The sequence below is a fragment of the Clostridium pacaense genome (assembly GCF_020709765.2).
Taxonomy (GTDB): Bacteria; Bacillota; Clostridia; order Lachnospirales; family Lachnospiraceae; genus Enterocloster; species Enterocloster hominis.
In genome coordinates, this window is record NZ_JAJFEB020000005.1 from 173014 (window position 1) to 230684 (window position 57671).

At 50.1% G+C, this 57671-nt stretch carries 47 protein-coding genes and 1 riboswitch (1 of these 48 running past the window's edge); of the genes, 8 read left to right on the plus strand and 39 right to left on the minus strand.

All coding sequences use genetic code 11. From position 1 onward, the window contains the following. The 3 genes from LK536_RS40735 to LK536_RS40745 form a co-directional block, all read right to left on the minus strand. Positions 1 to 1257, minus strand: the 5' portion of a protein-coding gene (locus LK536_RS40735; RefSeq protein ID WP_331472168.1) for a glycoside hydrolase family 1 protein. 243 nt of this gene lie to the left of the window's left edge; the window shows 1257 of its 1500 coding nt (coding positions 1-1257); the start codon lies at positions 1255 to 1257; its stop codon lies beyond the left edge, outside the window. Positions 1258 to 1349: 92 nt separating this feature from the next. Then, positions 1350 to 2822 carry a PTS transporter subunit EIIC gene (locus tag LK536_RS40740; protein WP_227795962.1) on the minus strand — a complete coding sequence of 491 codons (1473 nt, stop codon included), beginning with the start codon at positions 2820 to 2822 and terminating at the stop codon, positions 1350 to 1352. Positions 2823 to 2979: 157 nt separating this feature from the next. After that, a complete protein-coding gene (locus tag LK536_RS40745; protein WP_227795961.1) occupies positions 2980 to 3753 on the minus strand; it encodes a hypothetical protein in 774 nt (257 codons plus the stop codon). A 203-nt stretch (positions 3754 to 3956) separates the two neighbouring features. On the opposite strand from LK536_RS40745, the gene LK536_RS40750 reads away from it, so the two are divergent. The 3 genes from LK536_RS40750 to LK536_RS40760 all read left to right on the plus strand — a co-directional run bounded on the left by LK536_RS40750 (position 3957) and on the right by LK536_RS40760 (position 7447). Continuing rightward, entirely contained in the window at positions 3957 to 5321 is a 1365-nt protein-coding gene (locus tag LK536_RS40750; protein ID WP_227795960.1) for a S41 family peptidase, read from the plus strand. Positions 5322 to 5426: 105 nt separating this feature from the next. Then, a complete protein-coding gene (locus LK536_RS40755) occupies positions 5427 to 5807 on the plus strand; it encodes a BlaI/MecI/CopY family transcriptional regulator (protein ID WP_227795959.1) in 381 nt (126 codons plus the stop codon). Next, entirely contained in the window at positions 5804 to 7447 is a 1644-nt protein-coding gene (locus LK536_RS40760; RefSeq protein WP_227795958.1) for a M56 family metallopeptidase, read from the plus strand. The genes LK536_RS40755 and LK536_RS40760 overlap by 4 nt, the downstream gene beginning before the upstream one ends. A gap of 23 nt (positions 7448 to 7470) precedes the next feature. Here the strand turns inward: LK536_RS40760 and LK536_RS40765 are convergent, their stop codons facing one another. From LK536_RS40765 to LK536_RS40800, 8 genes are all read right to left on the minus strand, one after another. Continuing rightward, positions 7471 to 8349 carry a VIT1/CCC1 transporter family protein gene (locus LK536_RS40765; protein ID WP_227795957.1) on the minus strand — a complete coding sequence of 293 codons (879 nt, stop codon included), beginning with the start codon at positions 8347 to 8349 and terminating at the stop codon, positions 7471 to 7473. A 10-nt stretch (positions 8350 to 8359) separates the two neighbouring features. Next, the gene (locus tag LK536_RS40770; RefSeq protein WP_331472167.1) at positions 8360 to 8881 is read right to left on the minus strand and encodes a DUF3795 domain-containing protein; all 522 of its coding nucleotides are present in this window, start codon (positions 8879 to 8881) and stop codon (positions 8360 to 8362) included. Between the two features lie 29 nt (positions 8882 to 8910). Beyond that, positions 8911 to 9516, minus strand: coding sequence for a DNA-3-methyladenine glycosylase I (locus LK536_RS40775; RefSeq protein ID WP_227795956.1), 606 nt, complete (start codon positions 9514 to 9516; stop codon positions 8911 to 8913). A 147-nt stretch (positions 9517 to 9663) separates the two neighbouring features. Next, a complete protein-coding gene (locus LK536_RS40780; protein ID WP_506092129.1) occupies positions 9664 to 11445 on the minus strand; it encodes an alpha-amylase family glycosyl hydrolase in 1782 nt (593 codons plus the stop codon). 429 nt (positions 11446 to 11874) lie between these two features. Continuing rightward, positions 11875 to 14184 (minus strand): alpha-galactosidase, encoded by a 2310-nt coding sequence (locus LK536_RS40785; protein WP_227795954.1) that lies wholly within the window; start codon positions 14182 to 14184, stop codon positions 11875 to 11877. Positions 14185 to 14206: 22 nt separating this feature from the next. Further along, complete coding sequence (locus tag LK536_RS40790) at positions 14207 to 15040, minus strand: carbohydrate ABC transporter permease (RefSeq protein ID WP_008716975.1); 834 nt, start codon at positions 15038 to 15040, stop codon at positions 14207 to 14209. Positions 15041 to 15104: 64 nt separating this feature from the next. After that, entirely contained in the window at positions 15105 to 15986 is an 882-nt protein-coding gene (locus tag LK536_RS40795) for a carbohydrate ABC transporter permease (RefSeq protein WP_040379531.1), read from the minus strand. 58 nt (positions 15987 to 16044) lie between these two features. Beyond that, entirely contained in the window at positions 16045 to 17346 is a 1302-nt protein-coding gene (locus tag LK536_RS40800; RefSeq protein ID WP_227795953.1) for an ABC transporter substrate-binding protein, read from the minus strand. A 275-nt stretch (positions 17347 to 17621) separates the two neighbouring features. Between LK536_RS40800 and LK536_RS40805 the strand changes: the two genes are divergently transcribed. After that, complete coding sequence (locus tag LK536_RS40805; RefSeq protein WP_227795952.1) at positions 17622 to 18491, plus strand: AraC family transcriptional regulator; 870 nt, start codon at positions 17622 to 17624, stop codon at positions 18489 to 18491. 138 nt (positions 18492 to 18629) lie between these two features. Here LK536_RS40805 and LK536_RS40810 read toward each other — a convergent pair whose 3' ends face one another. From LK536_RS40810 to LK536_RS40860, 11 genes are all read right to left on the minus strand, one after another. After that, complete coding sequence (locus LK536_RS40810; RefSeq protein ID WP_227795951.1) at positions 18630 to 19751, minus strand: ABC transporter ATP-binding protein; 1122 nt, start codon at positions 19749 to 19751, stop codon at positions 18630 to 18632. A 4-nt stretch (positions 19752 to 19755) separates the two neighbouring features. After that, positions 19756 to 21537 carry an ABC transporter permease gene (locus LK536_RS40815; protein WP_025486925.1) on the minus strand — a complete coding sequence of 594 codons (1782 nt, stop codon included), beginning with the start codon at positions 21535 to 21537 and terminating at the stop codon, positions 19756 to 19758. A 91-nt stretch (positions 21538 to 21628) separates the two neighbouring features. After that, on the minus strand, positions 21629 to 22867 hold the full coding sequence (locus LK536_RS40820; protein ID WP_025486924.1) for an ABC transporter substrate-binding protein: 1239 nt from the start codon (positions 22865 to 22867) through the stop codon (positions 21629 to 21631). An 84-nt stretch (positions 22868 to 22951) separates the two neighbouring features. Beyond that, positions 22952 to 23788, minus strand: coding sequence for a MurR/RpiR family transcriptional regulator (locus LK536_RS40825; protein ID WP_025486923.1), 837 nt, complete (start codon positions 23786 to 23788; stop codon positions 22952 to 22954). 46 nt (positions 23789 to 23834) lie between these two features. After that, a complete protein-coding gene (locus tag LK536_RS40830) occupies positions 23835 to 24689 on the minus strand; it encodes a class II fructose-bisphosphate aldolase (RefSeq protein ID WP_025486922.1) in 855 nt (284 codons plus the stop codon). Beyond that, positions 24682 to 26016, minus strand: coding sequence for an ADP-dependent glucokinase/phosphofructokinase (locus LK536_RS40835; protein ID WP_227795950.1), 1335 nt, complete (start codon positions 26014 to 26016; stop codon positions 24682 to 24684). The genes LK536_RS40830 and LK536_RS40835 overlap by 8 nt, the downstream gene beginning before the upstream one ends. A gap of 36 nt (positions 26017 to 26052) precedes the next feature. Continuing rightward, a complete protein-coding gene (locus tag LK536_RS40840; RefSeq protein ID WP_025486920.1) occupies positions 26053 to 26919 on the minus strand; it encodes a ketose-bisphosphate aldolase in 867 nt (288 codons plus the stop codon). Positions 26920 to 27269: 350 nt separating this feature from the next. Continuing rightward, positions 27270 to 28025, minus strand: coding sequence for an HAD family hydrolase (locus LK536_RS40845; protein ID WP_025486919.1), 756 nt, complete (start codon positions 28023 to 28025; stop codon positions 27270 to 27272). 8 nt (positions 28026 to 28033) lie between these two features. After that, positions 28034 to 30811, minus strand: coding sequence for a translation factor GTPase family protein (locus LK536_RS40850; RefSeq protein WP_227795949.1), 2778 nt, complete (start codon positions 30809 to 30811; stop codon positions 28034 to 28036). Between the two features lie 126 nt (positions 30812 to 30937). After that, complete coding sequence (locus LK536_RS40855) at positions 30938 to 31855, minus strand: zf-HC2 domain-containing protein (RefSeq protein WP_227795948.1); 918 nt, start codon at positions 31853 to 31855, stop codon at positions 30938 to 30940. After that, complete coding sequence (locus LK536_RS40860) at positions 31848 to 32357, minus strand: RNA polymerase sigma factor (RefSeq protein ID WP_227795947.1); 510 nt, start codon at positions 32355 to 32357, stop codon at positions 31848 to 31850. Before LK536_RS40860 ends, LK536_RS40855 begins: the two co-directional genes overlap by 8 nt. Positions 32358 to 32596: 239 nt before the next feature. On the opposite strand from LK536_RS40860, the gene LK536_RS40865 reads away from it, so the two are divergent. Then, complete coding sequence (locus tag LK536_RS40865) at positions 32597 to 33535, plus strand: hypothetical protein (protein WP_227795946.1); 939 nt, start codon at positions 32597 to 32599, stop codon at positions 33533 to 33535. A gap of 151 nt (positions 33536 to 33686) precedes the next feature. On the opposite strand, the gene LK536_RS40870 is transcribed toward LK536_RS40865, so the two are convergent. Further along, entirely contained in the window at positions 33687 to 35645 is a 1959-nt protein-coding gene (locus tag LK536_RS40870; RefSeq protein ID WP_227795945.1) for an EAL domain-containing protein, read from the minus strand. A gap of 222 nt (positions 35646 to 35867) precedes the next feature. Here LK536_RS40870 and LK536_RS40875 point away from each other — a divergent pair, with 222 nt between their 5' ends. Continuing rightward, positions 35868 to 37850 (plus strand): sodium-translocating pyrophosphatase, encoded by a 1983-nt coding sequence (locus LK536_RS40875; protein WP_227795944.1) that lies wholly within the window; start codon positions 35868 to 35870, stop codon positions 37848 to 37850. A 142-nt stretch (positions 37851 to 37992) separates the two neighbouring features. On the opposite strand, the gene LK536_RS40880 is transcribed toward LK536_RS40875, so the two are convergent. From LK536_RS40880 to LK536_RS40900, 5 genes are all read right to left on the minus strand, one after another. After that, positions 37993 to 39420 (minus strand): family 1 glycosylhydrolase, encoded by a 1428-nt coding sequence (locus LK536_RS40880; RefSeq protein ID WP_235712139.1) that lies wholly within the window; start codon positions 39418 to 39420, stop codon positions 37993 to 37995. A gap of 23 nt (positions 39421 to 39443) precedes the next feature. Continuing rightward, positions 39444 to 41366, minus strand: coding sequence for a beta-glucoside-specific PTS transporter subunit IIABC (locus LK536_RS40885; protein ID WP_227795943.1), 1923 nt, complete (start codon positions 41364 to 41366; stop codon positions 39444 to 39446). Then, positions 41366 to 42217, minus strand: a complete 852-nt coding sequence (licT, locus tag LK536_RS40890; protein WP_008716990.1) for a BglG family transcription antiterminator LicT — start codon at positions 42215 to 42217, stop codon at positions 41366 to 41368. Before licT ends, LK536_RS40885 begins: the two co-directional genes overlap by 1 nt. Positions 42218 to 42468: 251 nt before the next feature. Continuing rightward, positions 42469 to 43776 (minus strand): phosphomethylpyrimidine synthase ThiC, encoded by a 1308-nt coding sequence (thiC, locus tag LK536_RS40895; protein ID WP_227795942.1) that lies wholly within the window; start codon positions 43774 to 43776, stop codon positions 42469 to 42471. 108 nt (positions 43777 to 43884) lie between these two features. Next, positions 43885 to 43995: riboswitch (TPP riboswitch) on the minus strand. A 79-nt stretch (positions 43996 to 44074) separates the two neighbouring features. Then, positions 44075 to 44440, minus strand: coding sequence for a winged helix-turn-helix transcriptional regulator (locus LK536_RS40900; RefSeq protein ID WP_008716993.1), 366 nt, complete (start codon positions 44438 to 44440; stop codon positions 44075 to 44077). Between the two features lie 138 nt (positions 44441 to 44578). On the opposite strand from LK536_RS40900, the gene LK536_RS40905 reads away from it, so the two are divergent. Further along, positions 44579 to 45619, plus strand: coding sequence for a DUF2156 domain-containing protein (locus tag LK536_RS40905; protein ID WP_227795941.1), 1041 nt, complete (start codon positions 44579 to 44581; stop codon positions 45617 to 45619). Positions 45620 to 45711: 92 nt separating this feature from the next. Here LK536_RS40905 and LK536_RS40910 read toward each other — a convergent pair whose 3' ends face one another. From LK536_RS40910 to LK536_RS40940, 7 genes are all read right to left on the minus strand, one after another. Beyond that, the gene (locus LK536_RS40910) at positions 45712 to 46254 is read right to left on the minus strand and encodes a metallophosphoesterase (protein WP_008716998.1); all 543 of its coding nucleotides are present in this window, start codon (positions 46252 to 46254) and stop codon (positions 45712 to 45714) included. 350 nt (positions 46255 to 46604) lie between these two features. Next, the gene (locus LK536_RS40915; RefSeq protein WP_227795940.1) at positions 46605 to 47300 is read right to left on the minus strand and encodes a metallophosphoesterase; all 696 of its coding nucleotides are present in this window, start codon (positions 47298 to 47300) and stop codon (positions 46605 to 46607) included. A 142-nt stretch (positions 47301 to 47442) separates the two neighbouring features. After that, positions 47443 to 47760, minus strand: a complete 318-nt coding sequence (locus tag LK536_RS40920; RefSeq protein WP_227795939.1) for a hypothetical protein — start codon at positions 47758 to 47760, stop codon at positions 47443 to 47445. Positions 47761 to 48309: 549 nt separating this feature from the next. After that, positions 48310 to 48930, minus strand: coding sequence for a GntP family permease (locus tag LK536_RS40925; protein WP_329602231.1), 621 nt, complete (start codon positions 48928 to 48930; stop codon positions 48310 to 48312). Beyond that, positions 48915 to 49640, minus strand: coding sequence for a GntP family permease (locus LK536_RS40930; protein WP_268886861.1), 726 nt, complete (start codon positions 49638 to 49640; stop codon positions 48915 to 48917). Before LK536_RS40930 ends, LK536_RS40925 begins: the two co-directional genes overlap by 16 nt. A 31-nt stretch (positions 49641 to 49671) precedes the next feature. Beyond that, positions 49672 to 50187 carry a LeuD/DmdB family oxidoreductase small subunit gene (locus LK536_RS40935; RefSeq protein WP_025486906.1) on the minus strand — a complete coding sequence of 172 codons (516 nt, stop codon included), beginning with the start codon at positions 50185 to 50187 and terminating at the stop codon, positions 49672 to 49674. Positions 50188 to 50199: 12 nt separating this feature from the next. Continuing rightward, a complete protein-coding gene (locus LK536_RS40940; protein ID WP_227795938.1) occupies positions 50200 to 51459 on the minus strand; it encodes a 3-isopropylmalate dehydratase large subunit in 1260 nt (419 codons plus the stop codon). A gap of 223 nt (positions 51460 to 51682) precedes the next feature. Between LK536_RS40940 and LK536_RS40945 the strand changes: the two genes are divergently transcribed. Beyond that, positions 51683 to 52327 carry a GntR family transcriptional regulator gene (locus LK536_RS40945; RefSeq protein WP_034578211.1) on the plus strand — a complete coding sequence of 215 codons (645 nt, stop codon included), beginning with the start codon at positions 51683 to 51685 and terminating at the stop codon, positions 52325 to 52327. A 9-nt stretch (positions 52328 to 52336) separates the two neighbouring features. On the opposite strand, the gene LK536_RS40950 is transcribed toward LK536_RS40945, so the two are convergent. From LK536_RS40950 to LK536_RS40965, 4 genes are all read right to left on the minus strand, one after another. Continuing rightward, the gene (locus LK536_RS40950) at positions 52337 to 53008 is read right to left on the minus strand and encodes a Crp/Fnr family transcriptional regulator (protein WP_227795937.1); all 672 of its coding nucleotides are present in this window, start codon (positions 53006 to 53008) and stop codon (positions 52337 to 52339) included. A 102-nt stretch (positions 53009 to 53110) separates the two neighbouring features. Beyond that, a complete protein-coding gene (locus LK536_RS40955) occupies positions 53111 to 54919 on the minus strand; it encodes an aryl-sulfate sulfotransferase (RefSeq protein ID WP_008717008.1) in 1809 nt (602 codons plus the stop codon). A 33-nt stretch (positions 54920 to 54952) separates the two neighbouring features. After that, complete coding sequence (locus LK536_RS40960) at positions 54953 to 56125, minus strand: NAD(P)/FAD-dependent oxidoreductase (protein ID WP_025486902.1); 1173 nt, start codon at positions 56123 to 56125, stop codon at positions 54953 to 54955. A gap of 55 nt (positions 56126 to 56180) precedes the next feature. Then, positions 56181 to 57641, minus strand: a complete 1461-nt coding sequence (locus LK536_RS40965) for a Na+/H+ antiporter NhaC family protein (protein ID WP_227795936.1) — start codon at positions 57639 to 57641, stop codon at positions 56181 to 56183. Between the last annotated feature and the right edge of the window lie 30 nt (positions 57642 to 57671).

Here is a 57671-nt window from a genome sequence, read left to right on the forward strand (position 1 = left end):
CCTGTAGTAATCGTGGACCTTGCCGTTTTCCATGAGCACGTCCCCGGCCCCAAGACCATTTTCCGTGACAATGAGGGGAAGCCTGTATCTGCGGTAGTACAGATTGAGCACCGTCCTGAGCCCCATGGGGTCAATCTGCGCACCGTATGCGCTGGTTTCCAGATATTCATTCTTAACATGCCGGAAATATCCATACTGGTCAAAATCCACCTCGTTGACTGGAAATGACCGTTCCCCAGGCACATGCCCCCCGGTTGCCGGAAGATATGAAACGCAGAGCGTCCTGTAATAGTTGACAGCAATATAATCCATCCGCGTGCCCATCAGTATCTCCCTGTCCCCAGCCCCCGTCTTTGGCACAATGCCCCGCTCCTCTAAATACCTCATATAATATCCCGGATATTCACCATCATAGTACATGTCCAGACAATAATCCGTCTTGAACCAGTCATTCATCCTGGCAGCCCACACGTCCTCCGGCCGGTTGGTCAGGGGATAGGTGCAGGTGGAGGAAACCGCCGGGCCTATCCTTCCCCCGGGAACCAATTCATGGCACGCCTTTACGGCAAGGGCATGGGCCAGGAACATGTGATAATCCATCTGCGCCCTGAGGCGGTCGCACTCCCACGCATCCCCGGCCTTGATATTCATCCGTTCATCCACCCTGACCATCAGGTTCTGCTCATTGTGGACTTGCCAATACACTACCTTGTCACCAAATTCACGGAATACGATTCCGGCATACCGCTCAAAGGCAGCCACACATTCCCTGGATTCCCAGCCATTGTACTTTTCCACCAGGGCATAGGGAAGGTCAAAGTGATACAGGGTCACAAAGGGTTGAATGCCCTGTTCCAAAAGACAGTCAATGACCTGGTGGTAGAACCTGATTCCTTCCTGGTTCACATCCCCGTTCCCATCCGGTATGATCCTGGCCCAGGACATGGAAAAACGGTATATCTTAAGCCCCAGTTCCTTCATCAGCCCGATATCCTCCCTCCAGCGGTGATAAAAATCACTGGCCGTCCTGGTATCTGCCTGGATGCCGGAACGCCGGAAGGAATTGTAATCCGCCACGGTCATGCCTTTCTTCCCCTCATCCCATCCGCCCTCTATCTGGAATGCGGAGGAGGATGCGCCCCAGAGGAAATGTTCCGGGAATAGGGTTGGTCGTCTGACGGAACCTGCTGTTTCATCCGTGCCTTTTTTACTCATGGAATCCTCCTTTTCATTGTTCTCATCCCCTATTGTCTTCATCCTCCATCGTCCTCATCCTCCATTCTCCTCATCCTCCATTCTCCTCATCCTCTATTCTCCTCATCCTCTATTCTCCTCATCCTCTATTCTCCTCATCCTCTATTCTCCCCTTCATCCAATTCCTCAAACCCAAACACCCAGGTCAGCAATGCCGACCCAAAAAAGGAAATACTGATTCCCAGCAGATAAAAGAGGAAATTCCTCATTCCGAATGCCCCATAGGTTGCCAGCGTAAGCACGCCATTATTTGCAAATGCATCCCCATACACGCCGCCAATCCCCATGACCGCCCCTCCCGCCGCCCCGCAGATAACGGCGCATACCATGGGCTTCTTTAGCCGTAAGTTGCAGCCATAAATCGCAGGCTCCGTAATCCCGCACACCCAGGCGGTCAGGGAGGCGGAGGCGGCAATTGCTTTCAGGTTCCTGTCCTTTGTCCTCAGCATCACCCCCAGGGCAGCGCCTCCCTGGGAGAAGTTAGCCGCCCCTGCAAATGCCAGCAGGTTCTGCCGTCCAAACCGCGCCACATCATTAATCCCAATGGGGACCAGGGCGCGGTGGGCGCCGAATATGACGAACACACACCACATCCCGCCGATGAAAGCCCCGCATAGGGCCGGGCTTAAGGCCATCATGCCCGTATACACGTAATTGATTGCATTTCCAATGTAAATGCCCACCGGGCCAAATACCAGATAGACGGCAGGCACCATGACCAGCAGGGAAATGCCCGGCACCAGGATGATTTTCAATATCTCAGGAATGACCCTGGTCAGGAACCGTTCCACATAGGACAGTATGAATACCCCAATGATGATGGGGATGACCGAGGACGTATAGTTGGCCTTTGTAAGTGCGATGCCAAACATCCTGACCGCCGCCCCGCCCGTCATCAGTTCCAGTATGGCCGGATAGCACATGGTGCCGCCCAATGCCATGGCAACGAATTCATTGGCATGAAATACCTTTGCGCTGGTATAGGCAAGGATGATCGGCATGAAATAAAAGATTGCATCCGTGGCAGCCATCAGGATGATGTAAGTCTCATTCCCCGTAATGTCCACTCCGCGGCCGGAGGCAGTAATCCTGGCAATGGTCAGGAATCCTTTTAAGAGCCCGGAGGCTGCAATAGCAGGCACCATGGGGGTGAACATGGCGGATATGGATATCAGGATGCGGTTCCATACAGAGGTACCCTGCCTGGCGCCTGCCTGGATGTCCTTATTGGCGGCTGGTGTCTTTCCTGCCGATATCTTTCCCGCCGATGTCTTTCCTGCCGATATTTCTCCTGCTGACGCCCTTTCTGACGATATCTTTCCCGCCTCCATCTGCCTGCATACCGCCTCATAGACATGTTCCACTTTTGTCCCAATCACCACCTGCAGCTGTCCGCCCCGTTCCACCACGGAAACCACGCCCTCCACCTGCGCAAGCTTTTCTTTGTCTGCTTTCGTCCTGTCCGACAGTTCAAACCTAAGCCTGGTAAAGCAGTGTGTAAGATTCTCCACATTCCCGGGTCCGCCTGCCAGGGTCAGGATGTCCCTGGCCACCGCATCATAATTCATATGTCCTGCTCCTTCCCGCTGCCTGCATTTCCCTGAAAACAGCACAAAAAAGCCGGGTTCATCTGCAGGCAGGACCATATAGGTTTAATATGGCATTTACCTGCGGATTTCATCCGGCTATTTTAGGGGTCTGCTGCCCTTCTCTGTTTTTTTGTATTTACCATCCGTTGACTGCATAGAGAACTGCCAGGCGGAGCTGTCTCAGGAGTCCGTCAGACAAGGTTCCATATTCTTCGTCCATCCCTTTTTCATGGGCCATGTAGGGCGGGGAATCATTCCACGAACCCATGGCGCCGAACACATCCGCCCGGCTGGCAGCCTGGAAGAGGGGCAGATGGCTTTCCGGAATCTGAGGGAGGGGAATCTGTCCGGTCCTATGTTCCGGAAGTGAAGCCCCCTGCAGGTACGACAGGGATGTTTCGAATATATCCGCAAAATTACCGCAGTCAATTTCTCGGGCAAACCGCCCTATCTTTTCCAGGATTGCTTTAAAATCCTCCGTGTTATCGCCAAAATGGAACTTCATCCCGGACAGGTCCTTACAGACCTGTTCCGTGTACCGGATATCCCAGCCCTTTTGCGCGGAATCGAACTCCCATCTTGGAAAGAAAAGGCTTACCTGGCTGTTCCCCCAAAAACAGACAAGGGCGCTCTGGGACGTGTTGGAAAATCCCAGCACATTCCTGTCCTTGACCTGGATGGGAAGCATCATCTTGATATCCCTCATGCCCTTCTTACAGCAGTGGACATACCACTCCTCCACCCCCTTGGCCTTTACCTGCTTTGTGCCAAACAGCTTCTTTTCCGGCAGGAACTGGAATCCGATGCATTTTTCATATGGCAAAGGCTCATATTGTATGGATGCGCCTGTCTTAAGCGCGTTTTTAGCTGCCGCTGTGATGCGGCAGATCTGATACATTTCCCCGTTCATGGAAATAATCCTCCTGATACTGATGGCTTACAGTCTGTTAAAACTGGTTTCATCATAGCACAGGTCCGGCTGGATTTCCACTATATACGGAGCAGGGCTGCCATAATACCTGACAGTATATTTTAATTTGCCCGGATGGAACAGGGATGGTATAATGAACTGGTAAATAATGTAATTCCTGACAAGTCAAAGGAGGACCGGGGATGAAAAAAATGACAGGTTTGAAACAGGGTATGCTTTATTTAATATGTGCGGCAGTCATCATAAGCAGTCCGTCCACCGTATTTGCCGGCAATGGACAGACTGATGTGGATGATACCGGTGAGCAGCCGCCATCGCTTCGAAAAGAGATTCAGAAACTGAAAAAGGGAAACTGGGTTAACCTGACCACGCAGCAGAAGCTGGAGGATCTGGATATCCTGTATCAGACCCTGAAGGATAATTATCCTTATTTCCATGTTCTCAAGAGAATGCGGAATGTGGATCTGGAGGAAAAATACCGGACAGCAAGAAAAGAAATCAGCAGGGGCGGAACCGATATCGCCTTTTATCAGCAGCTGGATGCATTCATTAATACCAATGACCAGATCGGACATCTGATGCTGGACAATCCCTACTGGTATGAAGATTCCGCCAGTTCCTACAAAAGCCTTGCCAGGGATTATCCTGAAATGGAACGCATGCAGAAATTCTCCGCAGCATACAACAATGATAAATCCGTGGAAAACTACGGGAAAATGAAGGCCATAACAGATCCTGCCTATAACAAAGTGATGGCATATTACGATGCCGCTGAAACAGCCCAGGACACAGGAACGGAATCAGCGGCGGATAATGTCCTGACACACATCGATAATGTCCAGACACGCATCATTGATGAAGGCCGTATTGCCTACATAAAAATCGATTCCCTTCTACCCTCCAATGTCTACGGCGAGGATAAAAAACAGCTCTTTGATTTTTATGGAACCGTGAAGGATTATGATAACGTGATATTCGATTTCACGGATAATGGCGGCGGTTCCATGAATTATTTCAATGACCTGATTGTATCCCCCAATATTGATACCACCCTGAAATACAACGCGTATAAACTGATAAAAGCCGGGGAAAATAACGGGATTTTCCTGGATTTCAATGATTACCGCCCTATTTCGGAATTCCCCGGACTTCCCCTCATGAATCAGGATGACCTGTCCGATGTGGATCTGTTCCATGAAATAGAGTACACAACCGAACCTTTGGGGAAAGAAAAAATGCTGAAAGGAAAACTATGGCTGCTTGTAAGCGATACCGTCTTTTCCTCGTCCGAATACGCAGCCATGTTTTCCAAGGCAACCGGCTTCATGACGCTGGTGGGAACCAGGACAGGCGGGGAGGGAATCGGAAGCGACCCTCTGCCCATCATACTTCCAAACAGCGGTCTTATCGTTCAGTACGCAGCAGAGTACGGCGCTTTGCCCGATGGTTCCGGCAGCCAGGAGTATGGGACAATGCCTGATATCCTCTCTCCTGAGGGGGAGTCCGCGCTGGATACCTGTTTAAGGGCCATTGGACAGGATCACTAGCCATGATATGTGCTGATATGGCTCTGTCTGTATTGACACATGGACTACATCGTGTTATCATATATTCAGACTACACATTGTAGTTTTAACAGGAGGAAGGAACGAATGGTCCAACAGGTATCTGATGCTGAATTAGAACTGATGAGAATCATCTGGGCAAAGGGCGGCAGGGTCCTTTATGCCCAAATCATGGATGAGCTTGCAGCGGCTGGCAGCCGCTGGCAAAAGAACACGGTCATCACCCTGCTGTCCCGTCTGGTGGAAAAGGGGCTTTTAAAGACAAATAAGATAGGCCGCCGTAACGAATACGCCGCCCTGGTTACAGAGGCAGATTACCAGGCGCTGCAGACAGAAAAGCTGATTAAAAAATTCTACGAGGGCAATGCAAAGGGACTTGTATCAACATTAATCCAAAGGGATATGCTGACAGCTGAGGACTATGAGGAGTTGAGGCAATTCTGGGAGGAGGGGAACAAGAGCCGATGAATGGAATATGGAAAGTCATCCTGTCCATGTCGCTTTCCGGGACCTTACTGATTACCGCCCTGCTCCTCTTTAAACCCTTGTTCAGGAACCGGTTTGGCAGACGTTGGCAGTACTATATCTGGCTGGTGGTAATCAGCCGTCTGCTCCTGCCATTCACACCGCAAGAAAGCCTCATGAACCCCTTATTCTTAAAGGCCGGGCAGGCAGGTATCCAGGCGGAGACAGCCTTAGTTGAGGAACAGATGACCGGGTCGATGCTGGCTGGAGGCGCTATGGGGGATGGTGCCGGCAATGACAGTACGGACGATGCCGCTTTATGGAATGATACTGCGAAGAATAGGGCTGACGATAATGGCTCCGCTGATAAGGGCGCCGCTGATAAGGGCGCTGTTGATAAGGGCGCTGTTGATAAGGGCGTTACAGGGCGTGAAAATGAAACCTCAAAATCCAGGACAGGCTTATCCCCCGCTGTCCTGACAGCAGGAAAGCTTCTATCCCATCTCTCCCAAAACCTCTGGCTTATCTGGCTCATGACAGCAATAATCCTGCTGACACGGAAGATTACAGCTTATCAGGACTTCAGGGATTACGTAAAAGCTGGCGGGGAAGCGGTTGCTGATACAAGGATATTAGACCGGATGGCAGTGATTGGCGGACAGGCCGGAATCAGGAAACCTGTGGAACTGTACATTAATCCTCTTGTTTCCTCCCCGCTTCTGATGGGCCTTTTCCATCCCTGTATCGTGCTCCCTGAGGCTGACATGCAGGAGACTGGATTTGACTGCATCCTGCTCCACGAACTGACCCACTTAAGACGGATGGATACCGTTTACAAATGGCTGGTCCAGTTTACAATCTGCCTGCATTGGTTCAATCCACTTGTGCATCTGATGGGCCGTGAAATCAGCCGGGCCTGTGAACTTGCCTGCGACGAGGCGGTCATCATGAAACTGGACAGGGAAAAGATACGGGTCTACGGTGATACACTGATCCATGCCACAGGCGCCGGAGGCATCTGTAAAGCGCCTCTCTCCTCCGTGACACTGATTGAAGGCAAGGAACTGTTAAAAGAAAGGTTGGGCGCAATTATGACATTTAAGAAAAAAACAAGGTTTGCCGCTGTCACTGCTTTTGCCATGACACTCTTATTATCAGCCGGCGCGATTACAACGGGAGCCTATGCTGCTTCCCATGCATCCATTAGCGGCAGCCAATCCATATCAGACCTTAGGGAATTCCTGAACCGAAGTCTGTATCACAATTTCCATGCTGCAACAACCGAGGATGAAAAAAATTATGAAATCAGCGGTACAATCTATCAGAACACCCATCCACGGAGCCTGGTCCGTTTTGAAAAGCTGCCGGATACCGGGCTTACGGTAAGCGGAAGCATAACCCCACTGGATGGGGAGATACGGCTGATGTACAGGGATGAGGATGGTACGCTGGTCACACTGGCCGATGAAACAGCAGGCGCCGGGGAGGCTGTTCCTGTTTCCTGCAGCATCAATGTTTCTGAAAAAGGTGAATTCTATTTTGAGTCTGATTCTGCCATCTGTGAATTTGACCTGTTATTCTCTAAATCAGATGGAACCGTATATTATCTTACGAATGAAAACCCAATTGGACTTACATATTAAGGGATATTGGAAATGATGCGCGTTTACAGTGTATCGATTCCAAGTAAATTCTTAGCCAGTATGCCAATAATAAACGAAATAACAGCAACTGACAAAGATATCAGGGCCATTTCCAGAAACCGTCTGAGGAATGGCTCTTCCTTTGCCACGGATATGTAATAGTTGAAAAACAGTATGATAAGCATGACGGTCACAATCATTACCGCAAATGCAGCAACATACATATGGGCCGGAAACAAGAGATAGGGAAGCACCAGCAGGGCCACGGTCACCAGATATGCCGCCCCTGTATAGGCACTGGACTTCAACGCCTCTGCATTCCCCTCTGCCCGCTCCGCCAGATAGTTGGAAGCCGCCATGGACAGGGTTGCGGAAATTCCCGTTATGATTCCGGTCATGGCTACCAGGCGCGTATTGGCAAGGGCAAAGGTAACGCCTGCAATGGCGCCCGTAAGTTCAACCAAGGCGTCATTCAGCCCCAAAACCATGGCGCCCACGTAGTGAAGGCGTTCCTCATCCAGCATATTGTATAGTATATTCTCATGGGACCGCTCCTCCTCCAGCATCCTGGCTGCCTGGGGCAGTTCATGGCACATCATTCCATACCGTTCCCGTCCCACCCGCTCATCCTTCTGCATCATCTTTACCACGAATGTGAATCCGAAGATAACGGTCAGTATCTTTAGGAACAGGATATGGCTTCTTTTAGGGACCACATCTTCCCCTGTGATTCCTTTCCATACAGCTGCGTGCGCCTTTTCATCCGAGGACATCTGGCTGAACACCTTCCTGTTTTTTTCATCCTTCTGTTTCCTCCCCAGATATCCATAAAGAATGGCCCCGGTCTCCTCGTCAATCTGCGCCTTGCGCACGGTTTCCTTCATTTCCGGACTTAATGTCATGTCTTGCATCCTATGTCCCCCCATTATCTTTCCTTTCACCGCCTTCTGATTTACCCTGGACTTCCCTCTGACAGGCCTTATAGTGTGTTTGAAAATTCATTCCCGCCATCTGCACACCCCACTCCATCTTCTCCTGACATTCACTGCATTCCCTGTCATGAAGGGAAATAATGCCTTTGCACCGCTTACATGTATATCTTTTCTTCTGCTCTTCCATGAAGGATTCAAGGCCATGGTCCTGAACATGCCTGCTGTTTTCCATAAGGCTTGCCTGGTATCGCCTGTTATAGCTTTTCTCAAGATTCCTGATCTGCCTACACGGATATTCAGGGCATTGAAAACAGTAGGATAATCCTTTTCCTTTGACGCAGTCTTTCATGTCACAGGCCCTGCAGTGTTCCGGCTTTCCCAAGTCACTTTCCAGGCAGCCTGCGCATGGTTTCCTGTGGTAACAGTGCCTGTAACAGACCATGCAGTTCATTCCGCATGGAGCAAACATGACCGGGCGGATGCCTTCCTCAGGCATTTTCATAAGCCTCTTCCCTCCCCTCCATGGAAATCCTATGCCTCCTGCTGTACATCCCTCTTCCTGACGGTCGGGTAATTCTCAATGATATCCCTGTATCTGAAGCAGCCTTCCCCATGATCATTGATGACCCCGCAGGCCTGCAGATGGGAGTACACGGTGATTGAACCCATATACTTGAATCCCCGCTTCTTTAAATCCCTGCTCACCTCATCCGACAGCTTGTTGCTTGCCGGGATCCGGCCCTTCTGATGCCCCGCATACAGGATGGTCTTTCCCTTGGAAAAAGACCATATATACCGGCTGAAGGAGCCGTATTCCTCCCTGATTTCCAGGAAACGCCGGGCGTTATGGATGACGGCCTCCACTTTTCGCCTGGAACGGATTATTCCTTCCGCCACAAGGATACGCTCCACGTCCCTATCCCCGTAAGCAGCCACCTTATCATAGTCAAACCCGTCAAAACACTGACGGAAGATTTCCCGTTTCTGAATCATCATGTTCCAGTTCAGGCCGCACTGCATGACCTCCATCATGAGAAATTCAAATTGCCTGTAATCATCATGGAGGGGGATGCCCCACTCCTCATCGTGGTATCTGGTCATTTTTTCATTGCAAAGGCACCATGGACAGCGTTCCATACAATCTTCCCCCTCTGGTTTATGGTTTATCTCCGGTCTGGTTTTATGTACACAACTACCTTTTCATTATATCGTCATACCTGCAATAATACAAGAAAACAGCGCATTAAAAGACAGCGGAAAGAAAGGCAGGGCGCCTTCCTCCAATCAGCTCCCTGCCTCTGCTCTTTTTAACCATCTGAATCCATGACCGTCCACCTTTACGGCGGACGCCCGCAGCATTTCCCCGGTCATCATATCCTGGTACATGCCGTCTGTCTCATCAATCCAGGCAATCTTCCCATAGTCATGAAAATTAAAGATACCTACCAGCTTTCCCTGTTCCCGTTCCCGCACCAGGCACAGCACGGAATCATCCCAGGTTTCCCTGACAGAGAACCTTACGTCTGCACCAAAGAGTTCCTCGCCCCTGCGCAGTTCCTCCAGCTGTTTTAACCCGGAAAATATCCGTCCCTGCACGGAATTTCCATCTTTTATGTATCCTGTCAGTTCCCACCGGAATTTTCCCCTGTGGATATAGCGGGAATCAGCGGCTTTCTCAGGATCCTCCTTGTACGTGTAGTCATTTACCTGCCCTATCTCATCCCCGCTGTAAAGAACAGGTATCCCGGACAGGAAGAAGAGGAATCCATGGAGGCACAGGATACGTCCGATTCCATGCTCCATGCCTTCATCGTCCATTTCAAAACCAGCCTTTTCCACTCCGCACATAGAGGCCGTTGTTCCGCAGAACCGCGCATCGCCTGTGACAGGATCTTCGTTGTACAGTTCGCCCCGGCTGAAGCTTTCCGGTATCTTTCCTGTGAAGAAGTCATTGAGGTATTTCTTATGTGGCACCTGCTTCATGCCCCAGGATTCCAGAAGCGGATAATCCAGCCCCCAGCCAATATCGTCATGGCACCGGAGATAATTGAGGAAGGAACAGGTGTCCGGCAGCCTGCTGATGGTTTCCATCTGGCGTTTTAAAAGCCTGGCGTCCCTGGCGGCAACCGAATGCCACAGGGTGGCCATGGTGGTTACATTGTAAAGCATATGGCACTCAGGTTTTTCCACCGTGCCAAAGTACGGCGCCACCTTTTCCGGCTCCATGACCACTTCTCCCAGAAGCAGTACGCCGGGGCACACAATCTCGCCGATCATACGCATCATGCGCACAATGGTGTGGACCTGGGGAAGGTTCCGGCAGTCTGTTCCCAGTTCTTTCCAGATATATGGCACCGCATCTATCCGTATGACATCCATCCCGCAGTTGGCCAGGTACAGGAAATTATACATCATCTCGTTAAACACCACGGGATTCCTGTAATTCAGATCCCACTGATAGGGATAAAAGCTGGTCATCACGTAGCTGCCTGTTTCCGGAAGGTAGGTGAAGTTGCCCGGCGCCGTGGCGGGGAATACCTGGGGTACGGTCTGTTCGTATTGCCTGGGGATGTCATAGGAGTCATAGAAAAAGTACCGTTCCCTGTACTCCTTTTCGCCTGCCCTGGCCCGCTTTGCCCATTCATGTTCCTCGGACGTGTGGTTCATCACAAAATCCAGGCACAGGCTGATTCCCCGTTTATGGCACTCATCTGCCAGCGCCATCAAATCGTCCATGGTTCCAAGGTCATCCCTTACCTTCCTGAAATCCGACACCGCATATCCTCCGTCTGAACGGCCCCTGGGGGTGTCCAGCAAAGGCATCAGATGTAGATAATTGACATTACAGCCTTCTATGTAATCTATCTTCTCCTTCACGCCTGTTAACGTGCCTGCAAACTGGTCCGTGTACATCATCATGCCAAGCATGCTGCTTTTCCTGAACCATCCCGAATCCTTCTCCCGCTCCATGTCCAGCCGTTTAAGGCTGTCCCTGCGCTCCTGGCAGAACTGCTCCATTCCCCTGCACAGCCCTTCAAACATCTGCTGATTGTCGTAAAGCTCCATATAAAGCCATTTCAGTTCATCCAGATGGCGCTCCAGGCGTTTCTGGAAAGGGGGGATTTTTAATCCGGCTTTTCCTGCTATGGGTCTGTCTGCTGCATGTTTGTCTGCTGTATGCTTGTCTGCTGTGTTTTTATCTACCGCATGCCGACCTGTTATGTTTTTATCTGCCGCATGTTGGCCTGTTATGTTTTTATCCGCCGCATGTTGGCCTGTTATGTTTTTATCTGCCGTATGTTGGCCTGTTATGTTTTTATCTGCCGTATGTTGGCCTGTTATGTTTTTATCTGCCGCATGTTGGCCCGCTGTATTTTTACCTGTCACACATTTACCCGCTTCTGCTTTATACGCTCCATTTTTATCAGCTTTATCAGCCATCTTCAATTCTCCTGTTCCCGCATTCCTGCCGTGCCTTATCCCGCCATACCGGAATCACACCTTTACCAGATGCGCCTGCCATGACTGGTATTCATCGGTCATATAAGGTATCGGAAGCCCGGCGGACATAAGGGCCGCCCCCGGATATACGCGGCCCGTGGACCCTTCCCGGTAGCTCCATCCAGGTTCCAGTCCTTTCAGCCGTATGTACACAGGAAGCGGGTTGCCATGTGTCTCAAGGGTCACTGCATTCACCAGTGCCTCGCTTTTATCTTCCCTGACAAACATCCATGCCCCTGCCTGCATTTCCTTAAATGGATTGCCAAGCCTGTAGTAATCGCCGTTGTGGATTAAATCCTGATACCTGTGATAATCCTCAATCTGTTTCCTGATGCATTCCTTCTCATCCTGCGTCAGTACGCCCGGATCCAGTTCGTACCCAAAGCTGCCCGCCATGGCCACCACGCCCCGGGTTTCCAGGGAAACCTGCCTTCCGGTCTGGTGGTTGGGGCATGCAGATACATGGGAGCCAACGGATGATATGGGAAAACCAAAGGATGTGCCGTACTGGATACGGATGCGGTCAATGGCATCCGTGTTGTCGCTGCACCATATCTGGGGCGTATAGTAGAGCATACCTGCGTCAAACCGTCCGCCGCCGCCGCTGCATCCTTCAATCAGCATATCCGGATACCGCTTTGTAAGACGTTCCAGGAAATCGTATAATCCCAGCACGTAGTGGTACATGACCTTTCCCGGGTTCACGGTCCTGGCGGCCCGGACGTTCCCGCCATCCTGTGTATTCCCGCCATTTTGCAGGTTAGCGCCGTCCCGTTCCTGCACCGCAGAGTATACATCCGTGATGCTGCGGTTCATATCCCATTTCACATATTCAATATTGGCGCTGTCAAATACCCGGCAGATGCTGTCAAACACATAATCCACCACTTCCTCCCGGGAGAAATCCAGTACCAGCTGGCTCCGGCTCATCACCGGCTTCCTTCCGGGAATGGTAAACGCCCAGTCAGGATGGGCCCGGTATAGATTGCTGTCAAGGGAGACCATTTCCGGTTCAATCCATATCCCGAACTTAAGTCCCAGGCCGTTCACCCGCTCCACCAGGCTGCCCAGGGTGCCGCCCAGCTTGCCTTCATTGACAGACCAGTCCCCAAGGCCCGACGTATCGCTGTCCCGTCTGCCAAACCAGCCGTCATCCAGCACCAGCAGCTCCACGCCCAGTTCCCCGGCCTGTCTGGCTGTCTCATATATGGTTTCCCCTGTAAAGTCAAAGTAAGCCGCTTCCCAGCTGTTAATCAGCACCGGTCTGGGGGCCAGCTTGTATTTCCCCCTGCACAGGTTGCGGCGGATGGCTTTGTGGAAATGCTGCGACAGGGCGGACAGCCCGCTTCCGCTGTAACTCATGATGACCTCCGGCCCAAGGAAGGTATCCCCCGGATCCAGTCCATAGGAGAACATCTCGTCCTGAAGCCCCATCATCATCCTGGTCTGGCCGAACTGGTCCTTTTCCACCTCTGCCCTGAATGCTCCGCTATAGACAAATGACATGCCGTAGCATTTCCCCGCATCCTCCGTGGCATCCCTTTCAGCCAGTATCACAAAGGGGCTGTACTGGTGGCTGGAGGTCCCGCGCCTGCTTCCGATCACATGGGCGCCATGGGATACCTCTGTCCTCTGCCAGTTCCGTTCCATGGCATGCCTGCCGTAAAACTGTATCCAGTCATAGTCCCCGTAAAGGAAATCCAGGCACGCGCTCTGCACCTTTTCAAGGGCCAGGGATCCATTTCCCATGTTCTCAATCTTTACAGCCCTGGTTATGATATCGTGGATTGGAAATACCCCGTATAATAATGTCACCATAAGCCCGCTGGCCCTGTCCTCAAGGACGATTTCCAATGTTTCGCAATCCATGTCCGCGCCGCCGTCTGCAGGCTGCCCGGCCGCCGCCTTATCAGCGCCGCCCGTTTCCTCCTGATACATGGCCGGAAGTCCCGGCAGACTGTATTTCCCCTGCTTTATGGCATGGCTGCGGTAACGCAGGTCACAGCTCATGGAACCGTCCGCCTGCCTTACCTGCAAGGCCGTGCTCCTGTAATCCCCGGTACCAAGGACCGGATATTCCTGGGGGAGTACGTCCAGGGAATAGGTCCTGTCCCCGCCGGACTCATAGGGATTTCCTGAAAATCCCCTGTCCGCATAGGTGAGAAGGTATTCCATGGAGCCTTCTGAGCGGTCCCCGTAATAAAGATGCAGCAGGTACCCAAAGCGGTCCACCTTCATCTGATAGGTCGATTGTCTTGTGTGTATGGTGAATAGCTGTTGTTCTTCCTGGTAACGGATTGCCATTGTCTGTCTCCTTTTAAATGTTCTATTTTCCGCCTGTCATGGCAATGCCCTCAATGAACTGCTTCTGGAACACCAGGTACAGGATGACCATGGGTATCATGGCCAGCATGGAACCTGCCATCAGGACCGGATAGTTGGTGGTGAACTGCCCCCTCAGTGTGGAAAGGCCTGCCGACAGCGTCATCATGTTGATATCCGTGTTGGCAATCAGCGGCCACATCAGGTCGGCATAGGCAAACACTGCGGTGAAGATGGTCAGGGCTGCCATGGAAGCCTTGGTCAGGGGCATCATTACCCTTGTAAATGTCTGCCATTTGGTGCATCCGTCCAGGTAGGCGGCTTCACCCAGCTCATCGGGGATACCCATGTAAGCCTGGCGCAGGAAGAATGTTCCGAAGGCGCTGACCAGCCCTGGGAATACCAGTGCAAATATCGTGTTGGTCAGTCCCATCTTCGCCAGCATCTGATACTGGGGGATGATGAATATCTGTGATGGCAGCATCATCTGCATGATGACCAGTGAGAACAGCAGGTTCTTTCCCCTGAACTTAAGCTTGGCAAATGCAAACCCGGCTGCGGATGAGAATGCCACTGCGCAGATTACCCTGAAAAGAATCAGCAGGACGGTGTTGGTATACAGTTTTACGAAAGGGAGGGCAATCAATGCCCTGTTATAGTTTTCTGCAAGCCATTCCTTCGGAAGGATCGTGGGCGGTATCTGCACGCTTTCACCGGCTGATTTAAAGCTGGTAAGAAGCATCCACAAAAAAGGGAATATCATCAGCACGGCCCCTGCCCCCAGCACGGCATATACGAGTATGGTATTAATCTTACGGCTTTCTTGGTATGATTTCATGGAATCTCCTCCTTATTTATCTCCTGGGGCGTGTTTGAAAACCCATCCCCGCCATCTGCACACCCTAAACCTCATAGTTGACCCATTTTTTCTGTCCCCAGAACTGCAGGGCCGTGATGATGCCGATTAATGCAACGGTCCAAATCACGATTGCCGAAGCATAACCCCTGTTCCCTGCCACAAAGGATTCCCGGTAGAACAGGTACATAAGGGACTGGGCGCTGGTCAGGGCCGGATTGGTCTGGTCCACCATCATGTAAATCAGGTCGTAAACCTTGATGGAGGCCATCAGACGCATGATTAATACCACAAACAAGGTAGGGCTGACCATGGGCAGGGTAATCTTGAAAAACTGCTGTATCTTCGTGGCCCCGTCCAGGCTGGCCGCCTCATAATAGCTTTTGGAAATGTTCTGGATCCCGGACAGCAGCAGGATGGCGTCGTATCCGATGGCGCTCCAGATAGCCACCACGGCGCAGGCAGGCAGCACCAGGCCGGGCGTGGTAAGCCAGCTCACCTTTGTTCCGATTATCTGGTTGATGATGCCGTATTCCGCATTGAAGATCCATTTCCATACCATTGCGATGGCTGCCGGGGCCACTACCATGGGAAGGAAGTAGATGGCCCTGAAGGCGGATTTTCCCTTAATCTTTGCATTCAGCAGCACGGCTGCAAGCAGGGACAGGAACACGCCAAGAGGCACGGTCAGGATGCAGAAATAGATGGAGTTCCATGTTGCTTTCCAGAATTCCTTACTTGCAAACATCTGCTCATAATTCTGGATTCCCGTGACTTCATAAATCCCAAAGGGGTGGGTGGTGGAAAAACTCAGCACCAGGGTCTGGATGAAAGGATATACATTTAATATAATCAGTCCTATGATGGTGGGCGCAACCAGCAGGTAGCCCCATTTTGCGTCATCTGTTAAAATACGTTTCTTTCCCATAGCTTCCTCCATTTTTAGACAGTTTCCGTAAACAGTGCCGGGCATCATGCCCTTTCCGTTACGGCGCCTTTGCCTCGTCTACCAGCTTCTGCATGGCTGCAAGCCCCTCATCCAGGCTCACCTCGCCGCTGTATATCTTAAGCAGGGCATCATTAATCTGCGTCTTCCAGTTGGGTCTTGATGCATTGTTCACACTCTGTACCCCGTAAGGGAACATATCCACGCATTTCTGTACATCCAGCTTATAATCAAACTGGTCGAAGGCCTGTACCCAGGTGTGCTCCAGTCCCTCATAGGCCGGGATGGCTGCGCCTGACAGCCCCTGTACCCTCTGTCCTTCCTCAGAACCGGTGAATTTCAGGAAATCCTTCGCGTATTCCAGTTTCTTACCCTTTGCCCCGGTGGCATAACACAGGCCGTTGGAAATGGTTGCCCTGCCGTCCCCGTTTAAGGGATCCGGGCATTTGGGCAGCACCGCCACATCCCACTTTCCTTCCAGGTTCTTATTGTTCTCCATCATGGACATCAGGTTCCAGTTGCCTTCCAGGTACATGGCGCCCTGTTCGGATATAAAGGCGGTTCCGGGATTGGTTTCTGCAAAATATTTCTGGTCCGGGCACCATGGCTCCTTTTGTAAATTAATGTAAAATTCCATGCCTTTTCTTGTGGCCGGGTCCGTGAAACCTGCTTTTGTCTTATCCTGGTTCAGGATATGGCCGCCTGCCTGGTACACAAAATTCCAGTACCCCAGCTGCTCATCCGCATATGCCATGAAGCCGTATTTTCCTGTCCTGTCATGAATTGCTGCGGACGCCGCTGTCAGGTCATCCCATGTCCAGGATTCATCCGGATATGTAAGTCCAGCATTGTCAAACATTTCCCTGTTATATACAAGGCAGACCGTATCCTTGTCCTTCGGCACCCCGTAGATGCGTCCGTCCGACCCCTTTGCATTGTTCAGGGAGATTTCCGAAAAATGTTTTGTGTAGTAATCCGGGTCCTCCTCATCATAAAGGTCTGTCACGTCCGCCAGTTTTCCATAGTCCGCATATTTAAGGATTTGGTTAGTATGCATCCAGAATATATCCGGCAGCTGGTTGGATTCAGCCGCCGCATCCAGCTTGGTCCAGTACTCATCCCAGCTGGTCACCTGGACGTCAATCACCACATCCGGATTCTGTTCCATGTAGGCCCTGGCAACGGACTCCATGCCGTTCCTCTGGGCCGTATCCCATATCTGGAAGGAAAGCTTCACTTTCCCGTCCCCTGTTTTTCCTGCTCCTGCACACCCTGTGACCATGGCCGCGGCGAGCAGTAAGGCTGTTCCGAATACCAGACACCATTTTAACGTTTTGTGCATAGTGTTCCCCCTCTTATACCTGCATTTTTCGGTTTAAATAAACCATTTTGTTGCCTTTATTTTCTTCTTTCTTTCTGTTAACCTTATGATATCACGTTGTTTTATCCGGGTAAATGTTCTGTTAATACCAGTTATATACCTAAATGCTATTTTTGTATCTGTAGGTTGATATTGGGTAGCATTTGGGTATATAATGGGATATATGCAGTATAGAGCAAAGTACACCTTTGCACAAGGGTGAACCAGTCTGGCAATGATATCAAAGGAGGCGCTACATGAGCAATGTCCTTTTTTCCATTTTCCCCAATGAACGTTTTGTGGACCTGGGCTTATACCAATATGGCTGGGAGCAGTGTGAACCCCTGCATTCCTATGGCCCTTATGCACGCAACCACTATCTGTTCCACTATGTGATATCAGGCGCCGGAACCCTGATGTCCACGGATTCCAAAGGCATGACCAATACCTATCATATCAAAAGCGGGGAGGGGTTCCTTATCCATCCAAAGCAGGTTAACACCTACAGCGCGGACAGGGACCATCCCTGGGAATACACATGGCTGGAGTTTGACGGGCTAAGGGTTAAGGAAGCCCTGGAACTGGCCGGGCTTACCATGGACAATCCGGTCTATCACTCCAATGCAAGGGATCTGAGCCTGGAACTGAAGAACGAGATGCTCTATATCGCCAACCATTCCGACCAGTCGCCCTTCCACTTAATCGGACACCTGTACCTGTTCCTGGACTATCTCACCCGCTCCTCCTCGTCCAGGAGGATGATGCGCGGCGGGAAGCTTCAGGATTTTTATATCCGTGAAGCCACATCCTTTATAGAGCAGAATTTCCAGAACGACATATCCGTGGAGGACATCGCCGCCTTCTGCAATCTGAACAGAAGCTATTTCGGGAAGATATTCCGTGACGCGGTGGGCAAAAGCCCCCAGGAATTCTTAATTAGCTACCGCATGACCAAGGCCGCGGAGCTGCTGAAGCTGACAGAGCTGACCATAAAGGACATAGGCAATGCCGTGGGATACCCCAGCCAGCTCCATTTTTCCAGGGCGTTTAAGAAAACATATGGCATCTCCCCAAGGGAATGGCGTTCGGAGAATAAGATTGCTTCCGGGGCGGGGAAGATGGGGTGATTTAGACATGAAAATACCTCCTAAGTAGATTTTGGTTATTTACCTTGTCTACTTAAGAGGTATCATATCATTACAAGCAGCGGTCCTTTTATGCAATCCCACTTTTTTCCACGGAATGATCCTCTATTCCATATAATCCTATATACATTCAATCTTCCCTAATGAAATCAGTTCCCTGGTATCCTTATGGAAGATGCATACCTTGGTGCCTGAAATATTTACCTTAACCTCTTCCCCTTCCGAAAAATTAATGCTTCCAAACACCACGGACCGCAGGTTTGTCCCCATACATTCTACGATTACCGTGGTTTCCATTCCGTAAGGGAAGGAGGATATGACCTTTGCCGGGATATTTCCCTCTTCTCCAATTAATACATCTTCCGGCCGTATACCCACAATGACATCCGGCCCCTTGGATCTCAGCCCAGCTTCATCCTCCGCCTCTGCCAGAAAACGGATTCCCGCCCTCTGTAACTCCGGATGACCGGAAGCTGCATTCATTTGAAAATCCACAAAATTCATGGCTGGATTACCGACAAAGTCAGCCACAAACATATTCACCGGCTCCGCGTACAGCTTCAGCGGTGGTGCATACTGCTGGAGTACGGCCGTATTCATCAGGCAGATGGAGGTAGATAATGCCATTGCCTCTAACTGGTCATGGGTTACATACACAAAAGTCGCATTGGATGTGCTGTGCAGACGTTTCAGCTCCGTCCTCATTTCCAGCCTCAGTTTCGCATCCAGGTTAGACAGAGGCTCATCCATCAGAAGAATCTGGGGGCTGGCCGCCAGCGTCCTTGCAATGGCCACCCTCTGCTGCTGGCCGCCTGACAGTTCTGAGGGATACCGTTCCAGGAAAGGCGTAAGCTGCAAAAGCACGCACAGTTCCTCTACCTTTTCCTTAATCTCCTTTTTCCCCCACTTCAGGTTTTCCAACCCAAATGCAATATTCTTATATACGGTCATATGGGGCCAAAGGGCATAATTCTGGAACAGGAAACCTACGCTCCTCTCATTTGGCGGCACATCGATTCCTTTTTCAGCGGAAAACACCAGTCGGTCCCCAATCCATATCTCGCCTTCAGTGGGTGTCTCCAGTCCTGCAATCATCCGCAGCGTAGTGGTTTTACCGCAACCGGAAGGCCCCAGCAGGGAAATAAAGCTGTTGGCCGGTATCTCCAGGTTCAGGTGGTCCACTGCCACCGACTTTCCATAACGTTTTGTTATATTTCTTAAGACAATACTGTTATCTGCCATTTCATCAACCCCCTATACCAGAATCAATGGATGCTCCGGTCAATTTATTCACAAGTGCGTTCAATGATATTACTATAATCACAATCAAAAGCGTAATTGCATTGGCAAACTGTTCATAGCCCTTTTGATTGTACATGAACAGCAGCGTCGTAAGCAGAACGGAGCCCGGCGTATATAAAAGTACGAACAGCTCCATTTCCCTTGTACAGCTGATAAACGGCAGGAGATATCCTGACATGATGCTGGTCTTCTGGATTGGAATAAGGATACGGCACATCCTTTTATACCAGGGAATACCCATTATCATTGCCGATTCCTCCAGTGTTGCGCTAATCTGGAACATGGAGTTCAGGCCGGACCTGGACGCCATGGGCAGGTATTTCACAACGCCTATGAGTACCAGAAGGGCGTAGGAGCCATACAGCGCCGGAATGATTCCTCTCCTGGCGGAAAACATGGACAGGTAAATGGCGGAAAGGGCAATACTGGGAATCAGATACGGCAGGAAGGTCAGGCTGTTCACGGTAGAGGACAGTTTCGTCCCCCATTTCCTGGCAATCCCATATCCTGCCAGGCATCCCACGGTGCCTGCTCCAAGGGAACAGCACAGGGCAAGAAGAAGGGTATTCTTTAATGCCTTCCAAAAGGTAGGATTCCTGAATATGCCGGAAAATCCGATTCCCGCATCCTCTGCAATCCAGTAACGCAGTGTGAAGTTAGACAATGAATAATCACCCTTTACCTGGGTAAGGGATTCTGTCGCAAAGCTCACGAAGGGGAGCAGAGTCACCGCCACAACAAAAACCACGACCACGGCACTGATTATCCTGCGGCCTCCCCGCAGTCTGGTAAGTGATACGTTGGAACTTTTGCCCGAAACCGTTGTGTAGGATTTCCTGGTTCCCAGCATCTTCTGGTTCAGATACAATATGGAAAAACTTAACACCAGCATCACAACCGCATATACATAACCGCGCCCGGGATTAGTGCCGTTGAGATAGCTGTACATCTTTGTGGCCAACGTATAAAAATTAACCGGCAGGCCCAGAAACTGGGCCGTGGAGAATACACTGAGCCCGGATGCGAATACCAGGAGTATGGTGGACAGTACGGCCGGCTTCACAAGAGGCAGTGTTACTCTTGTAAATATACGCAACCGGGAGGTTTTAAGAATCTGTGCTGCTTCCTCCAGGTTAGAATCCATGTTCTTAAGAATTCCGCCAATCAGAATGTATGCGTAAGGAGCATAGTGAAGGCCCGTAACAAGCACAATAGGAAAAAATCCATAAGCAAACCAGTTGGGGGTGGCCAATCCTGTCACCGACTCAAAAATTCCAGTGGTCCCGCCAATCAGGCTGTTCTTAAAAAAGTTTGTCCATGCAATTGCCAGTGTCCATCCCGGCATGATATACAGGAACATGAACAACGTGGAACAGATTTTTTTACAGTACATGTCGGTCCTTATAATCAGCCATGCAAACATTCCGCCCGCCACGATTGCGATGATGCAGGAAAACACAGCACACATAAGTGAATTCATGAGAGGGATGACAAAGGTCTGATATACCTCTCCTGATGCAAATGTCTTAGTCCAGTGATACAATGTATAGGAACCTGATGCTTCGTGGACCCTGTTAACTTCCGAAGTATGGACAATCAATGTATCCTTGAATATATAGATTAATGGAACAATAACCAGATATATCAGACAGATAAGCAAAACCAAAAGAATGATGTTATGGGGTCTGCGCAGGAAATTTCCGGCTTTTCTAGCTTTTACTTTCAATCAACTCACCTCTATTGTAAAATAGAATGGATACAAAGATATCATATCCATCCTATTTTAAGATTAACGCAGCAACCCAGGCTGCATCCGGTTAACGTAATGTCTCAATAAAATCTTCCACATCCGCACGGTGATTGACCAGGTAATCCGGGTCATCCAGTACGATATTCCCCTTCACTTCGTCAAAACTGTAATCCGTGGCATGGACGTTGGCAGGATTGGCGGAAAAACCACCATAATAATCATTGAACGCAGCCCAGCCATTTTCGCTCAGCAGCCACTCAGAGAAAAGTTTGGCAGTATTGGGATGCTGGCAATTATCAAGGATGATGGAGTAAACAGGGTATGCATAGCCTCCTACCGGATTGCATGAGGATAAATCATAACTCAGCTTGATTCCCTTATCATCCTGTGTGCTGAATCTCTGTGTGCTGAAATATCCGACCCACGTATCAGACTGCCCCAGGGCGCCTACGGTGGTTGCCGATGTGGTATCAGAGGTGGTCAGCAGGACACCATTTTGGAACATCATCTTAATGAATTCCCATCCTGCATTATCCGTTGTCAGGGTTATATCCTTTCCAAAATACTCCTTATATGCATCCGCCAGCCTTGACGCGTATCCGTCGGATGTAAGCATGGTCAGCATATCAAAGTTAACACCCTCGCTGGAAGGATCCTTCATGGTGAACAGTCCCTTATACTGCGGGTCAGCAATGCGCCACAGGTTCGTGAGCCATCCCTCCCCAACCAATTCATCATTATACATAAAGCTCTTTGTATCATAATACCAAATCAGGGCAGTACAATCATCATTGCCCACTATCTCTCCCACCCGGGGATTGGACCATTTCATGGCATATCCGGTATCCACCAGTTCCGCCATTACACGGTAGGTATCCTGGGCGCATACTAAATCTGCACTTACCGCACCGGACTGGCATTCTGAGGTAATCTTTTCAATCATCTCTGTTTCGCCCAGCTGTGTAAATTCCACCTTAATCCCAAATTCTTTTGCAAACCGGTCAGCCGCATCCTGCAAGTATGAATTGGCGCCATAAAAAACAAGGCCTCCTTCTTCCTTTGCAGCAGCAACCAGGTCATCATAACTCATCCCGTCCTCCTGGCCGGATGATGCAGCAGAAGCCCCTGCGGATTCCGGTTCCGATGCCGCCCCGCCCTCTTTTACCTCTTCCTTTGCAGCTTCTGTTCCCATGTTCCCTTCAGTTCCAGCTGCAGTTGCGGTACTCCCGGAACCCCCACACCCGCTTAACGCACCAGCTGCCATTATCCCTGCCAGTACGATTGCCATCAGATTGTTTCTTCTCATAGTATATTCCTCCTCATATTCCGATTTTACTTCGGAAACCAACATTACCAGTACACGGCAGCACAATTCTCCTGCCATGGTACACTATAGTTTCATGTCTGATAAAAACTCCAGCATATCCGTATTCTTCTCCTGTACGGCTGCCTGGACCTTCTCATCCTTCGCCAATACATCCAACAATGCTTCAGCCACAGCCATCTCGCACAGATGGCTGTAATTCCTGTAAAAGTCGAACCTGGAAAAATCCCCTTTGGATTCAATCACATAATCAGCCAGTTCAGCCAGTGATGAATTCTTATAGGCGGTAATGGCTATCACCTTAAGACTCCTCTGCTTTGCCAGGGCCACGCCGTCAATGACGCTTTTGGTTGATCCGGACTGGGATACCGCAAGCACCAGGTCACTGCCGCCGGCCAGGTTAATCTGGTTCATATAATAATCGGCCACACCGCTGAAGGTGCACTTAATCCCCAGTCTTCCAAGCCTGAATCCAATATGTTCAATAATCGGAGTGGTATTGCCGGAAGCAATCAGGTGGACCTGATCGCAGTTCCTTAACAGATCCACGCACCGGTAAACTGTTTCCGAATTAATATTATCCGCGATATTCAGCATGATTTTGGAGTATTCCCGGAACACATCCCCCACACTGTTCACCGTATTAACCATCTCATGATTCTGATACCTTACCAGTTCCTTGGAAAGGGACATTCGAAACGGCCAATATCCTTTAAAACCTACATGCTGGCACATCCTCACCACGGTGGCCTCGCTCACATCACTTGCCAGTGCCAGGTCCTTTACAGTAAAATCAACTACTTTTGCAGTATTCTTCAGTACATAGTCCGCCAGTTTCCGTTCTGTGGGGGAAAGGGTTTCATACTGGGCCTGTATGTTTTCTATTGCAGATAGTTCCGTCATAAACAGCCTCCTTTTTCACAATCATATATCCTCTCCTGCCATTATACTAGAACCTGCACAAGGTTCTCAACCTGTTTTCAACATAAGGCAAAAGTCTGGAATGGATATATTCCGGCATATGGATGATTTTTACAGGATCCATATTCCCTTTATTATCGGAGATATACTGTTCCATGGCCTGGTAATACTTTCCAAGAAATTCCGTACCCAGGTTAAACTTGCTGATTCCCTTTGAGAACGCTGTCACAAGTTGGTCATCCGGTATACCGCTTCCTCCGTGTAATACCAAAGGAACCTTTGTAACCGCCCGTATTTCCTCCAGTCTCTTTATGTCAAGATGTGGGGTATCACGGTATTCCCCATGGGCATTGCCAATGGAAACCGCCAGGGAATCCACTCCTGTCTCCCTGCAGAACTGTTCTGCGGCGTCCGGCTTTGTGTACAGGTCTTCCTTGGAATCATCAGCATCAGAAGCCGCCCCCACATGCCCAATTTCCCCTTCCACAATTGCGCCCAGGTCATGGGCTGCCTTCACCACGTCCCCTGTTATCTCAATATTCCTTTCCAGCGGATATACCGATGCATCCATCATCACGGATTCAAACCCACAGCGGATTGCATTCAGAACCGCCGCTTTGGTGTAATCATGGTCCAGATGCAGTCCTATAGGCACGGCAACCTCTTCGGCCAGTTCCTTTACCATCCCGGCAAATCCCCTTATACCCGTGGTTTTCTGGACCGGGACATGCTCCGGATACAGCATGATGATGGCCGGTGTATTGGATGACTGGGCCGCATAAACAACCGCCCTGGCCATATTATAGTCCTGACAGATAAATGCAATGGCCGCCGTGTTACTCTCCCTGGCCATCTGCAGGATATTACTTACCTTCTCATACATTCCTTTCCCCTCTCCCTTCTGATGGTGTTGCCCCTGAACCGGCTGCAGTACCTGTATCCATATGCCTGCATGCCAGAACAGGCAGCAGCCCTCCTGCAAAAAAGTCCCCCAGCCCTACAGTAGTCGGCCTGTCCACAAAATCCAGGTCCTTACACGCAACGCAGCAGACCAGTGGATCTGACTCCGTTACCTGCCGGCAGAATGCCTCGCCCTTCGCGTTCGTCTTCCATGTGCGGATACGACCGTACTCTTCCATCCCAAAATCATCACCATGGACATATCTTGCTGATGCAAGCATGATCCCGCTTTCCAAGGCTCCTTTAAACTCCCGGGCACCTGTTCCATATGCAAGGGCCCATATATGGGTATGTATGATAAGAAACGGAACCTGAAGGCATCGGTAAATGTATCTGACTGCATCCATAACCTGAACCGGATCAAGGATCCGTATTCTTTGTCCCACATAGTCCTGCAGTTCATCCTCATTCATGCTTATGATGTCTAATACCGGGGCCAATTGCCTGTGCACCATATGGCGGAACTCCTTGTTGATATAGCACCCGTCCTCCAAAATCACGGCAGCGCTGTCCTTGAGTCCGTTTAATATATCAAATACAGTATCCAGCCTGTCCCTGAGTATGGATCCGTCCAACACCTCGCTGAAGCATGAGAGGAGAAAGACATCCGCATCCCGCACCATTTCCCCTGCATCTTCTGCTATCACCATATCCATGCTGTCCTTATCCCGGGATATGAGAATCCGGTTATGGCATGGCACGGTAAAATCAATGTCATTGGCCTGGATATGTACGCCAGATGGATATTGCAGGATGATATGGGGATACACCCTATCATACTCCAGCCCGTTTCCTGAATAAAATTTTATGCCGGGCGGAAGCAGATTTTCAATGTACCGGTTAAAACAACACATCCCGAGGGTGCTTTCAAATCCTATCTTCCGTATTGCAATGGCTGCCCTGGCAGCGGTTCCCCCGATAGTTGTCCTGTATGTAAATTCCTCTGCAAAAGCATTGCATGTCCGGAAGTCATCCGGTATGATTTCACAGCCTGTGCCCTGTCTCATACAAATAAGGATTTCAATCATCAGGTCCTTAATGGATGCTATCTGGCTCCTTTCTGTAAGTTCACCAGCATGTATACCGTGCTTCCTGATTAGATGTTCCATCACAGAAAGATCCCACTCCAACTCAAAGTCCACACACGCATGAAATCCTAATGCAATCTTCCTCTCCCCTGTTCCCTCAATGTCTTTATCCTTGGTCCTGCCAATATTGCTGCCCCTGTGCCCGTCCACATTCATATCCATATGTTGTCCACATTCCTGTCCATACGCCTATACGGGTCAGCGGTACAGGGATGCCTTCCCTGCTGAATGGAACAACTGGATTTTCTGTCCTGCGACCTGCCTCAAAGTTTCAATACAGGGCGGATAGATTGCATTGGGTTCCCTCAAGGACCGGTCAGACAGTACTTCCCTGCATTTTTCATAAAAAGGAGCTTTAATGTCACTTGATATATTGACCTTATTGATTCCATGGCACACAGCAGTCTCAATCTCACTGTCCGGGTTGGATGAACCGCCGTGAAGTACCAGAGGTACCTTCGCAGCTTTCTTGATTTCATCCAGTATGTCAATCCTGAGTTTTGGTTCAAATCCTTTTGGATACAGCCCATGGCTGGTTCCGATAGCAACAGCCAGTGCGTCAATGCCGGTTTCTTCTATGAACCGTTCTGCATCCTTGGGATTTGTATAATGAATCTCATTCGTTCCTGTTTCAATGGAGTCGGTATTGCCGATTGTACCTAATTCCCCTTCGACTGATACGTAATCAGCTGCCGCATGTGCCGTCCCGCAGACCTTTTTACAGAGTGCGATATTTTCCTCAAAAGGCAGCAGTGACGCATCAATCATGACAGAAGTAAAGCCCAGGCTGATAGCCTTCACGCAATCCTCATAGGAACCGCCGTGGTCCAGATGGATGCACACGGGTACTGGTGCATGATTTGCCTCATCAATCACTGCTTTAATAAAGGAATTCTGTACAAATGATAATTCATCCGGGTGGATGGCCACAATAACCGGAGAATCCTGGGCAATTGATTCCTGCATCACCCCGGTGAGAATCATATTGCTGGATGTGTTAAAGGCCGGTACTGCAAAGTTTTTTTCTTTCGCAACTGCCAAAATGTCTTTCATGTTTACAAGCATCTCTTCTGCCCTCCTGATTGTCCCTCACTGTAAATGGTAACTTGTTTTCATAGCTTTATTATATTGCTATGAAATAAAATGTCAATATATTTTTGTAATGAAATTTCTTTTCAGTCAATATAGTGAAATTAAACTGTCAAATTTGTGCACAACTACGAAGCTCAGCCCCCCTTCGTAAAATATGCCTAATAAAAATCAAATCCTAAAACAATGTTGGTTACGCGGCAGCAGATGGAGGGAATAAATTTTCAAACGTTCCCTGGTTTTGGACACAGCAAAAAGACAGATTGGAATCTGTCTCCTTCTGTATCATGATTAAGGTTTAAGGAAAACGGCGAATCGCCAGATATTTAAGAATCATTCTCTTGACTAAGGATACCCATCACAATTCCCTCCAGCTCCTCCACCCCCGCAGCCATATAATCAGGTTCTATCCCACCACACGCCCCAGGATGCCTGTCCGGATCATCTTCACAGCCGGGAACCCCATGATGCCTGCGGTTAAACCAGACCGCTTTCCATCCGGCCCTCTTAGCCCCAATGACATCATTGGCAAAGGAATCCCCAATATAATATGTATGCCCCACATCCAGGCCCAGCGCTTCCTGTACCTTCCGAAACACGCGGATATCCGGTTTCGCAACCCCCATCTCAGCCGAGATGAACACATGGTCCTCCTCTATCCACTGTTCCAATCCCAACACGCGGATTTTATCCCGCTGGTGTCCGGAAGGGCCATTGGTTATAAGCCCCAGAAGGGCGCCCTTTGCACGGGCCTCTGAAAGGATTCCTGCCATGCCTGGGAGAAGTCCGATTCTTTGCTGAAACATCCCGTATGCCTCTTGGAGCCGGAGCGCATCCCGGGGCTTAAGACAGATGTCCAGGTCGGCAAATGCATGGACCAGCCGGTAAACATACATATCCTCCATTGACATCCGGCCGGATTCGGACTGGTTGAAAACAAGCTCGCTGTAATGCCTGCTGCGTACAAACAGGCGTTCATGATCCGTCCTGAAATCATTTCCCAGGACCTGCCCACAGGCCAGCCGGAAGGGTTCCAGCTGGTCATACAAAGTGTCGTCCACATCAAACAGTAAGGCTGTCATATACCGTATCACTCCTTCAGCCGTCCAAGCTCCTTTGCCGCCTCCTCAGGCAGCACGTCAATCAGGCTGTTCCGCTTCAGCTGGGGCTTGTCCAGATATTCTTCCCGCAGCATCACCTTCACCCGCTCCAGGTCTTCCCATAATTCCCTTGCGGAAACCAGGCGGCACCCCTGGCCGCGGATGATGACCTGTTCCAGCCCGTCGGAGGTGGCCACGGAAACATCATGACGGCGGGCATTTTCATGTGCAAATTTCTCAATATACTGGTCGGCGGTTTCCGCCTCTTTTGTGTATACCACATGGATGTTATGGTAATCCAGGATTTCAGTCGCATGTCCCTTCACCCGGTACGCGTCAAATACCACAATCAGGTTGCACTTTTTCACGGCCTGGTAATTGCACAGCAGATCCATAAGACGTCCCCTGGCGCCCTCCATATTGTCCTTTGCCAGGACATTCAGTTCCTCCCACGCATAGATGATATTGTAACCGTCCACCAGGAGATATTCTTCCTGGGGCGCCTGTTTCGCCGCCGGACGGTAGGTGCGTGTCTCCGGGGGATTAAAGCTCCTGCGGCTGCCGCCCTTTCCCGGTATCCCGCTTTTCTGGCGCGCCTTGTCCCGGCTGTTGGTATAAAAGGTCCTGTTTAATATGGCATCGATTTCTTCTGTACCCAGCCATATCTCCTCCTGGGCGGACCCCTCCGGCATGGTCTTGGCAGGTCCGTTCCCGGCGCTTACATCCCCCAGGCCATGATTCCCGGGCGCCCCGTCCCCCCATGCCCCGTCCGGCTGATCCATCCCCTCCGGCAGTTCCTTTAAAATGCCGCTGTCCACATGCATATACTCCTTCACATGGTCCCAGCCAACCACAAAGCCCGCGCCGTGGGCGCAGAACACGGAACCGGCAGGATGATCCGTATCCCGTTCCGGATCATATCCAATGCGTTCCACGACCTCTTCCGTATTATGGCAGGGTTCGTATCCTTTCATGGTACATGTAAGCTTTCCGCATCCTTTTGTGTAGGAGGTTACTTCGGTCTGGTAATCTCCCATGGACGCCACGGGAGCGCTTCCCGTGAGCACGGCCATCCCGGATTCCGTGTGGGCAATGGCACATGTGCCGGACCGCTTTTCTATATCCGTCATGGCCCGTCCAATGGATGTGTCCGGAATCTCCAGCCGGAATTCATACCATGGCTCTAACAGGATGCTGCCTGCTTCCATCAGTCCCTGCCTGAGCGCCCGGTAGGTTGCCTGGCGGAAATCCCCGCCCTCCGTGTGCTTAATATGGGCACGGCCCGCCACCAGCGTAATCCGCATGTCTGTAATGGGCGAACCGGTCAGGACACCTTTATGGACTTTTTCCTCCAGGTGGGTGAGTACCAGACGCTGCCAGTTCCGGTCCAGCACATCCTCGCTGCACCGGGCGGCAAACTGAAGCCCGCTCCCCCGTTCCCCCGGTTCCAGCAACAGATGGACCTCCGCATAATGACGCAGGGGCTCAAAATGTCCCACGCCCTCCACAGGCCCGGCAATAGTCTCTTTATAGACTATATTGCCTGTCCCGAATTCCACCTCGACCCCAAACCGCTCCGCAATCACGCTCTTTAATATCTCAATCTGAACCTCACCCATGAGCTGGAGCTGTATCTCACCCAAGTGTCCGTCCCACACCACATGCAGCTGCGGGTCCTCCTCCTCCAGTTCCTTAAGCTTTGGCAGCATCACAGCCCGGTCGCAGCCAGGCGGAAGCTTTACCTCATAGGTAAGGACCGGTTCCAGCACAGGCTCCATGGAAGCTGCCTCTGCCCCAAGCCCCTGGCCCGGAAGGGTCCGCGTCAGGCCGGTCACCGCACAGATGCTGCCCGGCCCGGCCTCAGGGACAGCCTCATACTTTTCCCCGGAATAGATACGGATCTGATTCACCTTTTCTTCCCAGCAGGTCCCTTCCGTCCCAGGACCCGTCAGCACGGACTTCACCCTCAGGCATCCTCCGGTTATCTTCATATGGGTCAGGCGGTTGCCCTGGTCATCCCTGGATATCTTGAATACCCTGGCCCCGAACGCTTCCGGATATTCCGGGACCGTTCCATACCGGATGATTCCTTCCAGCAGTTCCTCCACGCCCTCAAGCTTTAGGGCAGAACCGAAATAGCAGGGAAACAGCCTGCGCTCATATACCAGGCGCCGGATTGTCTCCTCCCCCACCTCCCCTGTCTCCAGGAAATGTTCCAGCGCCTCCTCATCGCACATGGCCGCCTGCTCCATGAAATCCTGTGTTCCAGTCCGGGAAAAATCCACGCAGGAATCATCCAGCCTGGTCCTGATTTCACTTAACAGCGCGTCACGGTCCGTTCCGGCCAGGTCCATCTTATTCATAAACAGGAATGTGGGAATCCTGTACTTTGCAAGCAGGCGCCACAAGGTCACGGTGTGGCCCTGCACCCCGTCGCTGCCGCTGATGACCAGCACGGCATAATCCAGTACCTGAAGGGTCCGTTCCATCTCAGCCGAAAAATCCACATGTCCCGGCGTGTCCAACAATGTAACGTCTATTCCTTCCCACGTCAATCCTGCCTGCTTGGAGAATATGGTAATCCCCCTGGCCCGCTCCAGGGCATAGGTGTCCAGAAATGCATCCCGGTTGTCCACCCTTCCAAGCCTGCGGATGCTTCCTGCAAGATATAAAAGCGCCTCGGACAGCGTGGTCTTCCCGGCATCCACGTGGGCCAACATACCAGCACATATATGTTTTTTCACTCTTTTTGGTTCTTGTCCGCCCATGAAAATATCTCCTCCCGTGACAGCATACTTTATAAAGTATATCACAAGAGGAGGGGTTCGTCGAGACACTCTTATCCGCCTTCCTCATCCTCCTTTTTCAGGAAATACCGGTTTTTATTCCAGGAATCAACGATTTACCAGGGAAAAATCTTCCGTATATTCCCCGGTCCCGAAATCATAAATCAAAATCTGATACGGCCTGTCCAAAGAAATCCAAATGGCAAAATCCTGGGGTTCAAAATCGCCGTCCGTGACCAGTTGGCCATTAAACCGCCAGTATGTTGCATTTTCACCAATCACAGTGTCAACATAATACCATATGCCCTCAATTCCATTTACATATTCAATCCCGCTGATATAGCTTAAAGCGTTTTTCTCCCTATCTAATTCAGGTAAACGGTTGTATATCTCATTCTCTAATTCTGCCATCTTTTCGTAGTGGCCATGTTCCCAGCTGTATAGTTCCAATCTATCATAATCCGGACACGCAAGATACGCCTTTTTCCCTTTCATATCGGGGATTGAAAGGGTGAAATCTGTTTTATCCTGCTGGAACGGTAATGTATCTGCTCCATAAACCAGTACATTGACTACATCCGCTTCATCTTCACTTTCCTGCCATACGACACGGCTGACACGGCAGGATGACCGGTTAATCATGCCGCGTATGGTAAGGTATCCTGTTTCCTCATCATATGAAATGTCCGTGGCATTCACTTCATGCGTCGGTAAGCATTCACCAATGACAAAAACCTTCAAAAAAATGGATACCAGAAGAAGTGTTAACAAACCAGCAAAAATGCCAATCATTCTTTTTAATTTTTTTGTATGCTGCTGCACCTTCTTAAAGCCGTCAAGCGCAAGTGTTTCTTTTTGTTCCTCTTCTTGGCCCAATCCCTCTTTCATTTCCAAATAAACCTGATTACACTCCTCACATTCCTCCAGATGCCCTTTCACCACGTCTGTTCCTGCTTCGCTTAATATCCCATCAATATATCCCGGAAGCAGGTCCTGGATAATATCACAAGAATGATCTTTATTCATACTTTTTCAACTCCTCTCTGATTTTTTGTTTTGCACGATAAAAAACCGTTCTGCCCCAATTCTCACTCTTACCTAAGATTTCCCCTATTTCACGGAAAGAAAGTTCACCTGTAATCCGGTAAAGTACTACCTCCCGTTCCAGTTCTGGCAGGAGATGGATTGCACGGTAAAGTTCCATTTTACGTTCCTGGTTCAGTATACTGGTTTCGCCATCTGGCGCTGAATCATCGATTAAGTAATCTGCTAATCCTACTGTTTCCATCTGCTTTCTTTTACGGAGTTCCTGATACAGTATATGCTTTGCTATCTGACATAGCCATACAGATAACTTGCAGGTGCCGTCATACCGCGAAATAGAATATACTGCCCGCAAAAATGTTTCCTGCATCAGTTCCTGGGACCATTCTGCATCGTGCGTATGGGAATACAGAAACCGATAAACCAATTTCTCATAATCCCTATAGACAGAATCCATGTCCATGCTTTCGCCGGATTTCCCCATTGTCCCACCTCCTATCCGGAAAATCATCACTTATTGAAACCGCTTTATGAATGAATCATTATTTATATCACTTATATCACAAAACAGGGGCATTCGTTACAAGAATTTGAAAATGATGGGGGTAGGGCGGGCGCATCCCCCAAAGCACAGACCTAATTCTTAATTTTCAATGAATATCTTGGACATTTCCCCCATTTTACAGTACAATAATAATAACTCGTAAGAAGGAGGTAAATGCCATGAAAAAAAGGACATTTTTACTGGTCTTTCTGACAACCATCCTGTCCTTGGGCATCTTCATACCGGCTTATGGCGAAGAAACCCTTATTACTTCTGTTCCCTTATCCTTTTCCTGGGATAAGATACCGAAAGCCGGAGATTTGGTAGGAGAGGTATATGTCAATACCAACAGCAAGCAATTCACGGTGGAGGGGGCTTCCTATTATAAAAGAGATGATACGTGGGTTTTCGGTGAACGTCCGGTTGTGGAAGTAGAGTTATCCGCAAAGAGTGATTACCGCTTTACCAGCAACAGCAGGAAGTATTTCTCCCTTTTCGGCTGCGGGGCACAGTTTAAAAAGGCTTCCATAGATTCTGACGGCAACTCCCTTATCCTTCAGGTTACATTTCCCACCCTGGACAGCATGCTTCCCGCTTCCACTTCCGTCAGCTGGAGCAACAGCAACGCTGTATGGGATGAGGTGGAGGGTTCTAAGAGCTATGAAGTCCAGCTTTACCGGAACAACCGCCTGATGACCACCGTCAAGGCCCAGCATGACCGCTTTGATTTCCGTTCCTATATCAATCTGGAAGGTGATTATACATTCTGCGTCAGGGCATACGGCACCTACAAGTCGCAGGCCAGCCCCTGGTCTGAGAGATCTGAATCATACACCGTCACCAAGAAAGATGCCTGGTATTTTGATAACGGGACATGGAAGAGGGACCGGCTTGGACGCCGCTATGTCTATAAGAACAATGCATATCCCACCAATACATGGCGGTGCATCAATAATAAGTGGTATTACTTTAACTATGACGGCTATGTACAGACCAACTGCTATATTAAGTCAACGGAACTTGATTTCTATTACTGGCTTGGTCCTACCGGGGCCTGGGACACGGAAAAGGATACCTTCCACCCGGATATTGCAAAGTATGAAATCATTAAAGAGTGACGCCTAAGGTAAGTAAAGCATCCGAGGCATATTAAAGAAAAGCAGCCAGGAACATCCTTACAGAAGGATTTCCCTGGCTGCTTTTGTGTTAAGATGGATTGAACGGATAACCCGAAAAATGGATTTATGAACACCCATGTTACATATCATGTCACTGTGCCGGTATGCTTCCCGCCTGCTGCATCCTGGCTTCCAGGAATCCCTCCATCCCATCCCCGGGCAGCGGCTTTGAATAGTAATACCCCTGGATCTGTTCCACGCCCAGGTCAATGACCATCTGCTTCTGCTCTTCTGTCTCCACGCCCTCTGCCACCACGGACATGCCCAGGTCATTAAAGGCATGGACCAGATGTCTTATGGTCAATTCGGATTTCCTGTTGTCCATGGATGCCTGGACAAAACTCTTGTCCAGCTTAACCGTGCCAAAGGGAATCTGGATTACCGTTGCAATATTGGAATAACCGGTGCCGAAATCATCCAGACCCATCCGGATTCCATGTTTCTTCATCTCTATGGCAAAATCCGTCACCACCTGGGGATTCTCCGCCAGGGTACTTTCCGTAAACTCAATCTTCACAGCCCCCATGGGCGTCCCATTCCGCTTTATGATGTCCAGCACCTTCCTGGCCAGATCCGGCTGTGAGAACTGGATGGCGGAAAAGTTGACATGGATGGCTTCTATGGGAATCCCCTTTCCCAGCAGATGGTTGATATATCTGCACACAGTATCCAGTATCACATATGTAAGGTCGATAATAAGCCCGGTCTCCTCTGCAATGGGAATGAATTCAGACGGGTACACAGGGCCAATGGGCGTATGGTTCATACGCATCAGGGACTCGGCAAACCGGAAGTCCCCGGTATCCACAGAGTAGATGGGCTGATAGTACAGCTCTACCTTTTTTTCTGACAGCTGATCTTTTAATACCTGGATGATCTGCTTCCTGCGCTCCAGCTTGCCAAGCATCTCCTGGTCACAGTAGAGCACCTGTCCGTACCGCCCCGTCTTTGCCTGGTACACCGCATATTCAATGGCGCTGACCGCTGATTCCAGTGTATTCACATATTCGGAACGGCGGATGATCCCTATGACCGCAGGAAGGATGAATTGATAATCCCTGTTCTGCCAGGGCTGCGCCATGCGCGTCTGTATATCCCCCACACATTTCCTCACATGCCGCTCAAGCCTGTCCTCCTCATCGGTAAACAGCAATGCGAACTCATCGCCGCTGAAGCGGTATACATTGCCCTGGGGGCCAATCCCGCACAGGAAGCCGCACACTTCCTTCAGGAATTCATCCCCGCCGTGCTGTCCGCATACATTGTTGACCTGGCGGAAATCCCGGATGGAGACAACCATGAGCACAAAGTCTTTCTCAGGATGCTTTTTCAGCATTAGGTCCAGCATATTGAGAAGTTCCTGGCGGTTGGGCACATTGGTCAGATAATCCAGGGAAATCTGACGGTTCTGTAAATGGAGATAGATGATAAGCAGGGCGCAGGTTGCGGCTGAGCCTGAAAGGATGATTTCAGGATAGAGCTGCTGGAACAGGATTACCAGCACGGCCAGGACCGGGAAGGCGGCCAGGATACGGTAAATCTGACGGTCAATGTAAATCCTGTTCCTGACAGCCACCAGGATACAGCCCACACAGTAAGCATAAAAAACAAGATAGGTAAGGAGGATGCAGTTTCCCTGGGTATAGTTTCCTTCTGTAATACTGAACATACACCCTGTAAAGGGATTGGACAGAACCAGCAGGGCATAGAACACCGCCGGTATGACCCCGGCCAGGATCATGTTTTTTAACTGCGGCCTCTCCTCATAGATAATGGAGACAACATAAAGATAATACACCAGCCCCATCAAAGGGGTCAGGATAAAATAAACCGTGGTAACAGCCCAGGTGAGCAGGACCGGCACCCGGATATAATCATAGAGCATGAAGGTAGAAAGGATGTTGCTTGTCATGGCTGCAAAGGTCACGGTGAGACAGCCCTGGAACATCCTGTTCTTGAGGCTTGGAAGATGACTCCCTTTCCGCGAATATACCCATATGATTCCCAGGATAACTAATGATATTGTCTCAGGAGCTATGTTCCACCTCACTGTCCCCACCTGCCGTTTCCCACTTTTGTGTTCCTTTTATGTTCTATCATATACCCAAATTACATTTACAGCAATATCCAATTTAAAAAGAATATCTTGTAATATATTTCTGTTTGCAATATTTTTTAGATATTCTAAAAATTTTTGTTGATAAATTCTACTATATTTGTTACAATTCATGGAGAAGCAATCTACAATATCTACAAAAATCAGGAGGGTATTATGAAACAAATGTTATTTTTAGTCCCGTTGATAGGTCTTGCAGGCCTGTTGTTTGCTGTTTTTCTAAGGCTCTATGTAATCAGGCAGGACCCGGGCAATGACAAAATGAGGGAGATTGCAGATGCAATCGCAGAAGGCGCAAGAGCCTTCCTCACATCCGAGTACCGCATACTTGTTGTCTTTGTTGCCATCTTATTTGTTGTAATCGGGCTTGGGACCCGCAGCTGGGTAACCGCCGGATGTTTCCTGGTTGGAAGTATTTTCTCCACCATAGCAGGCTATCTGGGAATGAGCGCGGCTATCCGCGCCAACTGCCGTACCGCCAACGCGGCCCGTACCTCCGGTATGCGCCAGGCCCTGTCCCTTGCATTTTCCGGCGGCAGCGTCATGGGTATGGCGGTTGTGGGGCTTGGCCTTATGGGCGTGGGCGCGCTTTACATCATCACAAAGGATGTATCCGTCCTGTCCGGCTTCAGCCTGGGCGCATCATCCATCGCCCTGTTTGCCCGTGTGGGCGGAGGTATCTATACCAAGGCCGCTGATGTGGGCGCCGACCTGGTAGGTAAGGTAGAGGCAGGCATCCCCGAGGACGATCCCCGCAACCCGGCCGTCATTGCCGATAACGTGGGGGATAACGTAGGGGATGTGGCCGGAATGGGCGCTGACCTGTTTGAGTCTTATGTAGGTTCCCTGATTTCCGCCCTGACCCTTGGGCTTGTATTCTATCAGGAATCCGGCATCCTGTTCCCGCTGCTGCTTTCCGCATCCGGCATCGTGGCCTCCATCATCGGCGCCCTGCTGGTTAAGGCCATCGGCAACTCCGACCCGCACAAGGCGTTAAAAACCGGGGAATACAGCGCAACCGCACTGGTGGTCATCTGCGCACTGGTCCTCAGCCGTACCTTTTTCGGCAATTACCTTGCGGCCCTGACCATCATCACAGGACTGTTCGTAGGCGTATTAATCGGGTTTGTCACGGAAATCTACACCTCCGGTGATTACCGTTTTGTAAAGAAGGTGGCCGCGCAGTCCGAAACCGGTTCAGCCACCACCATCATCAGCGGCCTTGCAGTGGGCATGCAGTCAACGGCTGTCCCCATCCTTCTGGTGTGCATCGGCATCCTTATATCCAACCGCCTTATGGGACTTTACGGAATTGCCCTGGCAGCTGTGGGGATGCTTTCCACCACAGGAATCACGGTTGCCATTGACGCCTACGGACCCATTGCGGACAATGCAGGCGGAATCGCAGAGATGGCCGGACTGGACAAATCCGTGCGTGAAATCACCGATAAGCTGGATTCCGTGGGCAACACCACCGCTGCCATCGGTAAGGGGTTTGCCATCGGTTCTGCGGCGCTGACCGCCCTGGCCCTGTTTGTGTCCTATGCAGAGGCAGTGAAGCTTACCACCATAGATATCCTCAACGCCCATGTCATCATCGGCCTGTTTATCGGCGGCATGCTCACCTTCCTCTTCTCCGCCATGACCATGGAGTCCGTATCCAAGGCAGCCCATCAGATGATTGAGGAAGTACGCCGCCAGTTCAGGGAGGACTCCGGAATCCTGAAAGGGACTTCCAGACCGGATTACGCTTCCTGCGTATCCATTTCCACCAACGCGGCCTTAAAGGAAATGTTCCTGCCCGGACTCATGGCAGTGCTGGCGCCTCTGGCCACCGGACTGATCCTTGGCCCGGATGCCCTCGGCGGCCTGCTTACCGGAGCCCTTGTGACCGGTGTCCTGATGGCAATCTTCATGTCCAACTCAGGCGGGGCCTGGGATAATGCAAAGAAATACATCGAGGAAGGCAACCATGGAGGAAAAGGCAGCACTGCCCACAAGGCGGCCGTGGTGGGCGATACGGTAGGCGATCCCTTTAAGGATACCTCAGGCCCTTCCATCAACATACTGATTAAGCTTATGACCATTGTCTCCCTTGTATTTGCCCCAATGTTCCTGCAGTATGGGGGATTACTCTAAATCCTCCTGAACGGCCTTAAAAACAGACGGACGAAAGACACGTCCCTCAGGGAAAATAAGATTCAGCCGGAAAGATAAACCGGCAAAACGGGTTCCAGGCCAATACCGGCCGGAACCCGTTTTCTGTCATCCCTTCTCTTTTTTATTGTTTGGAAAGCCCGGCTCCATTGGTTCGGATGATTTCCTTGAACCAGTAAAAGGATTCCTTGGCATAGCGTTCCCCTGTCCCGCTTCCGTCGTCATCCTGGTCCACGTAGATGAAACCATAGCGCTTCTTCATCTCCCCTGTGGTGGCGGAAACCAGGTCAACAGGCCCCCACATCAGATAACCGAAGCATTCCACATCATCTTCCTCCACCGCCAGCCGCAGCTGCTCCAGATGAAGCTTCAGATACTCAATCCGATAGCTGTCATCCACGGTCTTGTCTTCCTTTAAGATATCCACTGCGCCTAACCCGTTCTCGGTGACAATCAGCGGCTTTCCGTATTTCCTGTATACTGCATTCAGGAGATAGCGCAGTCCTTTGGGGTCAATGGCCCAGCCCCACCTGCTCTGCTCCAGGTATGGGTTCTGTACGCCGCCAAACAGGGTTTCCTCACCGCTTTCCCCATCGTGGTGGCCCACGCTTGAGGAGTAGTAGTTTACACCGATGAAATCAATGGTTCCATTCTTAAAGCTTTCCGCGTCCTCCTCAACGCCTTCCGGCACAATGCCCATCTTCTCATATTCCTTCAGCTTGTAGCGCGGAAAGCATCCCATGCACATGGCGTCCACCTGATAGAAGTCCCTATACATCTCCCGGAAGGCCTGGAACGCATTCTCAGGCTTACAATTGTAGGCATAGACGGGCTGAAGCCCGAATACGCATCCTATCTGGTTTTCCGGGTCTATACGGTGCCCAAGCTCCACTGCCCTCACGCCTGCCGCCGTCATATTATACCCTACTGCCGCCAGTGTCCTGGCAGGATCCTCCATCTCTGAAAACTTCAGCCCCGCTATCATATAGGTAAAGATATCCGATGCTTCGGTCGCCGGGTCAATGTGGTTCATCTCATTGAATGTGACCCAGTACCTTACCTTTCCCTTCAGCGCCCGGAACATGGTCTCACAGTATCTCAGATAAAAACCAATCAGCTTCCTGTTGGTCCATGAACCGTACCCCGTCACCAGATGATACGGCATTTCAAAATGATACAGCGTCACAATGGGTTCAATCCCATTGGCAAGCAGTTCGTCCACCACATCCGCATAATAGCGGATACCTTCCTGATTCGGCTCTTCCTCATCCCCCATGGGATAGATTCTGGACCAGTCCACAGAGATGCGCAGGGCCTTAAATCCCATCTGCGAAAATAATCCGATATCCTCCCTGTAGCGGTGATAAAAATCAATTCCCCTGTGGGATGGATAATATTTCCCGTCCTCAATTTCCTTACAGATTTCCCTTGGGACTTCGTGGGAGCCGCTGGTCACCAGATCCATGATTGCAACTCCCTTTCCGCCCTCCTGCCATGCTCCCTCGCACTGATGGGCCGCAATGCTGCCTCCCCATAAAAAGTCATCTCTCATCCTTATCTGCTCCTTTAAACACTCTAAAATACAACACTCAGGCAATCTTCATCCAGACGGATGTTCTCACATACAGCGGGAATCACATCCAGGAAATGGGTTGTATTGGTGACAATGACCATGATGGTCGTGTCATAGCCCTCCCCTTCAATGGCTTTCATATCCGCTTCCACCAGAAGCTGTCCGCGCTCCACCCGCTGTCCCTGCTCTATATGGGCCGTAAAATGTTTTCCGTCCAGCTGCACCGTATCGATACCGATATGGATTAAAAGCTCCACGCCGGAATCGCTTTTGATTCCAATGGCATGTTTGGTTGGGAACAGGCATACCACCTCTCCGCTTACAGGCGCATAGACCTGGTTGCCCGAAGGTTTTATGGCTATCCCCTTTCCCATGGCCCCGCTGGAAAATGCCTTATCTTCCACCTGTGACAGCTGAACCACCTCACCTTCAGCCACTGCCATCAGTGGTTCCCTGTGGATATTCCCGCCGTCCGCGTTTCCTGCCTCCGGACCGTCCTCAGCTGATTCAGCCGGGGCCTGGCTGGCCGGCTGTTTTTTGCGGGCTTTTCCGAACCGGAACAAGGAGGTTCCTTCTTTCTGCGCCTCCCCTTCCGGCTGGCACAGGATAAAACCAGCAATGGCTGCAGCCACAAATCCAATGGCAACCGCTGCTATCATATAATAGAAATTATTGAAATCATTGACACCGATATAGGAAGGAAGGCCTGCCAGCCCCCATGCCATGGTATATGTCTTAACCCCCATCAGTCCTGCAAACAGTCCTCCCAGCCCTCCGCCGAATATGACAGCCAGGAACGGACGGCGGTATTTCACAAACACACCGAACACAGCCGGTTCCGTACAGCCTAAGATAGCCGAGAAGCTGACCGTGCCGAATAATTCTTTCTGTTTCGCATCCTTTGCACGGAGGAAATATCCAAACATGGCGCCTCCCACTGCAATGTCGGAGATGGTGCAGGCTGCCAGGAACAGGGGGTCGTATCCCATTTCCGCCAGGAAGGCCATGACCACCGGCATAATGAAGTTTCCGGCTCCCATCATGATCAAGAATGGCTGGATTGCCGCATAAAAAGCCACCACGCTCCAGTTGCCCAGGGTATTGGCCAGGAAGGTACATACAAAACTGATTCCCTCGCCGATCCAGGTTCCGATGGGCCCAAAGAACATCAGGGTAACGGGCAGGGTTATCACCAGGGTAAATACCGGAATCAGGAAATACTGCAGAAGGTTAGGTATGACCTTCTTAAGGAATGCCTGCACATATCCCATGAACCACACTGCCAGCAGGATTGGGATAAAGGAGCTGGAGTAGGTTATGGCCGGAAGGGGAATCCCGAATACGCTGAGTCCTTCCACCCCGTTAATGGAAGCAGAGAGCAGGGTTGCCGCCAATGCCACCGCAAGGTAGGGACTGGCGTTCAGGCGTTTGGCGCATGCCATGGCCATGAATACGGGGAGGAAGAAGAACACAGCCCCCCTGATGGAGTCCAGGACAATATAGGTGGGGCTGTCCGCCGACACCAGTCCCATCAGGGATACCAGGGACAGAAGGCCTGCCAGCATACCTGCCGCGATGATAGGTTCCAGTAGCGGTGTCATGGATTCCGATACCAGGTCAAGGGCCGCCTTAAACGGATTCTTCCTGGTCCTGGCCTGGGGTCCTGATGCCTCTGTGCTGATTCCCAGCATGGATATCAGTTCCTCATGCACCTCTGAAACATGGGTTCCGATGATGATCTGATATGCCACGTCATTGGACACCACGTCAATCACCCCGTCCATGGCCTTAATTTCTTCTGTTTTTGCCTTGCTCCGGTCCTTTAATGTAAAACGGAGCCTGGTCATGCAGTGCACGACCGCGCTGATATTATCCTTGCCGCCTACCAGGCGGATGATGTTTTCATTCATTGTCTGATATTTCATCAATCTTCCTCCTTCTTTTCATTTCTGTTCGTAACCCTGTGTATATGCAGGATAAGATATGTTTCCTCATCGATGGTCAGTTCCATCTTAAAATTTTCTTTAATGTACGCCCGGATTTTTACAGCGCACCCATATGCGGCAGGATACAGCATCCTGACCTGGGAATTCAGCGCCTTGTCATTATCCTCAAATACCTGTCCGGCCTGAAGCCGCTGTATGAAATACTGCAGATGGGTAATAAGGCGCATATAGTTCACAGATGACTCATCCAGACGTATATTATAGTGATACTGGATGATGGACAGGATATCCTTAAGGACCTGCATGGCCTCTATCGTCTCCTTCAGGTCCTTCCCCTCGGACTGCAGGTTGACGAAATGAAGTGCAATGGATACCGCCTCATCCTCAGGAAATTCCACATGGAACCGTTCGTTTAACAGCTCCAGCGCATGCAGGCCGATCTGGAAATGCCTGGGATAGAATTTCTTAACCTCCCAGGTCAGGGGGCTGCGGATAAACTGCCCTTTCCCCGCACGTTTCAGTGCAAAGTCAATATGATCCAATAAGGTCAGATATAAATAATCATTTGCCTTCTGCCCCAGCAGCAGCTCGCCCTGTGCAATGACATCATTGACAATGTTCAGATATTCCTCGTCCGTGTTGGCGAGCAGGTAGCTGAAGTGTTCCAGCATATCATTGGAGTCTAAAACATATGTTTTCTCGATTTCATTTTCTCCTATGGACTGGCCAGCCTTTTTTCTGAATGATATGCCTTTGGAGTAAACAATCAGTTCACTGCCCCCTTTTTTCACCACTGCAACATTATTATTTAAAATCTGACTTATCTTCACAATAAATCCTCCTTTCCAGAAAAAAAAACTCAAACTACACGGAAAATAAAAATTTTCAGTGTAATCTGAGTTCTGCCTGCGTACCAGTAACATACTCACTTCGTGACTCCCTAGTCACATAAGTTTTCTTTTCTAAGTTTTTCTCTGATTTTTATTCTATATAATAATTCTCACAATGTCAAGCCCTATTTTCATTTAAATTTATGGAATATTTACAGTACCTGGAAAGCTGGCTTAGGCAAGTCCGCCTGTCATTCATCAAATATGCTGACACTCTCCCCTTTCAGTATCCGGTTCATATTCTTAACCGCGCAGAAATTGCCGCACATGGAGCAGGTGTCCTCTTTCTCCGGCTTTGCGGACGCCCTGTACCTCCTGGCCTTTTCCGGGTCAATGGAAAGCTGGAACATGCGCTCCCAGTCCAGGTCCCTGCGTGCAGCGCTCATCTCATGATCCCACTGTGCGGCCCCTTTGACGCCCTTTGCAAGGTCCGCTGCATGGGCCGCAATCCTGGATGCCATGATTCCCTCCTTCACATCCTCCAGATCCGGCAGCCGCAGATGTTCCGCCGGGGTCACATAGCAGAGGAAGGACGCGCCGCTGGCAGCTGCCAATGCCCCTCCGATGGCAGCAGTTATATGGTCATATCCCGGCGCGATATCCGTGACCAGCGGACCCAGGACATAAAAGGGCGCGCCCTTGCAGATGGTCTGCTGTATCTTCATATTGGCCTCAATCTGGTTTAAAGGCATGTGCCCCGGTCCTTCGATGATGACCTGGACATTCTTATCCCACGCCCTCCTGGTAAGCTCCCCCAGCGTCACCAGTTCCTCTATCTGGGAAATGTCCGAGGCGTCCTCAATGCATCCGGGGCGGCAGGCATCCCCCAGGCTCAGTGTCACATCATACTCCTGGCAGATGTCCAGTATCTCATCAAAGTGTTCATAAAACGGGTTCTCCTGCCCTGTCATCTCCATCCATGCAAATATGATGGAACCGCCTCTTGATACAAGATTGGTCAGGCGTCCTGCCTGTTTAAAACGCTCTGCGGTCCGCCTGTTTATACCCACGTGGATGGTCTGGAAATCCACTCCGTCCTCCGCATGCATTTTCACGATATCTATCCATTCGCGGGAGGTGATATCCTTTAAGGGCTTGTGATAATACACCACGGCATCATAGATGGGCACCGTGCCTATGATGGCCGGGCATTCCCGGGTCAGCATCCTCCTAAAGGTGCGGGTATCCCCGAAGGAGCTTAAATCCATGATGGATTCCACTCCCATGCGGACTGCGTCATTGACCTTTAAAAGTTCCATATCCAGGTCCTTACAGTCCCTGGAGGTGCCCAGGTTAACATTGATTTTTGTCTTCAGCATGGAGCCGATTCCGTTTGGTTCAAGGCACCCATGGCGCCTGTTGGCAGGAATGGCCACCTTCCCTTCTGCCACCAGCCTCATCAGCTCTGCCGGTTCAAACTGTTCCTTTGCAGCCACCTTCCCAAGTTCCTTTGTCAGGATTCCCTTTCTGGCCGCATCCATCTGCGTTGTGTAGTTCATGTCTTTCCTCCTCTTCTTTTTGTGGTAAATAAAAATGGCCCACTCCGTCAAGGAATGGACCATGAATGAACTCATGCGCTGCATCTGCCGCGCAGATCAGATGCGCGGTTGATGTACTTCCATATTTTCCCTACGTTGGCATTATCCAAATCAGGTATAATAGGTCGAAGTTCGATTACTTCCTCTCAGCCTGCTTCACAAGCTCCCTGTTGTGGTTGTATCATATAAAAATCTTATTATATCCGTATCATCAGTTTATTCGGTATTGTTTTAAATGTCAAGCTTTAAATTTCAGCCTTTAAATGTCAGCCTTATTCTGCTCCCGCCTGGAGGGCAGACGGTGCTTCTCCCCCCACTCGCACATCATGTCCAGGATGGGAATCAGTGATTTGCCCCGTTCCGTCAGGCTGTATTCCACCTTAGGCGGTATCTGTGGATACTCTTCGCGGTGTACCAGCTGGTCGCCCTCCAGTTCCTTCAGCGTGACGCTGAGCGTCTTGTATGAGATTTCCCCAATGTACTTTTTCATCTCATTGAACCGCACCACCCCAAATTCCATAAGGGTGTAGAGGATTGTCATCTTATATTTGCCGTTTATAAGGGACAGGGTATAGCTGAATCCTGTCTCCCCAAGGCTGGCCTGTGATATGGAGCATTTTCCCATCTTACACTCTCCTTCAGGTAAGTACCATACTTCTATGTTAGTACCGCACCTTGATGTTCGTACTTGTAATTTATAATGATACTGTTAAAATTATAATATGTCTAAAAAGAAAAGTCAATCACGGAGCGTAATCATATAATGGATAAAACATGCAATAAAAAACAGACCGGGTCATGTACCGGCTCATGCTGTGCACAGACCTGCAGCTATCAGGTTTCGGGGAATACGGCCCTGTCCATGGATTGGGGCGGCAATGCCCCAAGCATCATCCGCAGCACCCCTATTGAGTTCAGGGAACTGTCCATCGCGGACCGTTCATGGATGGCCCCCATCCTGGCGGCCGAGGACAGCCTGGCATCCGATGGATGCTTTGGGACGTTCTTTCTCTGGGGAAGGGCGTATGGAATGACTGCGGCAGACCTGGGGAGCCGGATGATTGCCAGGTACCAAACGGAGGATGGACTGTTCTTCTCCTATCCTGCCGGCAGCGGAACACTAAAACCTGCCATCACCCAGATGAAGCGGCTGGCGGAACAGCTGGGACAGCCCCTTTTAATCAAGGGCGTGACCGAGGCGCAGAAGCAATGCCTCCTGACGGAATTCCCCACACAGTTCCGGTTTGAGGGACTTCGGGATAGTGCGGATTATATCTATGAGGCAGGAACCCTGGCCAGTCTTGGAGGGAAAAAGCTGCATAATAAACGGAACCACTGCAACCGCTTTGAACAGGAATGTCCGGACTGGCACTTTGAAGTGCTGGGACAGGAACATATAAACTCCTGCCTTGCCCTTCTGCAAAGCTGGGAAGAAAATCATGAAGGGCTTGAAAGCGGTATGCCGGAAGCGGAAAAGGAGGCCATCCTCACGGCCTTTAAACATTATGATGCCCTGGGGCTTACAGGCGGCGTCCTCTATGCCGGGGACCGGCTGCTGGCCTTTACCTTTGGTGAGCCGGTAGGCGGACATGGGTTTGATGTAAGGTTCGAGAAAGCCGATATCACGGTCCACGGCACATACCAGATGATTAACCGTGAATTTGTCCGCCATCTGCTTAAGGTCTATCCTGAACTGCACTATATTAACCGTGAGGAAGATATGGGGATGGAGAATCTGAGGAAGGCAAAGGAATCCTACTATCCTGCATTTATGCTGGATAAATATGCGGCCCGCTGGGAATAAGCGGACCGCTTCCTGTTTCAATTAATCCTGTTTCATGTAATCCGGCTTCCTTTCATCCGGCTTCCTTTCATCTGGCTTCCTTTCATCCGGCTTCATCCCCCCTGTTTTTTCCCTTTCCCATCCGCCTCCAGTATCCCTCTCCTGATTGCCTCAAATGCAATGGGCGCATATCCAATCCGCTCCACACAGGCACAGAAACTCCGTTCAGACACATCCGCATACATGGGGTTGTTGTGGACATGACCGAATATATTGGCATAGGGACTGTATATATTCACATACATGGGTTGATGGGATAGTATATAGAATTCATCTAAGACAACGGGAAGGAAACTCACCTCGCCGAATCCCATATCCATCCACCTTCGGCTGTCAAAATCCCTGTCATGGTTCCCTGCTATCAGGATCTTATGTCCATTCAGCCTTCCCAGTATGGCCGTTATCTCCCCTGCGTCCATACCGCAGGCAAAATCGCCCAGATGATAGACCGTATCTTCCGCCCCAACCACACGGTTCCAGTTTTCAATCATCTGCTCATTCATCTCATGGCCATCCTTAAAGGGTCTTCCCTCATATTTCAGTATTGCGCCTGCATCGCCAAAATGGGTGTCTGATATCATATAAATATTTCCCATAAAATCCTCCTGGTTGCCTTTTGCATTTTTTGTATATTTATATTATTTTATTTAATATCATGTTCATTTGATATGATTCATTTTACCACACCACCATGGCAAATCACAGGCCCATCGCAAATATTTAGGACTTAAAACATTTAGGATTGTTTCAATCCACGCTCGGTATATTGTCGAAGTGCGACTGCATCCTACGTAGATGCGTGGTTGACCTCATGGCAGTGGGGGATACCGATTACTCTCCGCCCACCACTGTCGTTAAGTTTGTTTTTGGCAATTCATCTCACCACCTTAGAGGATGGGAGAATCCTTGCTAATATTTGTTGAAAGGATTTACCGGATTCCGCCTGTCATCCGTCCACTCCCCAGAACACGGAATCCGTATAGAACATGCCGTCTTCAATTACCATTCCGGTGAGCCGGTACCCAAATACGCACCCTGTATCCATGCAGATGGTTCCCCAGGAAGGCAGCATCTGCGGTTTCCTGTCCTCAATGACTTCTGTATGTCCTTTGCCATCCAGATAAACAGGGTCAATCACGGGTGTATGCCCCACGATGGCAATTTTCCCGCTGTACCCATTCCCCTCAGCACTGTCCCTGTCCCATAGAAGGATATCAGCAGTGTTTTCCGCCATCCTGTCTGTCCTCACCCCTGCATGGGCGCAGATGAAATCCTTTGTCTCAAAGTACAGCTGCATACGTCCGAACCAATTGATATGGCGTGCATAATCATGTCTGTGTTTTTTGAAGGATCTTACAGTCTCCACACCCCCATTCATAAACCACATCTGCCGGCTGAACATGTCATCCACGGAATCCATCAGCATCTGCTCATGGTTCCCACGGATCAGGACGCAGCGTTCCCCCATATCGGATTTCAGCGTCCTGACATAATCAAATACCTCATAAACCTGATTTCCCCTGTCAATCAGATCCCCAAGACAGATCAGTCTGTCCGTATCTTGCCTGAACTTAAGTTTTTTAAGCAGCGCCAGCAGTTCGCTGTGGCATCCGTGGATATCTGCAACGATTATGGTCCTCATACATGCCTCCAGTCTTATTCCCCTATGATCATATCTGAAACCAACCTTCCTTCTGAGTTAGGATCTATCTAAACGGGAAAAATCGCCGGGCAAAGCCGGGCGGAGAATGAGGATTGATTTTTAAAATCACACAAATCAGAAATTAGTAGATGTATAATATAGTCTCATCTTTATCAAAAGCCGTCGGTATACAATCTATCAAATTTTCCACTCTTTCTTTCATATACTCCCGATTACTATCTAGCAGGTTAATTTCAACCCAGCGTTTTATTAACTCTAACTCATATAAGACAGCAGGCACCTGACTTTTACCAAACTGGCTATTTTCTTTAAATATTTCTGCATTGGTGTCTTTAATCGCCTTCTCCCAAAACTCATTAAAAAACTGTGTGGTCGCAATATTAATGGTTAAATCAATGGAACCATCTATATTTCCTTCCCTATTAACACTAATCGCCATCTTTGTTTTCCTCCGCATACAGCGCTGAAATTAAACACTCCTATATATTTTAATCCTCCCTGGCAAATCACTTCTGTACCCGTATTCCCCTGAATTAGCCATATAAAAATATCACCTGACCTATTCTATTTTCAATAGGATCGGCACTATAACCATTCCAGATAGCTTTTATCCTGAAACCTTTGGAAATTTGATTTCAGATATAATCCCACATCGGTATTCCCTAATAAAAGCCAATTCCTCTGATGTATACCCTGTATTAAATGAAAATTTCAACCTGCCTCACCTGTCCAATCTGTTGCACCCCCGGCCAGTCTTCTTATCCAGCTATTATAGTATAAATCAGGATATAACTCAACGCATATATAATCAGGTCCAATACAATCCAATATGGATACTGTCCTTACCTGCAATCTCCATATTAGCATCCCCGGCATCCAAAAGGCAGCAAGGATGTCATCCCCTGCTGCCCTGCATAAAACCATATCTTATCTTATAAACGGATCAAAACATCCCCCTCTTTCATCTTATCTGCATCCTCCGCACTCCCTACAGCCATAGACTGCAGATAAAGGTTGCACACAGGCCGCCCAGGGACATCACCACATTACTGATGGACAAGGTCTTAAGCCCTGTCTTCATATCAAATCCCATACAGTTGGTATATACCCAGAAATAACTGTCATTTACATGGCAGCAGGCCCTTGCGCCTGCACCGGATGCCAGGAAAATAAGGATTGGATTAAGGCCCAGGCTGGCCGCAATGGGGGCACACAAGGTAGCTGCTGTTGTCACGGCCACGGTACCAGAACCCTGGACTATCTTTAACAGACCAGAAATCACGAAAGGTATGAGGATAAACGGAAGCCCTGTATTCACTACCATAGTGGCAAGGCTGTCACCTGCGCCGGATACCTTTAGCACCTGTCCCAATGCACCGCCTGCGGCAGTAATGAATACAATTGGGCCGGCATCCTTTAACGTTTTGTCCATGATTTCCAGCACCTTTTTACCGCCCAGCCTCTTTCCAAGGGTTGCGATTGCAAGAACCGCACCGATTGCCAAGGCAATATTGGAATCCCCAATAAAAGATGTGACCGTAAGAAGCAGCGAGCCTTCCGGGCACAGCATGTCACATGTTGTCTTTCCAAGGATCAGAAGAATCGGCACAACCAATGGAAGAAGGCTTGCCATGGTTCCCGGAAGGTCTGTTTCATCCTCAATATCCAGACCCTCCTCCTTTTTCCAGATTCCTGGAAAGAATAAAAATCAGAAGGCTTGTTGCGGAAATATATCTCTGCAAAAATCCACCCAAACAAGGTCATGAAAACCGCTGCAAATGCTCCGTACAGGATTGCCTGCCCGATATCAATCCCAAGAAGCCCTGCCGCTGCCAGAGGGCCTGGTGTTGGCGGGACATAAACATGGGTTGCCAGCAGGCCTGCGGAAAGACTGACTGCCAGGATTGCCAGAGGTATCCTGGTCTTTTTGTGGATTGCCTTTACAAGCGGCGTCAGGATGACAAAGGCTGCATCTGAAAATACGGGTATGGATACGATATAACCCGTGATTGCCATGGCCAGTCCGGCACGTTTCTGCCCTACCAGCCTGACCGCGTCCAGCGCCATACGGTTGGTTCCCTTTGCCGCATCCAGATAATTGCCCAGCATGATTCCGAAAATAATGATGATGCCGATACTCTTAACGGTTCCGGAAAATCCGCCTGTGATGGCCCCGATTGTATCAGCTCCTGTCATTCCGGACAGCAGTCCCATGACAAGCGCGGTTGCAAGCAGTGAAATAAATGCATTGGCCTTTACCTTAAGACACAGGAACAAGAGCACGGCCATACCTATTATAAATACAATTTCCATTGGCATAATTGAATCCCCCTATTTTATCTATTTGTGTTCATCCTTCTTTTTCATCCTTCTTAAACCTTGCCCGCATCAAGGGCTTGATTCCCCCTGCCTCCAGGATGTTAAGTGCATGTTCCCCCAGCTGCTCGCAGACGTAAACCTTACCTGTTTCTTCCACTGTAACCACGCCTTTTCTTATATCCAGCTTCAACGTCTGCCCGTCATGGACCTCCTTGCCTATGCCCTTACATATAATCAGGGGCAGCCCTAAGTTGATGGAATTGCGGAAGAAAATCCGTGCAAATGAATCTGCCAGCACAGCAGACGCCCCCATGTTAAGCAGGGCAATGGGCGCATGTTCCCTGCTGGAGCCGCATCCGAAATTAGTACCGGCAACCACGATGCCTCCCTTGGGGAATGAAGAAGCAATGGATTCATCCACCCCGCCCAGGCAATGGCTGCCAATCTCCCCAGGGTCCGTAATTGCCAGGAACCTGCCCGGATAAATCTGGTCCGTGTCAATGTTATTGCCCAAAACAATGATTCTTCCTGTTATCTCTGTATTCATCTATATTGCCTCCTATAAGTAATCCCGCGGATCCGTAATGCAGCCATTGATGATACTGGCTGCCACCGTGGCCGGGCTTGCCAGATATATGGATGCCTGGTTGGATCCCATCCGCCCCGGGAAATTCCGGTTGGTACTGCTGATACAGGTTTCACCCGGCGCAATGATTCCCTCATGGGCGCCCAGGCATGCGCCGCAGCCAGGCGTGGTTATGGTTGCCCCTGCATTCATTAAATCCTGTATGTATCCTTTTTCCATACAGGAAAGCATGACCTCAGAAGATGCCGGAACCACCACCAGCCTGCTGTATGGGGGTATGTGCCTCCCCTTCACGATCCTGGCCGCAACCGCGATATCCTCCTCCCGTCCTCCTGTGCAGCTTCCTATGTATCCCTGGTTCAGCTTTATCTCCCCTTCTGCAATCACATGGGACAGTGTATCCACATTATCGACGCTGTGCGGACATGCCAGCTGAGGTTCCAAACCGGATACATCGAACACATGACGTTCGCTGTACTCAAAACCAGGATCCGTAACCTGTACCTCAAAAGGACGTACCGCACGCTTTGACACATAATCAAGGACATCCTGGTTCGGCTGCATATATGCGGTCTTTGCGCCCATCTCCACGGCCATGTTACAGATGACCATCCTGCCTGCAACATTCAGGCTGTCCACATAGCTTCCTGTAAAGTCAATGGCCTTATAAACAGCGCCGTCTGCCTTAATCCTGCCCAGGACATTAAGGATGACGTCCTTTGGAAATACTCCCTTGGGCGCCTGGCCTTCCAGACGTACCTCGATTATCTCCGGAACCCGGAACCACAGTTCCCCCGTCATCAGGATCGTGGCCATATCCGTTGCGCCGCAGCCCGTGCCCATGGCGCCAAATGCACCGTGGGTCGTGGTATGGCTGTCCGTGGCCACAATGATCATCCCCGGATAAATAACCCCTGCCTCAGGCATGACCTGATGGCAGACCCCACAGTTGGTATCAAAATGATACTTCAACTGGTTCTTCCTGGCAAACTCCCTCATCTCCCCGTGGTTGGCCGCACTTTTGATGTCCGGCGCTGGTGCATAATGGTCAAAGACAAATGCTGCCCGGGTATTGTCCCAGACCTTCTCCCCACCCATTTCGTAAAAGGAATAAATGGTCTGCAGATATAAATCATTGATTTCAGCAAAATCAATCTTTGCAGTGATGATCTCACCGGTCTTTACATGGGTACGGCCGCTGTTCTTTGCAAGAATTTTTTCAATTGCATGCATTATTTTCTCCTCCTTTGCCCTTTTTTGAAATCGTATATCGTATACGATATTCAATCTACGTGTTAAACATTAGCATAATTAAATAAATAATGCAATATATTTTTTAGTTTTGTTTATATTTTTGTGCATATTTTACAATTCATACTACACTCAGTTATGGCATTTGACAATAAAAATGGGGGTATGGTATGATGATAAAGATAAAACATTCGAGGTGAAATTAATGGAATCTCTGGAAATGATGCCTGCAAGGGTCCGGATTACATCTATATTAAAAAAAGCGCTCCTTGCAGGAGAATATAAAAGCGGCCAGGAGCTGAGCCTGACCGAGATAGCTGAAAAACTTGGAGTCAGCAGGACTCCTGTACGTGAAGCATTTCAGACCCTTGCTGCAGAGGGCCTGATTGAACTCCGTATGAATAAAGGGGCAATCGTAAAACAGATTGACCAGAAATTCATCACGGACCATTATGAGATGAGGATCCTGCTGGAATCAGAAGCAGCCGTAAGGGCCGCCAGAAATGGAATGGATGTATCGGAACTGCTTGCCAGACTTTATCACCTGACGGACAACCTATCCACCTTGGACCGACCATACTACACGGAACTGAATCAGCAAATACATACTTCCATCTGGACAGCCGCGGATAACCAGAAACTATATAATTTCCTGATGAGCCTATGGAACGGCCCCAGCACCGGCAGTGCCAACTCAGAACTGGACCACTATGTCCAGTCCACAGAGGAACATATACAGATACTTCAGTCCATACGTTCCAAGGACACGGTAAAAGCACGTCAGATGATGGAACAGCATATTACCAGGAGCATGAACAACATCCTGAAAAGCTACCGCGCCGCCCAGTAACCCATGAACCTAAAGCAGTGCATTCAGCTTCTCCTCGTCCAGTCCATACATCTCCCGTCCCTTAACCTTAAAGTATCCGTCCCTCTGCATCAGCTTCAGTTCCTGGTTCAGGGATGAGCGGCTCACATGGAGCATATTGGCCAGGATCAGCTGGGAACCGGGCATAAGGACGCTTTCCACGGGAGACAGGTTGTGGAGTCCCACAATCCAGTAAGCAATCCGCTCCCGGATGGTCTGATAGTTAAGGCAGTTAAGGTACAGCTGGTCCTTCAGCCCCCGCTGGCAGACATAGAGAAGCAGCGCATACATCAGTCCCTGGTCCTTTTCCAGCATTTCCTCCAGTACATGGACCGGAATCCAGAGAACTGTTGATTTTTTCTCAGCAATCAATGTGTATGCGTAATTCTTCCTGCCGGTAAAATAAAGGAATTCCGGAAAAAGATCCTTGGCCTCAAAGTAAGAATGGCACTGTTCCACACCATTGATCGTATTGTTCACAGCCTTCAGGATGCCGCTCTCCACAATCCCGAAACAGCTGATTTTTGTTCCCTGGGGGTGTATGCACTGGGACGCTTCATAGGTCCTGCGCACAAAATACGTGCGGTACTCCTCATTTCTTTTGCAGAGGTCTGCAAAGGGGACCCTGCATGCATTCTCTGAGATTGTAAAAAAATCGCGCATATTCCTTCCTCCATGAACTACCGAAAGAGGGGCTGTTTCAAACAGCTCCTCTTCTGGTAATGTCTTGTTTTCTTCCTATCCCTGCTTATATAAGGTTCAGGCCTACTCCAATGGGCGGTCCAGGATATCACACAGATCGTCATAATCCATCTCGCCATTAAACCTCAGTACTTCCTTTCCATTCCGGAATATGGCTACGACCGGGATACCGCCCACATTGTAGGTGTCCACCAGATCCTGGTTTGCATCCACATCCACATAGCGGATTTCATATGCCCCGTCATATTCTTCCTTCAGGGCTTCCTCCAGCACAGGGTGCAGGGCCTTACAGTGGACGCAGCGCTCTGCGCCGAACAGTACCAGCACCGGTTTATCCTCCACTGCCAATACCTCATCCTTCCAGCTGGCCGCATCGACAGGATGGAATACATCCGTATCCACCTCGAAGACCTTTTCCCTTTGTGACAGGTCTTCCTCGTCATCCGTTGCCACACAGAGGGCCACATCTTGATAATACGGCAAAGTCCCCTCAACGTCAATCACCTTTTTTGCCCCGAACGCGCCTGCGCCCGGAACACGGTAGGTCACATTGTCAATCCGCTCAATGGGAACCTCCACTGGTTCCGGCTCCTGAGGCACATAGCTGTAGGGATAACGGTAGGCCCTGTAAATCATATTGTTCTTCGGACCCTTTTCATTGTGCGTATAATATGGTGAAATCCACTCCCATACAATCTCATGGTCCGGCGTCACCTCGATGAGCCTGCCGTCCGAGCCTTCTGTTACCAGGGTATTGCCATTGGGCAGACGCTGTGCGCTGCTGACATAAGGGCTGTAGAATTTGCTGGCATCCGTGGGAATCGCATGCCCCAGTTCCTTGGGAGTCAGCTTCCACACCACCTCCAGTGTAACAGGGTTGAATTCCAGCACACGGCTGTAATCCCTCAGTGCATTTTTGGTGCCGATTGGAGATGACGGGTTGGGTGTCCCGTAGCCGCCCCAGCCGCCATTGTCAAAGACCATCAGGTTTCCTTCGCCCGGCAGGCCCTTGGGAATCATATGGAAATGATGCTGTCCGATAATCCATCCCAGCTTCTTAAGCTCCGGGGAAGCGTTAAAATCAGGTCCGATGCGCCATACAATCTTTCCTGTCTCCTTATCCAGGATTGCCAGGATATTGGCTTCGCGGCAGTCAAAGATGATGTTGTCAGGCTTAAAACGCATATCTCCCTGGTCATACCATTTATTAGGCCCAAGATAGCTCATGCAGTTCACATGCAGGTAATCGCCCACGCCGCCGTCCGATGCGCGCAGGTTGGGGTCGCGGAACAGCACGTTCTTAGCCGCCTCGTCAAATCCCAGTTCGTCAAAATGCTCACTGATGGACCATTTCCAAAGGATATTCCCCTCCCAGTCCACTTCAATCATGGCATCATCCAGCAGTTTCTTATCCGTTATCTTAGGATTGTGGATGGTCTGGTGCACCAGGATCAGGGTGTTGCCCGAAAGCGGTTTTGCATCCATACCGGGTACGTAATACCCCACCGGGTTTCCCTCCCTCTGGTAATCATGGTGCTGGCGCGCCATCCATCTGTGGTCCCTGCCCGGGTCGTCGATATTCTCAAAATGGTCAAATTCCCATACAATATTACCGTCGTAGTCAATTTCAATCAGGTTGACGCCGTCCTGCATGCCATAATCAGGATGGCGGTATCCGGAAAGGCCCATCACATATCCGCCCGGAAGAAGCTTTGGCGGCATGGCGTGCATGTTCCAGCGCCTGACCTCGTTGCCGTTCATATCAAACAATAATACGCCGTCATTGATTAACGGAACAATCGTATAACCGCTCCAGCATTTTTCAGGGTTGTAAACAGTGACTCCGTGTGGAAAAACAAGTGGCTGTCCCATATTTCATATCCTCCATTGAATTATTATTATTTGTTAAAAAGCCTGTTTGATTTCAACCAGCTTTCCGTTATCGTAAAATGCCCCCGCAACCGTCCGATTAAGCTTCAGGCTGTTGTAGAGCAGGTTCTGTCTTGTGATATCCTGCCTGTATACCTTCCACTGTCCGCTTAACTCCTGCTCCAGACTGGCGGTCTTCTCAATATCCTCATTGCTGTACGGGTTGTAGAATAAAAATGCGGTCCTGCCCGAATCCGGACCAAGGATTCCCTGGATCTGTTCCAATTCCTTTACATAGCGCTCCGATGCAACCGCCGCAACCGCGCCGTCCGCCGCCGAGGTGACTACCTGGCGCAGGAATGTCTGGGTGCAATCGCCCGCCGCATAGAGTCCCGGCACATTGGTCTCCATTTTCTCATTGACCTTAATGTAACCGGACCTGTCACAGTCCACCATGTCCTTCACCAGTTCCGTCTGCGGCACCATGCCCACGAACAGGAACAGCCCGTCGGCCCTCACCTCTGTTTCCAGGCCCGTGTCAACGTTCTTTAATACCAGTGATTCCACATGGCCGTTCCCCTTGATTTCCTGTACCGTGGAGCTCCACACAAAATCTATCTTGGGGTTCTTATACGCATGCTCCGCGGCAACCTCGTTACAGTCCAGATGCCCTTCCTCATGAAGCACTACAATGGTCACCTTGGATGCAAACCCGGTCAGGTAATCCGATTCCTCAATGGCCTGGTCCCCCGCTCCCAGGACATAGATTTCCTTTCCTTTGAAAAACTCCGCATCGCAGGTCGCGCAGTAAGCGACCCCATGCCCGGTAAATTCCTTCTCACCCTTGATATCCAGTTCCCTGGGCCTGGTGCCCAGATCCAAAATAACGCTGCGCGCCATAAAATTCCCGCGGCGCTTTGTCTCCACAATGAATGTACCGTCCTCCTTCCGGACCCCTGTGACGGTGGTACGCTTAAGCTCTACCGTGGGATGGCTGGCCGCATGTTCCCTGAACAGTTCCATCAGATGCTGCCCGCTGTCCGCTTTCGTTCCCGGATAATTCCTGATTTCATACGTATCATTAATCCTTCCGCCGTAGCTGCCCTTTTCCAAAAGCAGCGTCCTGCGCTCGGAACGTCCGGCATAAATGGCTGCTGACAGCCCCGCCGGTCCGCCGCCAACGATAATAAGATCATAAACTGAGTCCATAACCAACTCTCCTTTCTATCATAAAACACGGTTCCTGACCATATCGGCTCCCGTATCAGCTTCCCCTCACCGCAGAAATTCCCTGGGCCTTTTGGTGTCCGAACTTGCCTGCCCTCTCCCCCACGGCTACCCAGATAACACAGATTCCTGTAAGGAACAGGCAGTAAAATGCAGCACTGAAGATCTGGAATGGGGACACGGTCGGGAGATAGCTGTGCTTTTGCACCATTTCATTGATAATTGTCACACTGCCCATGACAAATGCACTGTTAATAGGAATGATGGAACTGAAATTCGTTGCATTGGCTGTCAGGAGGATGCTCCTGCGCTCCGGGGATATGCCGCTTTCCTGTCCAATCCTGTCCGCCATGCTGCCGAACATCAGGATGGACGGCAGCACACAGCCTGCCAGAAGTATATTGGTAATGATGATTCCCGCTGTAAGTATGGTTTCGGCGCCACGTGTGGTTCCCATGATTTTCCTGCTTAAAAGCCAGGAACAGCACCGCTCCATCATGCCTCCATCCACGGCAACCGCAATCAGCCCATACAGCAGGATAGTGGAAACCACCACATCCAGCATTCCGCTGATGCCTTCAAAAATAACCCCTTTCAGTCCCGAGGTACCATAGTCAATGGCCACGATATCCGATGGGGCAAGAACCCCTGTCAGAAGCCCCACAGCGAATCCTGACACAATGGCAAATGACAATCCCATGAACAGGTTCCCGGTCCGGAAACAGACGAGCAGCAGGACTGCCAGCGGGACCAGCATCCAAAGCCCCTGTGGTGAGGACATGGCTGATATCTGTGAAATATCCCCCATGGTGCCTCCGCGTCCCCCGAATATCAGATAAACCACCATGGCTAACCCGCCTGCCGCCAGGATATAGGGAGTCCTCATCCTCAATGTCTGAAGCAGGTCTGCAGGCCGTCCCGTCACTCCGTCATGCTGTATCATGACGGTCGTGTTGATGACCTGTGAGCTTGGGGAGATTGCATCCCCAAAGAAAATACCGCTGATCAAAGCCCCTGCCAGCATGGCAGGATTGGCTCCCAGCAGGATTCCCGGCGGATAAAAAATAGGTATCACTGCAAACATGGCCGCAATGGGTGCGCCGGCCCCCATGGAAATCATGGCCGAGGCCAGGAAGCTGAATACCACAAATCCGCTTCTTGAAATCCCAAGCTTGAGGCTGAGCCAGATAAATCCGTCCCCAATCCCTCCTGTATTCATCAGCTTGGAAAAAATGCCGATGACCATGAATACAAATATCAGCCTGGAATTACCATACTGGGCCAGACCATGGACCACGCTGTCCCAATACCGGTCCTTCTCCCTGCAGAGGAAAAATCCTGCAAAGAGGGAAACCGCCGCCGCAAAAGACAGCCCCTTCATGGAATAATAGTGAAGTCCAACTGAAAATGTCCCGCCGATAAGTATATATCCCACCAGCGGCAGCATGGCAAACGCCTGTTTACCATAAAATGTAAGTTTGGTTTCCTCTGTCTTCATATCCTTCGCCCCAATCCGTCCCTTAAGATA

Coding starts and splice junctions, on each gene's coding strand:
- LK536_RS40740 (WP_227795962.1), bottom strand. CDS start 2,822: ATGAATTATGATGCGGTGGCCAGGGACATCCTGACCCTGGCAGGCGGA.
- LK536_RS40745 (WP_227795961.1), bottom strand. CDS start 3,753: ATGAACGGGGAAATGTATCAGATCTGCCGCATCACAGCGGCAGCTAAA.
- LK536_RS40750 (WP_227795960.1), top strand. CDS start 3,957: ATGAAAAAAATGACAGGTTTGAAACAGGGTATGCTTTATTTAATATGT.
- LK536_RS40755 (WP_227795959.1), top strand. CDS start 5,427: ATGGTCCAACAGGTATCTGATGCTGAATTAGAACTGATGAGAATCATC.
- LK536_RS40760 (WP_227795958.1), top strand. CDS start 5,804: ATGAATGGAATATGGAAAGTCATCCTGTCCATGTCGCTTTCCGGGACC.
- LK536_RS40765 (WP_227795957.1), bottom strand. CDS start 8,349: ATGACATTAAGTCCGGAAATGAAGGAAACCGTGCGCAAGGCGCAGATT.
- LK536_RS40770 (WP_331472167.1), bottom strand. CDS start 8,881: ATGAAAATGCCTGAGGAAGGCATCCGCCCGGTCATGTTTGCTCCATGC.
- LK536_RS40775 (WP_227795956.1), bottom strand. CDS start 9,516: ATGGAACGCTGTCCATGGTGCCTTTGCAATGAAAAAATGACCAGATAC.
- LK536_RS40780 (WP_506092129.1), bottom strand. CDS start 11,445: ATGGAGCTTTACGACAATCAGCAGATGTTTGAAGGGCTGTGCAGGGGA.
- LK536_RS40785 (WP_227795954.1), bottom strand. CDS start 14,184: ATGGCAATCCGTTACCAGGAAGAACAACAGCTATTCACCATACACACA.
- LK536_RS40790 (WP_008716975.1), bottom strand. CDS start 15,040: ATGAAATCATACCAAGAAAGCCGTAAGATTAATACCATACTCGTATAT.
- LK536_RS40795 (WP_040379531.1), bottom strand. CDS start 15,986: ATGGGAAAGAAACGTATTTTAACAGATGACGCAAAATGGGGCTACCTG.
- LK536_RS40800 (WP_227795953.1), bottom strand. CDS start 17,346: ATGCACAAAACGTTAAAATGGTGTCTGGTATTCGGAACAGCCTTACTG.
- LK536_RS40805 (WP_227795952.1), top strand. CDS start 17,622: ATGAGCAATGTCCTTTTTTCCATTTTCCCCAATGAACGTTTTGTGGAC.
- LK536_RS40810 (WP_227795951.1), bottom strand. CDS start 19,751: ATGGCAGATAACAGTATTGTCTTAAGAAATATAACAAAACGTTATGGA.
- LK536_RS40820 (WP_025486924.1), bottom strand. CDS start 22,867: ATGAGAAGAAACAATCTGATGGCAATCGTACTGGCAGGGATAATGGCA.
- LK536_RS40825 (WP_025486923.1), bottom strand. CDS start 23,788: ATGACGGAACTATCTGCAATAGAAAACATACAGGCCCAGTATGAAACC.
- LK536_RS40830 (WP_025486922.1), bottom strand. CDS start 24,689: ATGTATGAGAAGGTAAGTAATATCCTGCAGATGGCCAGGGAGAGTAAC.
- LK536_RS40835 (WP_227795950.1), bottom strand. CDS start 26,016: ATGGATATGAATGTGGACGGGCACAGGGGCAGCAATATTGGCAGGACC.
- LK536_RS40840 (WP_025486920.1), bottom strand. CDS start 26,919: ATGCTTGTAAACATGAAAGACATTTTGGCAGTTGCGAAAGAAAAAAAC.
- LK536_RS40845 (WP_025486919.1), bottom strand. CDS start 28,025: ATGACAGCCTTACTGTTTGATGTGGACGACACTTTGTATGACCAGCTG.
- LK536_RS40850 (WP_227795949.1), bottom strand. CDS start 30,811: ATGGGCGGACAAGAACCAAAAAGAGTGAAAAAACATATATGTGCTGGT.
- LK536_RS40855 (WP_227795948.1), bottom strand. CDS start 31,855: ATGAATAAAGATCATTCTTGTGATATTATCCAGGACCTGCTTCCGGGA.
- LK536_RS40860 (WP_227795947.1), bottom strand. CDS start 32,357: ATGGGGAAATCCGGCGAAAGCATGGACATGGATTCTGTCTATAGGGAT.
- LK536_RS40865 (WP_227795946.1), top strand. CDS start 32,597: ATGAAAAAAAGGACATTTTTACTGGTCTTTCTGACAACCATCCTGTCC.
- LK536_RS40875 (WP_227795944.1), top strand. CDS start 35,868: ATGAAACAAATGTTATTTTTAGTCCCGTTGATAGGTCTTGCAGGCCTG.
- LK536_RS40880 (WP_235712139.1), bottom strand. CDS start 39,420: ATGAGAGATGACTTTTTATGGGGAGGCAGCATTGCGGCCCATCAGTGC.
- LK536_RS40885 (WP_227795943.1), bottom strand. CDS start 41,366: ATGAAATATCAGACAATGAATGAAAACATCATCCGCCTGGTAGGCGGC.
- thiC (WP_227795942.1), bottom strand. CDS start 43,776: ATGAACTACACAACGCAGATGGATGCGGCCAGAAAGGGAATCCTGACA.
- LK536_RS40900 (WP_008716993.1), bottom strand. CDS start 44,440: ATGGGAAAATGCTCCATATCACAGGCCAGCCTTGGGGAGACAGGATTC.
- LK536_RS40905 (WP_227795941.1), top strand. CDS start 44,579: ATGGATAAAACATGCAATAAAAAACAGACCGGGTCATGTACCGGCTCA.
- LK536_RS40910 (WP_008716998.1), bottom strand. CDS start 46,254: ATGGGAAATATTTATATGATATCAGACACCCATTTTGGCGATGCAGGC.
- LK536_RS40915 (WP_227795940.1), bottom strand. CDS start 47,300: ATGAGGACCATAATCGTTGCAGATATCCACGGATGCCACAGCGAACTG.
- LK536_RS40920 (WP_227795939.1), bottom strand. CDS start 47,760: ATGGCGATTAGTGTTAATAGGGAAGGAAATATAGATGGTTCCATTGAT.
- LK536_RS40930 (WP_268886861.1), bottom strand. CDS start 49,640: ATGCCAATGGAAATTGTATTTATAATAGGTATGGCCGTGCTCTTGTTC.
- LK536_RS40935 (WP_025486906.1), bottom strand. CDS start 50,187: ATGAATACAGAGATAACAGGAAGAATCATTGTTTTGGGCAATAACATT.
- LK536_RS40940 (WP_227795938.1), bottom strand. CDS start 51,459: ATGCATGCAATTGAAAAAATTCTTGCAAAGAACAGCGGCCGTACCCAT.
- LK536_RS40945 (WP_034578211.1), top strand. CDS start 51,683: ATGGAATCTCTGGAAATGATGCCTGCAAGGGTCCGGATTACATCTATA.
- LK536_RS40950 (WP_227795937.1), bottom strand. CDS start 53,008: ATGCGCGATTTTTTTACAATCTCAGAGAATGCATGCAGGGTCCCCTTT.
- LK536_RS40955 (WP_008717008.1), bottom strand. CDS start 54,919: ATGGGACAGCCACTTGTTTTTCCACACGGAGTCACTGTTTACAACCCT.
- LK536_RS40960 (WP_025486902.1), bottom strand. CDS start 56,125: ATGGACTCAGTTTATGATCTTATTATCGTTGGCGGCGGACCGGCGGGG.
- LK536_RS40965 (WP_227795936.1), bottom strand. CDS start 57,641: ATGAAGACAGAGGAAACCAAACTTACATTTTATGGTAAACAGGCGTTT.